Below are 46,997 nucleotides of genomic sequence, written 5' to 3' on the forward strand. Positions count from 1 at the left end.
TTCTCCAGCAGGCAATTCACCCGTTAAGATCATTTTGCGCAGGGTGAGATATGACCCATGTGTGGCCGATGTTTCTTTTCCATCCGCGTTTTGCAAAACGTTCATGATCGGTATCCTTAAAGCGCCGATTTGGATTTACCCGCAAGTGATCTAACTCAGCGTCGATTTCGCAGCAGATAGGGCGACATTCACCGAAATGGAACCCTCGTTGATCATCCAGCGGCGCAGCACAAATGAACGCGCGCCTGAAGAATGCATCGGATCACCTTCTGCCAATGCGCGCGCGGCCTCTAGACCCTCGGCGCGGTAGATGATCAACCCCATGCCTTGCATGTGCTCTCCCGTTTCATCTGACATTGGCCCCGCAAACGCCAATTGCCCCGAGCGTTCAAGCTTGGCCTGATACGCCAGATGATCTGGCAAGTTCGTTTTGACATCTTCTGGTGCCATCGCCGGGGTACTTATCGCGGCGTAAAGTTCAAGTGCGAGAGCCCCCCGCTCTTTGGCGTGCGATTTATACTCTGACCAAGCGACCATGACAGACCTCCAAAAATATCGATATTAATTGACAGTAGGCGTAATAATGGGCAAAAATCAAGTAAGCACAGGGGGATTGCACATATGAAATATCTGGTGGGGGAAACACCCGCGGGCAACGCGGTTTTCGCCGTAAAGGGTGAAAATGCTGTAAATATAACGGCTTTGGATGCCCAAATAGGTGCCGATCTGCAAGCTGTGATCGAGACCCCCCAGTTGGTCGAATCCCTGTCAGAACAAATTACGGCGGCGGATGCAGTTCCTGTTGCGTCGATCACCCCCGCCCTGCCTGTTGCTGCGCCAAGCGCAATCATTTGCGTTGGCCTAAATTACACGGATCATATCAAAGAAGGCGGGTACGACATTCCCGACTACCCTGCCCTGTTCATGCGCTCCAAAGCGTCGATTATGGCCGCAGGAAAACCTATGGTCCGCCCGACGTGCTCGGAAACGCTCGATTACGAAGCAGAACTGATGCTCATTGTAGGCAAAGGCGGGCGTCATATTTCCGAAGCTGATGCCTTGGATCATGTGTTTGGGTATACAGTGTTCAACGACGGCTCTGTGCGCGAATACCAACGCAAAACCCATCAATGGACGCCTGGCAAAAACTTCGACAACACGGGCGCGATTGGGCCGATTGTTGTAACCAAAGATGAAGTTCCCGAAGGCGCTGCCGGCCTCACAATTGAAAGCCGCGTTGGCGAAGAAATTCTGCAAAACTCCAACACTGCGAACATGATTTGGGGAGTGCGCAAAATCATTGCGATTGTTTCTGAATACACCACCCTCGCCCCCGGTGATCTTATTGCGATGGGCACGCCCCCTGGCGTTGGCCATGCAAAGAAACCCGGACCGCGTTGGCTAAAACCCGGCGAGACGGTTGAAATCGAAATCGAAGGGATTGGCATCTGCGCGAGCCCCATTGTCGATGAAAAGGACACCGCAGCATGAGCGCACCAACTGGAGCAGAGCTAGAGGCTCTACGCGCCAAGGCACAGCAGGATCACCGCAACCTGAGAGACCGTATCGAGCGTCTTTCAGATGATGCGATTGATCTAATCTTGCGTGATGCGCGCTCGCATTATGCATGGAGCGATAGAGCTGTCACCGATGCGCAGTTGCAAGAGATTTACGAGATCACCATCAATGGCGCGACCAGCATGAACACCTGCCCTGCCCGCATTGTGTTTGTGAAAAGCCAACAGGGCAAAGAGCGTCTTGCTAAATCTATGAAACCTTTGAATGTGCCCAAAATGATGGGTGCGCCTGTCACCGCGATCATAGCGCATGACATGGAGTTCTGGAAACAACTGCCGTTTCTTTTCCCACATGAAGATCGCCGCCACTTGTTCGAGGGCAACGATGCCTACATTCATGACACGGCCTATCGCAATGGAACGCTGCAAGGCGCGTATCTCATGATCGCGGCTCGTGCCATTGGTTTGGATGTCGGGGCAATGTCGGGTTTCTCGAACGCTGTGGTCGATGAAGAATTTTTTGCAGGCACGACGCTTAAATCGAATTTTCTGTGCAATATTGGCTATGCAGACGAAACCGCATTGTTCCAAAAACTGCCACGCTTCTCGTTCGATCAGGTCTGCTCATACGCTTAAAGAAGGAGCCTTTGCATGGCTATCAAAATGAAAACAGTTGTGAGCTACAAAACCACAGCAGACTGCCCGACCCATTCACGCACTGAAATTCCTATTCGTGATTTGAACGTGGTGATTGATGAACCTATCGAGCGCAATGGAACGAACTTGGGGCCCTCTCCTACAGAGACGGCCATGAGTGCGCTCATTGCCTGCACAAATGTGATTGGCCACAAGAATGCCAGCCGTTTGGGCGTCGATCTTGGGAAAGTTACGATTGATGCAGATTGCAAGTTCGATCGTCGCGGCGTGTTGATGCAAGAAGAGATTGATCTACCGTTTCCGCAAATTACGTTGAATGTGAATTGCGTCACCGATGCGTCGCAAGAGGCGCTGACAGAGGTCGGTCTTGAAACCGCGAAATACTGCGCCATTGCTAAACTGTTTGAAGCGGCTGGCACGGATTTGAAAGTGAACTGGATAAAGGTCAACTAACGAAAAGAGCAAAAGCTCACATGTTTCTGGGAGGAAAACATATGAAAAATTGGACAAAAAACGGGCTAATGGGCGCGGCGCTTGCCACGGCAATGGCTTTGCCTGCTGCTGCGCAAGAAAGCGTCTCGGCTGTTGTAATCGACGGATACCCCGCACGCGCGCTTTGGGTGAAAGAGTTCACCAACTTCTTCATTCCTGAAGTCGACAAGCGCCTTGCCGAAGCGGGCGAGTACAAAATGAGCTGGCAAGAGAACTACGGCGGCTCGATCGTAAAGCCCAAAGGTGTTCTTGAAGGTGTTCAACTTGGCCTTGGTGATATCGGGATTGTCACAACGATCTTCCACTCGTCCAAACTGCCAAGCCAAGGCATCTCAGGCTCGACACCCTTTATCGCCTCCGATGCGCGCGCTGTAGCAAAAGCCGTTGACGAAATTGCGCGCGAGTTCCCTGCAATGCAGAACGAATTTGACGCCCAGAACCAAGTCTATCTCGCTACAGGTGTTGTACTGGACAGCTACCAATTGTTCTGCACGCAAGAGGTTTCATCTGTTGCCGATCTTGAGGGCAAGAAGGTTGCAGGCGCTGGTCTGAACTTGCGGTATCTTGAGGGCATCAAAGATGCAGCAGGCGTGCGCGGTGGTTTGACCGACTTTTACAACATGCTGCAAACAGGTCTTGTGGATTGCGGCATGCTTTGGCCAGAAGCTGCGAAGACATTCAAAATCGCTGAAGTCGCACCTTACATGCTCAAAGCTGACCTTGGTGCTGTGAACTCCAAAACGATCACTGTGAATGCGGATTACTGGGCGAAACTGCCTGATGCGGTCAAAGACGTGCTAAAGGCCGTTGCGATTGATTATCGCGATCACGTTGCAGGTTTGGCAATGGATCGCGCAGCAGCGTCGGAAGCGGCATATGTTGAAGGCGGCGGAAAGATCATTGAGGTCTCTGACGAAGATCGTGCGGCTTGGGCCAATGCAATGCCAAATATCGCCGCCGAATGGGCCACGCGCCTTAACGATAAAGGCGAAGCTGGCTCGGACATGCTTGCAGCCTACATCGGCAAGCTAAAGGCCTCTGGCTATGAAGGCGTCCGCGACTGGACGGCTGAATAAAGGTGGTGGCGATTTGGGGAAGAACTGAGCCATGCTAAACTCATTGCTGGCGGGGATTACCCGGATCGCCAACACGCTTGCTATCGCCTCCAACGCTTTGGGCACACTTGTCGTTCTGGCCTTGGTGGCGGTCCTAAATATCGACGTCATCGCGCGAGGGCTTTTTTCATCGCCCCTGAAAGGCACCTACGAGATGGTGCAGTTTTCCGTTGTGATGATTGTTTTCTTGCAGTTGGCTGACGTCGTGCGTGTCGATCGCTTGACCCGCTCTGACGGCTTCTTGAACGTACTTGGCCAACGCCGCCCCACTGCCGCCGCGAACATGCGCCGGATCATCAATGCGCTCTCTGCGATATTCATGGGATTGATCGCCTACATCACATTCCCGGAGTTTTTGCACATGTGGGAGACGCAAGATTACTTCGGAGTGCCAGGGCTGTTCACGTTGCCATGGTGGCCTGTGAAACTGGTGATCTCGTTTGGAACCGCGCTGGCCTGCGTGATCTTTGTGCTCAAAGTCATTACTGCACATGATCGCCCACATCACGCGATGCAGAAAAGCGAGAGCGACGCATGAGCCCTATTGAAATCGGCCTGATTTCGGTCGTTGCCATCGTCTTTCTGATTTACTCTGGCGTCTATATCCCCATCGCCCTTGGCATGGTGTCATTCGTGTCCATTTGGCTCATGCGTGACAACTTTACGCTGGCCTTAAACCTGTTGAAAATCGCTGTCGGTGATAGCGCTATGGAGTATTCGTTCGCGACTATCCCGTTATTTACCTTCATGGGGCTCATAGTCTCGAAAGCGGGCCTGGGCCGCGACATTTACGAAGTGATGACCATGCGTTTTCGCAAAGTTAAAGGTGGAATTGGCATGGCCACCGTGGGGGCAAACGCTGTTTTCGCGGCTGTCACCGGATCATCAATCGCATCTGCTTCGGTGTTCACAAAAGTGTCCGTGCCACAGATGATGGCGCAACAATACAACAAGCGCTTTGCTGTCGGAGTTGTCGCTGGCTCGTCCGTGCTGGGCATGATCATCCCGCCCTCTGCTATGCTGATCATCTATTCCTTTGTGTCCGAGCAATCGGTCGGGGATATGTTCCTTGCTGGCGTGATTCCGGGCATCATCCTGGCAATCGCTTATGTCGGCGCGATCTGGTTCATGGGCCGCTATACGCCCGGCTTTGTAGGCGGGCGTATCGTTGAAGATACCGAATGGATGACAACGCGCGAAATCGCTTCGAAAACGCTGCCAACCCTCGCTCTGATCACAATCGTTTTGGGCGGCATCTATACGGGCTGGATGACGGCCGTCGAAGCTGGCGCGACAGGCGCAATGGTCGCATTAATCATCGCGATTGTGCGGCGCTCGATGTCGCTAAAAGGGTTTTGGGAGGCGCTTCTTGAAACAGGTCACATCACTGCAGCCATTCTCTTTTTGATTACGGCCGCTTCGATCTACAGCCGTATGCTTGGCCTTGCCGGGTTGCCAAACCAGTTGCAGGACTTGTTGGCGGGCAATGCATCGTCCTTCTGGACGATCATGTTGCTCTATGTGCTGCTCATGCTGTTCTTAGGCACGCTGCTTGATACCGCCTCTATTATCCTGATCGTGGTGCCCTTGTTCCTGCCAATGATCGAAGCTTTGGACCTCTCCCTGATCTGGTTCGGCATCATCACTGTGGTCGGCGCGGAAATCGGGTTGCTCACGCCGCCGCTTGGGATTTCGTGTTTCGTTATCAAATCCACGATCAACGATGATCGCATTTCCCTGAAAGACGTGTTCATGGGGGCCCTGCCCTTCGCCTTTGTGATGCTGATCGTTTTGTTCTTCCTCATCCAGTTCCCAATTCTGAGCCTTGCTCTCATCTAAGGAGTGTTCCCATGCGCACCGTCACCAAAGACAACATAACCGACGTTTTTATGAGCTATATGTCAGGCGACACAAACCCGAGAATGCGCGAGGTGATGGGATCGCTCGTAAAGCACTTGCACGACTTCGCGCGTGAAACCAACCTCACCCATGAAGAGTGGCGCACGGGCATTGCGTTTCTGGAAGGCTGCGCCGCGATTGAGAGCGAAGATCGCCACGAGTTTGTTCTGGCCTCTGATGTACTGGGCTTGTCATCTTTGGTGGACATGCTGCATTCGAGCGAGGATGCAACGAGTTCTTCCGTGCTTGGTCCCTTTCATGTTTCAGGCGCACCTGCGCTGGCTTTTGGCGGCGACATGAAGCGTCACTTTGGCGGACCTGTTTTGCTTGCCGAAGGGACCATCAAAGATACCGATGGCAACCCGATTGCAGGCGCTGAGCTTGATATCTGGCAGACAGCACCGAACGGTCTTTATGCCAGCCAAGACGAGGAGCAAGACACGTTTTCCTTCCATGGGTTGATGACTGTTGGCGAGGATGGAAAATACGCATTCACGACGGTGAAACCTGTCGAATACACAGTCCCGTCTGATGGCCCTGTTGGCGATATTCTACGCGCATGTGGGCGCCATCCTTGGCGGCCTTCTCATTTGCATTTTATTGTCAAAGCACCGGGGTATAGATCGCTTGTTACGGAAGTTTTCCCAAAGGATGACCCCTATCTTGATCACGACACGGTCTTTGGCGTGCGCGGCGATTTGGTGATGGAGTATATTGAGCGCGAGGCGTCAGAGTTTCCCGACGGCTTAGAGCTATCTGGTCAGGTGAGCGATCCATTTCTGAGCGTGAAATTCGATATTATTCTTGCCCCTGAATAAATGTGAGGTGCCTTAACCGCATCAATTTGGACGGCGCGCCCCAACGCGCCAGATCACAACGAACGTTCTTGCGCTTATGCGGTAAGTGCTGCTCTGAGCGCATCTGGCCAAGGCGCTGAGCGCCCTTGACCATCGACGTGAACCAACGTCGAATTGCAGACAAAACGATGTTCTCCCTGCGCATAGGCATTCAGCTCTAGTTGAAGGCTGGAGCGAGAGCATCGCATGACTGCCAGCGACAGGGTCAGCTCGTCCCCCAATCGGCTTGGCGCAACAACGCTGGTTTCAATCTGAACGGTCGGCACGGCTGCGCTTTTGTGCAATTCTTCGAATGAAAAACCGATGCTCGCGAAAAAAGCTTCGACGCAATCATTGATCATCTCAAAATACCGCGGGTAGAAAACGAGACCTGCCGGATCGCAATGTCGGAACAAGACCTGCTCGCGGCGCTCAAACATCTGCAACCTTTCTTCCTAGTATCGGGACATCAGAAACGGGCAAGTCCGCGCGCGCTTACTTCAATAGAAACCGTTGGATTTTGCCCGTCTGCGTCTTTGGCAAAGCCTCGATAAACTTCACGCTGCGGGGGTATTTATACGGTGCAATCGTCGCTTTGACGTGATCTTGCAGCGCCTTTGCCGTGCCTTCTTCTGGCGTTCCCTCGACCAGCACAACATGCGCTTGCACGATCATTCCGCGTTCTTCATCGGGCGCGCCGACAACCGCGCACTCAAGCACACGAGGATCGGACAACAGCGCCGCTTCGACCTCTGGGCCTGCGATATTATATCCGGAACTCACGATCATATCATCATTGCGCGCCGCGAAATGTAGATAGCCGTCTTCATCCTTATAGAAAGCGTCGCCTGTGATGTTCCAACCGTTCTCGACGTATTTTAGCTGACGATCATCATTCAAATAGCGGCATCCGGTAGGACCACGTACGAGCAAGCGTCCGACTTCTCCGCAAGGCAGCTCTGCGCCAGCCTCATCGACGATCTTCGCTTCATACCCTGTAACGGGACGCCCCGTGCAAGCGGGCTTGTGATCGTCGAAGCGATTGGAAATGAAGATGTGCAGCATCTCTGTCGCGCCTATACCATCCAACATCGGCTTGCCCGTCTTTGCCATCCAGTCTTCATAGACGGGCGCGGGTAAAGTTTCGCCCGCTGAGACCGCCGCGCGCAGGCTGGACAAATCAGCGCCCTGCTCCATCGCAGCAAGCATCGCGCGATACGCGGTCGGTGCCGTAAAACACACCGTTGCTTTATATTTCTGTATGATCTCGATCATATTGGGCGGGGATGCATTTTCTAACAAAGTCGCTGTCGCGCCAAACCGCAGTGGAAAAATCGCTAGCCCGCCCAGTCCAAATGTAAATGCCAAGGGGGGCGATCCGACAAAAACGTCGTCTGGCGTAACGTTGAGCACCTCTTTTGCATAACCGTCCGCAACGATCAAAAGATCGCGGTGAAAGTGCATAGTCGCTTTGGGTGATCCCGTCGTGCCAGAGGTAAATCCAAGCAGCGCCACATCATCGCGCCCTGTCTTAACAGCCTCGAACTTGACAGATTTCTCAAGCGCCAGTTGGTCCAACTCCGCATCATGATTGGAGGTGCCATCAAACGCAACGACCCGTGTCAGAAATTGGCTCACCTCAGCGCAGGCCTGCATTTCCTCCAATAACCTTGCGTCGCAAAGCGCGAGCGTAATCTCGGCCTTGTCAACGATTTGGCCCAGTTCCATCGCCCGCAACATCGGCATCGTGTTCACCACAACCGCACCAACCTTTGTCGCAGCAAGCCAGCATGCGACCATCGCGGGGTTATTGGCAGAGCGGATCAACACGCGATTTCCCGGCACGACCCCAAGATCATCAACCAGAACATGCGCAAGGCGGTTGGTCCAATCACTCAGCTCTTTGTAGGTTCTGTTGCGCCCGTTCCCGATAAGCGCGATGTTATCGCCAAACCCTTTTTCGACCATCGCATCCGTCAACTCGACCCCAGCATTCAGGTGATCGGGATATTCAAACCCCTCTAACAGAAAGTCAGGCTGCTGTGCCTCTGGCGGTAGATTATCGCGAGAAAACGTATCGGTATGAATGCTTGGGCTCAACATGACTTGGTCCTTATGAACTTATCTGGCCTAGGGTTTGGCGGGCGATGATGACGCGCTGAACATCTGATGCGCCTTCATAGATCCTCAGCGCCCTGATTTCGCGATAGAGCGTTTCCACAGCTTCCCCAGAGCGCACCCCATCACCGCCATGCAACTGAACCGCTTTGTCGATGACTTTCTGCGCTTGGTCTGTGGAAAAGAGTTTCGCCATCGCGGCCTCGCGCGTGATGCGCGGCGCGCCGCTGTCTTTGGTCCATGCTGCGCGGTAAATAAGCAAAGCGCTCGCGTCGATGTCCATGGCCATATCCGCAATATGACCTTGAACCATTTGTAGCTCGAACAACGGGGCACCTTGCACTTCACGCGTTGTCACCCGCTTTAGTGCTTCGTCAAGCGCGCGGCGCGCAAATCCAAGGGCTGCGGCGGCAACGGTTGAGCGGAAAACATCCAAGACCGACATGGAGATTTTGAAACCCCAGCCGCTCTCGCCGATCATCGCCTCTTTCGGGATGCGGCAGTTCACGAAACTGAGTGTCGCTAAGGGATGCGGCGCAATCGTATCAAGGCGCTCGGCAATGCGAAGACCTTCGGTATCCGCAGGCACAATAAAGGCAGAGAGTCCCTTTGCGCCCGGTCCATCGCCTGTGCGCGCAAACACGGTGTAAACATCCGCAATCCCGCCGTTGCTTATCCAGGTTTTTTCACCGTTCAGAACATAATGATCCCCATCAAGTGTGGCGGTCATCGTGGAATTCGCAACATCAGAGCCTGATTGCGGCTCTGTCAAAGCAAAGGCAGAAATCGCAGTGCCGTTTCGGATTTTCGGCAACCATTCCTGTTTTTGCGCATCCGTTCCGAACAGCGAAATCGCGCCCGTTCCAAGCCCCTGCATCGCAAAAGAGAAATCCGCCAACCCATCATGGCGCGCGAGCGTTTCGCGGATCAAGCAAAGCGTTCTGACATCCAATGGCGCATCGCTGCCCGGCTTAACAGCAGCGTTCTCCAGCCAGCCCCCCGCACCCAATGCAGCGACGAGCGCGCGGCAAGCGTTGTCCGTGTCCCCATGATAAATGCTCTTGAGGTTCTGGGAGGCCCATGCTTCTAGCTTGGCTGCGAGCTCACGGTGGCGATCTTCAAAAAAGGGCCAATTCAAGAAGGTTTGATCAGCCATTAGTTACCCTCGAACAGCGGTTTTTCTTTGGCGACAAAGGCGTTGTAGGCGCGCTCGAAATCTGCGGTTTGCATACAAATCGCTTGTGCTTGCGCCTCAGCTTCAATCGCTTGCTCTATCGACATGGACCATTCTTGCGCCAGCATGGTTTTTGTCATCATGTGACCAAAGTTCGGGCCAGCCGCGATACGTCGCGCCATACTATCGGCTTCATCCGCCAGCGTTTCAGATGAGACAACTTTGTTGTGAAAGCCCCATGCGGCCCCCTCTTGCGCGCTCATCGCGCGCCCCGTGTAGAGCAATTCAGCGGCGCGGCCTTGGCCAATGATGCGTGGAAGGATCGCACAGGCCCCCATATCACACCCTGCCAAACCAACGCGCGTAAAAAGAAACGCGGTTTTTGCCTCGGGCGTTGCGATGCGCAGATCAGAGGCCATAGCAATGATTGCACCAGCGCCAACGCAAATTCCGTCAATCGCAGCGATCACGGGTTTACCACAATTCACAATAGCCTTGACCAAATCGCCCGTCATCCGGGTGAACGCCAGTAGCTCTTTCATCGACATTTTGGTCAAAGGGCCAATAATATCATGTACGTCGCCGCCAGAGCTGAAATTCCCACCATTCGAGCCAAACACCACAGCGTTTACATCGTCGGCGTATGCCAATTCGCGAAACCAATCACGCATTTCAGCGTAGCTCTCGAACGTGAGCGGGTTCTTCCGTTCGGGGCGGTCAAGCGACACCGTGGCAATACCATCAACTATTTGGCATTTAAAATGTTTAACATCAGAGTTCATTGTATTCTCTCCACGAGTGGCGTTTTAAAATTGAATGGTTACAGGCCAAGTTCATGCCGGTCACAGGGATCAAATTTCCCCGCCAGATAAGCTTAACGCGTGACCATTCACCGAGCGCGCACCTTCTGAGCAGAGCCACAAAGCGGTGCTCGCGACTTCGTCTGTTTGAATGAAACGCCGTTGCGGGTTGCCCTTTTTCAAGGACTTGGCAGCGTCTTGTGCACTCGCTCCCGTCTTTTCCACGATGTTCGCTATAGACCGCTCAAGCATAGGTGTTTCGATAAACCCGGGGCAAATCGCGTTCACTGTTATGCCCGTCATTGCAAGTTCTAAGGACAAGGCTCGCGTCAGGCCGATAACACCATGTTTCGCTGCACAATAACCGGCGACATAAGGGTATCCTTTCAGGCCGGCCGTAGAGGCGATTGCGATCAAACGCCCTGTTTCAGCGGCCTTCATGTCGGCCAATGCGGCCTGCCACACATTGAAAACGCCTGTAACGTTCACATCGAACATCTTTGTCAGATCTGCAGCCACCATTTTGGAAAATGGCTTGCTCGTCGCGGCCCCTGCATTTGCAATCACCACGCCAATCGGGCCAAAGTCCTTGCGAGCAGCTGCAAATGCATCCGTGACGCTTTGCGCGTCTGTGACATCGCAAATTTGATACGGCAGGTTCTGGGCTTTCAACGTCGTTTCGGTGCGCCCCATGATCGTGACTTGGTAGCCCGCTTTGGTGAACTGGCGTGCTATGTCGGCGCCAACACCCGTTCCGCCACCTGTTACAACAACATGTTTGCTCATTGCACACCCTACCGTTTCAGCTTGGATCATGACCCTCAAGACTTGATCAATGCTCGCCCTATCGATCTGCTTTCGTGGATCTTTCGGCAAGCACTGGTCGCGATCCACAACTCAATTACTTTAATCCTAAAGGATATTTTGCCACCAACCAAGCACGAAAATAGAATTTGAATAATGAATGTTGGGCCGTTTGATCAACGGCCCAACAGTATCACCAGATCAATCGATGTAGCTGGAGATCAACCCGAAGGTTGTTTCGTCCTTAGCGATCTGTGCATCAGAGGCATCCTTATCGAGCCAATAGATAACAGCACCGGTTTCTTCCGCGAGCTTCTTGGCTTCATCAGACGCAAGCGCAGCTTTGGCCGCCTCTTCAATCACTTTGCGAACATCCGCAGGCGTATCTTTATGCACAAACAGACCATTCCACGTAGAGAAATCCAACTCAGGCACAAGTTCTGCGGCGGTTGGAACATCTGGAAGCACTGAAATGCGATCGTTCGTGATTGTCGCAAGAACTTTCAAATCATCCAAGCATGGGCGGATCAACTGCAAGGTCGTGTTGATGACATCCGCATCGCCTGACGCCAAGGTATTGCAGTCCAAAGCATCAAAGCCCACGTCAGCACCCCACTCAAAACCTAGCGCTTTCGCCATTGCCAAAGAATGACGCGCCGGACTGGTTACATCGCCAAAGTGGCCCAAAACAACATCGTTGGACTTAGCGTGCTCCGCCAGTTCGGCCATCGTTGAATATGGCGCATCGCCGCTGGTTGCGATGACAAATGGATAGGTCAGGAAGATGCCGATTGGCTCAAACGGGTTGGGGTTCAGAGGCGGAATACCGATGTGTGGCCCAACCAATGGAACGTCAATTACAAAGCTGCCAATAGTGTAACCATCGGCAGGCGCAGTTGCGACTTCGATCGCACCCGGGAATGGACCGCCGCCGCCACCGGGCTTGTTAACGACCGCAGCTGCAACGCCATGCGTTTCTTGCATTTGATCCGCGATCATGCGGGTAAGCACATCTTCCAAGTCACCCGGAGGCCATGGAACGATGAAAGACACAGGCTTTTCAGGGTATTCTGCAAAGGCTGCGGATGCTGCAATCGCAAGCCCCGCCGTGGCCAAAGTCAAAGATTTGATAAATTTCATAGGTTTTCCCTTTTGGTTGGTTAAGCACCACTTTGCGTGGCTTTTTGGTTTGATGGTAGCCCCCCACACGTGCGGAGCGCTGAGGTTATCCTTCTATGGCAACGGCCCGTTGATAAGAGCGACCACCATAGAGCAACGGACGGCTATCATCTGACAGCCGAACAGAGGTCACTTCGCCGACAATGATGTGATGTGTTTTCCACCACAGCTCTGTCGCCATTTGGCACTCGAAATTAGCAACGGCCCCGTCGATCATCGGGTGCCCTTTCGGGCTGGTTTTCCATTTGAGTTGGTCAAATCGCTCTTCATGGTCATCAGAGTCGCGACCTGCGAACAGATTGGCAATGTCGCGCTGGTCTTCGTTCAAAAGGTTAAGGCAGAACCCACGGTTGGCAAGCATCGCAGAGGCCGCCATGCCCATATAATGAACACAAATGAGCAACGAAGGGTAATCGCCTTCGGTTGAAACCGACGTCATGGAGCTTACGGTCACACCGTAGCGTCCGCGATGACCGTCAGTTGTTGCGACGGCCACAAACGTTGCTGCGCGGCTCATGCCTTCGAGAAAATCAGTCTTTAACTGCTCTTCCATTACGCTCACCCTAGCCCAAAGAAACGTTCAAGTTCGACATCTGGCACTTTGGAGCGGAACGCATCGAACTGGCTTTCGCGCGCCGTCGCAAAGCAATCTGCAAAGCGCTCGCCCAGCCAAGGGGCCGCGATTTCAGATTGGCGCAAAAGCTCGATCGCTTCGGGCATTGAACGGGCAAAGTCAGGCACGCCGCCTAACCCAAAGCCACTCCCGACGACTTCATCGAGCGGTTCGATCTTGTTTTCCACGCCATCAAGCCCAGCGGCCAAAGTCGCGGCTACGTTTAAATAGGGATTCACATCCGCACCAGCGAGGCGGTTCTCAACACGCAATGAATTTGGGCTATGCCCGACAACTCGGAAACAGGTGGTTCGGTTCTCATAGCCCCACGTCAACGCAGGGGGCGCAAATGTGCCCGGCGCAAAGCGACGGTAGGAATTCACTGTTGGCAGAAAAACAAGCGAAAGGTCGCGCGTGTGCTTTTGCAAACCGCCAATGAAATGACGGAACGTGTCGGACATATTGTGCGGTTGATCTGCGTCATAAAACAGCGGCGTGCCGTCGTTATCCAAGAGCGAGACATGAAGATGCATCGACTGGCTGTCAGCCTCTTCGCTCCAGCGCGGCATATAGGTGATGGTCTTGTCTTCGCGCGCGGCGAGTACACGCAAGAAATTCTTCAACAGAACGACCTGATCGGCAGGCTCCATGCCACTGCCAGCTTCAACGCAGCATTCCATAAAGCCGCCGCCGATTTCCTCGTGCATCTTCGATAGGCTGATACCGAGCGCTTCGCACATATTGGCGACGTTTTCGTACCACCCCGTTTGCTGTATCTGATACGCCAACAAATCATGGCTTTTGTGCAAAGTGGCAGTCTTGAGACCGCGGTAGCCCTTGGCCTTGGCCGAAAGCTCGGTTTCATCAAACAAAGTGTATTCCAGCTCAAGCCCGTAGAATGGAACAACGCCCATTGCTTTGGCGCGCTCGAGTACGTTGCTAAGAATGGCGCGCGGGCAGATATCGGAGTTTTCATCCCCGAATTGCGACAGAACAAGCAGATCGTGCCCTTCTTTTGACCACGGCAGCTTGCGCGCTGTGGATGGGTCGAGCGTCAGCATCCCATCGCGAAAATCGCCATCGTCGTCAGAAACACCGGGGACAACAAGCACTTCGTCCGTCGGATCAAGCGCAAGCTGTGCAGGGGCCATTGGCATTCCTGATTTCACCATAGACGCCAGACCTTTGACAGAGACCATCTGTCCGCGCAGCAGCCCGTTAGTGTCGGTCATTGCGACAGTTGCAAAGCGACTTTTCGGGTCTTTGAGATAGTCTTCAATCATTGTCGTTTTCTACCTTTAGCTTGGCTATCGAGCGGGTCAGTTGCAAAAGATCGCTCTCGGGATTTGTGGAATAGGCCAGCAGAAACACGCGGATACCATTGTGGACATAACGTGCGAGTTTCTCGTGGCTTATTTGTTCGTCTGGAATATGCAGCGCGCGGTTTCGCGGCGCTGAAAGAATAAGCCCCCAGAAATCTTGCGCGGCCAGTTCCGCGTCTTCAAAATCTAGCGCGCCCTGAGCGCGGTGTCGCTCAAGAAAGCCCATCAAGCCCTCAAGAACTTTGTCTGGCCCGCTTTCTTGATACTCGCGCCCGATGTCAGGAAAGCGATGCGCTTCGCCGATGATCAACCGCGCGAGCGAAAGAAAGTCCGGGCGCATCACCGTGTCAGCGTAGGCCCAAGCAAATTCGATAAGCTGCTCAACCAGCCCAACTTTGCCAGCGCTTTCAAACGGTAACATAATGACATCGCGATGCGCGGCCATCATGGTTCTGAACAAAATGTCTTTGCTGGGATAGTACTGATAGAGCGTCGGTTTGGTGATGCCCGCCTCGGCCGCGATGCGATCCATCGACGTGTGCGAATATCCTGCCTGAGAAAAGACTTTGATCGCCGCGTCCAAAATGCGGCTTTGCTTGTTCATGCGGTTTTGTTCGCGTTTTGAAAGGGGCGTCATCGGATCACCCGTGCAGCAAATTCTGTGAGGATGCTGTTGTACTGATCCGGCGCTTCGAGATTGCAAACATGCCCTGCACCTTCAATCATTTCAAAACGCACGTCTGGCTTAGATGCATTATCCCAAATCCGCTCGGCTATCGCTTTTATCTCAGAGGGCGGTGCAAGTTTGTCATGCTCTCCTGTCATCAGAAGAACTGGCATTTCCAGCCGCGCGAAGTCAAATTTCTCCAACGGATTAGTGAAGCAGCGTAGCGCATCGGCGTAGGTATCGGTTGGGATCGCGGCCATGGATTGCAACAAAGCCTCTCGATCCGCATCGCTTGCATTCGGGCCTGCGATCACGTTCACCACAGCGGGCGCAAAGTCAGCGGGGGTTTGTCCCTCGTTCATCGGCACTTCGCGGCTAAGGCGGAAAGCGTCCCGCTCATCGGCCCCAGCTTCGGACATGCCTGTGCAGCCACCCGACAACACAAGCGCGCTCAAAAGCTCAGGGTGACGCATGGCAAAAGAGGTCGCGATCCAAGCGCCGTATGACAACCCGCAAAGCAAAAGGCTTTTAGCGCCCAGTGCCTCCATCACACGCAAGATGTCAGCGCAGTAATCATCAACGCTGGATTGCTCTGGCCCGAGCGTGCTTTCGCCGTAACCGCGCAAATCAAGAGTGGCGACTTTGCAATAAGGGCTCATCGCAGCGATCTGTTTGGACCAGTTTGAACGATTGCCCCCAATGCCATGCAGAAACAAGCAAAGTATATCGCTGTCATGCTGCGTTGCGCTGAGCGCCAGTTTTGGCAAGCTATCAATTTCGACCGTTTCGATATCGACAGCTTCTAGCCTTGCTTCGTCTTGCTCAGGCAGAGCTGCGCCCACCGCGCGTTGCGCAATTTCCTGCGTGCCAAGATCAAAGATCGCTTGCGTTCCTTCGGCAATCTCATGCGCGCGCAGCGCTGGGGCTGCCAGTTCTGCGCTCATGGTTATGCTCGATGCGCCCCCTTCTAGCGCCGCGACAGATAAGCGGGCGGAATAGGATTGGACGCCTTGAATGCCAGAAAGATGCGAATAGGCCATGACGCGCTCAGACTCGCTAAAGAACGTGAGCTGTTCGCGGTAAACCGTGTCATCACCTTTGGTGGTGAAGCTGCGGATAAGCGCGCCGCGAGGGCCGCGCTCTGGCGCCATCGTTTCCACCAACGGATGCCAAGGCACGCAAAAATCGCGCACCAAGGACCAGGTTTGATCGGCGCTTGCTTTAGACCGCGCATGGCTATGAACCTTGAGGCGCGGCATGGCTTATCCAGCGAATTCTTGGTAGTCGCCTGCCCCGCGATACAGCGAGGTGCGCGCACCATGTTCGTCCCCCGGTGCACCGTCGAGTTCATCCTCGTCATAGAGCGTCAGCACGGACATATAGTCCTCCATGATCTCAGACGTGTAGGGCAACATCAACGCACCGCAGCGGCTATCGCGGTAGATACGCTCGAGCGGCAGCGTCTTAAGCATTGCCTGACCGCCGCAGGTCCGGATCGCCAGCGCAGCGATTTCCTGCGCAGCCTCCATGACGTTGTATTGGGCGGCATACATGCGCAGGGTTTGCGCTTGGGTTGGAAAGCCCTTTGCTTCGGAAAACGCCTGCCACCACAGCGCGCGCACAGGTGCAAGGCGCGCGTACATCTTCGACACCGCAAGCCGTTTGGTTGTGAACATTCGCCTGTCGATCGGCGGCTGTCCCGGTAAATCGCCACGAAGGTAATCAACCGTGAAATCAAAAGCCGCCTGCGCCACGCCCATATAGGTCGGCGAAAGCGTTGCCATGATGTGCGGGTAGTAGGGCAATGTCTTGATAAAGATGCCGCGCGGCATCATGAGATCATCCTCGGAGACAAAAACATCGTTCAGGATCAAATCGCGGCTATTGGTGCCGCGCATGCCAAGCGGATCCCATTCACCGCGCACCTCAAGGCCCGGCGCATCCTTGTGAATGACGAAATTCATCGTGTCTTCATGGCGCGGCTCAATGCCTTCAAAGCGTTCCGTGCAGACGATGTTGTAATAGTCACAATAGCCCGCGAGGGATGCGAACTTTTTCACGCCTTTGATCACCCAGCCACCGTCGACTTTGCGGCACTCGGTTTGCGCAGGCTTGGACGTCCAGTTCTGGCCCGCCTCTGAAATCGGCTGACTATAGATGCCCTGCTCTTCCACAGCGCGGCGGAATTGTCGCTCGCGCAGAGGACCGAACGCGGCGCGATCTTCGTCGGTGAGGTTTGGCATTTCATACATGAAACGCGACCACATCATGGAAGAGTTGTGCATGTTGAACGTCAGCGCCGTTGCGCCGCAATACTTGCCAATCTCCGCGCCAACCATGGCGTACTCGCCAAGGGAAAACCCGTGCCCGCCAAATTCAGTCGGAACAGTCAGGGTCATAAAGCCCTCTGCCGCCAAATCCTTGTAATTCTCGGTCGGAAAGCTCGCATCAAAATCGATCCCAAAGGCGCGCTCGGCGAACTTGGGGCCCATCTCGTTGATACGGTTCAAAACCGCCAGAACTTCGGGGCGAATGCGATCTAGATCGTAGTAGTCTGCTGGTGTGCTCATTTGTGTTCTCCCAAGGCGCGTTACAGCACCAAGTCCCCTTGTAAAACGCCCTCTTTAACGACGATCTTGCCGTCTAAGGCGATTGTGCAATTACGCATCGGCAAATCGAAATGGCCTTCGGTAAAGCGGCCCGCATATTGGTTTGCCCCCGTGGACCAAAGGAAGTTTCCCGCCCATGCGCGGAACTCAACGCCCTGCATGTCGCGCTTGTCATAAAGCGCGCCCGAGACCCAACGCGCCGTCGGGTTCATGCCCCATCCAACGTGGGAAAACCCGTAAGCGTCGCGATCATTCCACGCTTCCATGTAGTCGCGGAAATGTTCAGCATCGATGCCATCGCCTTTGATCTCGGTGATGAAATCATTCTCAATCGTAAAATCGATTTGCCCGGACAGATAGGTTTTGAATGTCAGGTTCATATCCCCCACATCCATGACGATACGACCGTTCACGGCATTCGTTCCGGGAAAGGCCAGACACAGCCCACCGGGCCAATGCGCGACATGGCCGGGGTTGGTTCCAAATCCCGGCGTGCCACCGCAGGGCGCATCTTTCAGATCGACGATCAAGTCGGTTCCAGCAGCAGAGGTCACATGCATCTGTGACGCATCGCGCAGCATCTGGACACCCAGATCAACCTTTGGACCAAGCTCTGCAAACGGCTCAGTGCGCTCTAGAATTTCAGGATGCTCATTAGTGACAACAAGAATGCGCGCGCCAGCCTCTTCGATTTCTGGCCACTCAGGAGAGTGGATCATGCCCTCAACTGTGCAATCAACAATGATCTCGCATTGCTTCATTGCCTCAATCGCGGCGCGATTGCCCTGAATAGCAAGCGACGTCCCAGTCCCCTTAACAGGAACAGGCGCAGTTTGGGGCGGCGAGGCCATCTTGAGCATGCAAAAGTCTGCACCAAGATCGTAGAGCGCCAGCTCGGCAAGATGTGCCAGCACCGGACGCGATTGGGTTTCATACACCAACGCCGCGGTCGTGCCCTTCGTGATCCCGTTTAGCGCAAAGACGCGGCGAAAGGACGCCAGCCACTTTCCTTCTATTCGTTCCTGAAGCATCGTTTCACTTTCTTAACTATCAAGTAAAGCTTTCTCCATGGATCGGATTCTGTCAAACGTTTTTCCGGGAAAAGTTTGACCCTCCAGCTTATGAAAGCAAATTGAGAGCGCAAAATGCTATAAAATTAGCATCTTAGGGATTTTCGGGCAGGATAATTATTTTATACTTGAAATAAAAATCATCCCGACTACCCTACCCTCACCCAACTAGGAGATGCTCGATATGGATATCGCTGTTTTAGGCGGAGGTCCCGCTGGCCTTTATTTTGCAATCTCAATGAAGCTGCGCGATGCGTCGCACAACATCACTGTCTATGAGCGCAATCGACATGATGACACCTTCGGTTGGGGCGTGGTTCTGTCCGACGACACAATGTCCAGCTTTGAAGACAACGACCCCGTTTCCGAAAAGATGATCCGCGACGCCTTTGCGTATTGGGATGATGTGAAAGTTGTTCGCGGCGATGAAACCATGACCTCCAGTGGCCACGGGTTTTCTGGGATCGGTCGTAAAGTGCTGCTCTTGCTTTTGCAGGAACGCGCGCGTGCGCTTAACGTTGAGTTGAAATTTCAAACTGAAATCTCGGCAGAGGGCATCGAAAAGCTGCGCCAAGACTGTGATCTTGTTGTTGGCGCGGATGGGCTGAATTCACAAACCCGCGCGCTATATAAGGACGAGTTCAAACCCGAAATCGACATGCGCCTCAACCATTTCATATGGCTTGGAACGCATCAAAAATTTGACGATGCGTTCACCTTCATCTTTGAAGAGACCGAGCACGGATGGATTTGGGCGCACGCCTATCAATTTGATGATGACACGGCGACATTCATTGTCGAATGCTCTCCTGAAGTTTTTGAGGCTTACAATTTCGCCAACATCACACAGCTCGAAAGCATTGCGCTTTGTGAAACAATCTTTGCCAAGCACTTGGGCGGCCATTCCCTAATGACCAACGCGAACCACATTCGTGGCTCTGCATGGATTCAGTTCCCGCGCGTGACCTGTGAGAACTGGTATTTTGACAATGTTGTCTTGCTCGGCGACGCCTCGGCAACAGCGCATTTCTCGATTGGTTCTGGCTCAAAGCTGGGCATGGAAAGCGCTATTATGCTCGCGGATCAATTGAACAGCGATGTGTCTGTCAGCGCGGCGCTGCAAAACTATCAAGAAGAACGTAAGCTTCAGGTGCTGCGCGTTACATCAGCAGCCCGCAACTCGACCACATGGTTTGAAGAGCTCGAACGCTACCTGAAGCTAGATATGATGCAGTTCAACTACGCCTTGCTGACGCGCTCGCAGCGGATCAGCCACGAGAACCTGCGCCTGCGCGATCCTGAATGGCTGGGCTCGGCCGAAAGCTGGTTCCAAGAGCAAGCTGGCGTAGACACGCAGCGTGCGCCGATGTTTGCGCCATTCCAACTGCGTGACATGACCCTTTCCAATCGCGTCGTCGTCTCTCCAATGGCGCAATACAAGGCCAAGGACGGCATGCCGAATGATTGGCATTTCTCGCACTATGCCGAGCGCGCCAAGGGCGGCGCGGGCCTTGTCTTTACTGAAATGCTATGCGTGTCCATGGAAGGTCGGATCACCCCGGGGTGTCCTTGCATCGGCCCCGATCAGGTCACCGAGTGGTCCCGCCTCGTCAGCTTTGCCCATGAGCATACCCAAGCGCGTATGTGTGCACAAATCGGCCATGCAGGGCGCAAAGGCTCTACCCGCGTTGCGTGGGACGGCATAGATCAACCGCTTGGTGATGATCACTCTTGGCCATTGATGGCCGCCTCCCCAATCGCCTTGATGGATGGCAACGTCGTTCCAAAAGAAATGGATCGTGCCGACATGGATAAGGTGACAGCGCAATTCGTTGAGGCGGTGAAAGCCGCGAATGCTGCCGACTTTGACATGATTGAAATGCACGCGGCGCACGGGTATTTGCTCGCCTCGTTCATTTCGCCAATCACCAATCAGCGCAGCGATGAATATGGCGGCTCATTAGAAAACCGCATGCGCTATCCCCTTGAAGTTTTCCGCGCAATGCGCGCGACTTGGCCCGCAAGCAAGCCGATGACAGTACGCATTTCCGCGCATGACTGGATGGGGGAAGATGGCATAAATCCTGACGATGCGGTCGCGATTTCTGCGATGTTCAAAGAAGCGGGCGTCGACGCGATCAATGTGTCTTCGGGTCAAACCGACAAAGGCGAAAAGCCTGTTTACGGGCGCATGTTCCAAGTACCCTTTGCCGATCGCGTCCGCCAAGATGTTGGATTGCCAACGTTGGTTGCGGGCAACATTTATGAACCCGATCACGTTAATTCCATTCTGATGGCGGGGCGCGCCGATCTTGTTCTGTTGGCCCGTCCGCACTTGACGGACCCCTATTGGACGCTGCATGCGGCTGTTGAACTTGGTGATACCCAGCAAGCTTGGCCAAAGCCCTATGGATCAGGTCAACGTCAGGCGGAAATCCTCGCGGAACGCGCTAAACTACTCGCGCAATGAATGCGTAACCCTAAGAAACGAGCTTGAGGGCATATTATGACAACTTTGACACCGCATTCCTTTCTACAACCTGACGGTTGGAAACCAGCAAAAGGCTATGCCAATGGTGTCCTTGCCGATGGTGCAATGATCTTTACCGGCGGATTGGTGGGCTGGAACGCTCAGCAGGAATGGGTGGAAAAAGACATGGTCGGTCAGTTCCGACAAACGCTTCTTAACATCGTCGCCGTCCTCGCAGAAGCTGGCGCAGGTCCAGAGCACCTCGTTCGGCTCACGTGGTATATTACTGACAAGCAGGAATATAACTCCAATCTGCGCAACTTCGGTGCGGCGTATAGAGAGATTATCGGGCGTCACTTTCCCGCCATGGCCGTTGTAGAGGTCTCGTCGCTAATGGAAGATGAGGCGCGAATTGAAATTGAAGCAACAGCAGTATTGCCGCGCACATAGCGCCGTATTGTGCATGAAAGGCGTTTCAGAAAATCGGAAAGTAACACATACATTGCTTTCCCCGCCCTCGCAAAATATTAGTGTTTGAACACATTGAGCGGCGCGTTTCAGGGATTTTTAATGACACCCACAATTCAGGACGAAAATCTCGCTCAACAACGCCTGCGTCTTTGGCTTCAAATGCTCAAAGCAACGCGCAACGTTGAAGCACGGCTTCGAAATGAATTGCGCGAAAACTACGACACCACGCTGCCACGGTTTGATGTTCTCGCCACTTTGCTCGCAAACCCTGGCGGAATAAAGATGAGCGCCCTGTCCGAGCAATTGGTCGTATCCAACGGCAATGTCACGACGATCATCAACAGATTGGTCAAAGACGGCCTTGTGAAGCGTACAAACTTAGAATCCGATCGCAGAGCCTTTGTCGTTGAGATTACGCCAAAAGGCCAAGAGTTCGTTCTCGAAGTTGCAGGCGAGCACCTCGGCTGGATTAACGACATTTTCGCGGGCGTCACAGACGCAGACACCGCGCGCGGCATTTCGATTATGCTAGACATTCGCAACGGCGCGAAGTGACAGCCATAAGATCGATCTGACATCCAACCTCATTTGGCGACAGAGATACGAAAATGCCGTTGGTGGATCGTGACGCTAGGCGCAGGTCATGTCTGCGGCGAATATTGACTGAACAGCCGTCTTATCTCGCTTAATTTTGGATCAATGTAGGTACGGCAGAACGGTTTTTCAGAATTGGTTTCATAATACTTTTGGAACTGTTCTGGCGAAGCTTTGAAGCCATTAAATGCAAGCGTCATGGTCACAATCTGCTGATCAAAATCACCTTGTGCTTCTTTTACATGGCGTTGAACGCTGTCAGCTTGCGCGCTCGAATACACGTAGATCGCGCTTCTGTATTTAGCGCGCATTTTGTGTTGCGACGTACTGGCATGAGTACGCAAGTGCACCTCGATCAAGACCTTCAGCGGAATGAGAGCTGCGTCAAATGTCACGACAACAGCTTCAGAATAGTTATCATGTGGGGCAAAGGATTTGATAAACCCCTGCTCCACATTTGAGACGCCGCGAAGCGATTGAAAAACCGCTTCGGTGCACCAATGGCAACCACCACCAAACCCGATGGTATCTTGGCTCAATGGACTTCGCTCACGACAAGCTCGCGACCATTGAACGTGCAGGTCTCACCCGCTGTTTTACCTTCCAGTGCCTCGTAAATCGGGGCCGAAGTAGATATGCCGATGAAGTCTTGCTCCTGACATTGAAACGCAGCCGTCGATACGCCAACAACCAAATAGCGATTGCCGATCTTTGCGACTGCGCCGGGGCCCACCTCTTCTTTTGGGCCAAAGTCGATGCCGGTGATCACCGCGATTTTTTCGCCGTGATCATGGGCTTTATCATCAAACGCAGCGGCCAATTCTGCCGCGGCTTCGGCCTGTGACTGCTCGCTATCGTCAATCGTTTCGTTCCGCTCTAAACGCGCGGCGGCCAGAAAAACCTGATATTTCTGTTCCGCCTGAGCAAGCTCCGCTTCTGTCAGCGCAAGCATTGTCTCTTTCACGTGGGATTTATCCATCGGTTTGTCCTTTTTGGAATAGGGTTAGTTTAGGCAGGGCGCGCGATCCATTTCGAAAGCGGAGCCGCGGTGACGCCATGCAAGATGATCGACAAGAAAACCGTCAGCGAGACGCAAGCCAACAGTTCCTCTTCGCCAGGGAAATCAAATTCATCCATCATGATCAGCGTGAACAGAATAGAGGCCAACCCGCGCGGGCCGAACCATCCAAGAAACAGCTTCTCACGAAGGGCGAGACCTGTCCCAAGGAGCGATACCCATATCGGTAGCATCCGCACGACAGTCAGGAACAAAATGGCCAATGCCACGACCCGCCATGTCATATGCGCCAAACCGTCCGGCAAAAGCAGCGCGCCAAAAACAAGAAACGCGAACATGGTCAAAAGCTGCCCGACGCCTTCCATAAACTCGCCGATAAAGTGGATTTCATGTTTGTAGGCATTGCCAAACACCATGCCGGCAACAAAGGCCGCAATAAATCCGTTTCCGCCAATTAGCTCAGAGCCAATAAACGCAGAGAACGCGACAGCAAGGAATGCGACGCCCCCAGCGGCTTCGGCCATGAGATCATGGTTTTGCGCCACGTCCATCGCCTTGGCAAACCCGAGACCAAAGGCAATACCAACAATCGGTCCCAATATGATTTGCAACATTGCCGACGTCGCAAGCCCATCGGTCGCTGCGCCCTCGATCCCAGCCGATGCAAGAATTGCACCGAACAGAACGAACGGCAGGACAAGCCCGTCATTCAACCCGCTTTCCACATTGATCGTCTGGCGCAACTCTTCGGGTACGTCCGAGCTTGAGACAACCGTTTGGCCAAGCGCCGCGTCGGTTGGGGCTAAAACGGCAGCAGTCAAAAGCGCCATCGCCAAACCGCTTTCGGGGTTCAAAAGATAGGCAACAATTACACCCAAACCAACCGTCAACGGAAGCCCAATCGCCAACATACGCAAGGGGATGCCGAAACTCTGGCGCAACGTTTTAAACCGAACATGGCTGGCGTCTGAAAAGAGAACGAGCACCAATGTGATCTCAGCCAAAAAGCGTTTGCCCTCATCCAGAATTTCCGGCTCGGCCAAGCTTTCGATCGGCCCAGCGCAGAGGTATCCGACAATCATAAAGATGATTGGCAAGGTAACAATTGTCTTCGCAATCGCATTTGTGAGAAGCGAATAGATAAAGATACTCGCAAGAACACACAGCAAAATAAGGTCAGTTGACCAGTGCATCGCCTCCATTTCAGCCCTCCAGAACGGGTGTCGCGCCCTGAGCCAGCTTCAGTCTGGTCCATAAGTTCATATTAATCACGATTGCAGCAATTTCAGCGATTTCGGTTTCAGAAAAATGCGGGTTCATCGCGTCATGAATTGGTGCGAAACCAGCGTGATCATAATCGGTCAGTGCCTCGCAATAGGCTAGCGCAGCTTGTTCAGCGGCATCAAACAAGGTGCTTTCCTGCCAGCTTTGCAGATGGGCGACTTTTGCGGAGTGGATACCCTGATCATGGGCCGCTTTCGTATGCAAAATGAGGCAATAGGAACAGGCGTTCATTTGTGCAACGCGAAGGCGCAGCAATTGCGCCAGCTGCTTTTCAACCGCCATATTCGCCGTATATCCGACCGACTTGGCCATTTGTTTCGCAATGCCGTGAAACTCGATCAAGTCCGGGTCAAACCGTGTGTTTTTGAATGTAATGTCGCTCATAGGGTGTCCCTCAATTGAAATTTTTCACGCCAGTTTTTTCGTGTTGCCCCAACACGGCGTAGGAATGGGCAGGTCAAACGCACCTCATGCGGAGCGCTTTCAAGGTGTTCAAACACCTCGGTTGCAAAAAGCGTGCCAAGCCCAGTTCCGCGCAAACTTGGATCTGTTTCGATATGCCCAAGAACCATCCGATCCCCTTGCCATGAATAACTGACAAAGGCGTCAGACGGCGCCATATGGCGCACGAAACGTTGGCTTTTCTTGTCATGGACAAGACCCGCATCATATAGCTTAGCGCGCGCCAAAAATTTGTCGAGTTCGGTGAGCGAAGGATTGCGCAGTTTGCGCCCCTTAATTTCGAACGTAGGAAATTTGTCCGCACTTCCTGTAATTGCAGACAAACGTTTTGCCGCCTCTGGGTCTTTATCAACTTCCGCCAGTTCGTATTCCAAACCACGTTCTTCCAGCGCCGTTTGGTAGAAACGGGTTTTGTGACAACGCAGCTCACCGAAAAGAGTTATCGCGTGCTTCATTTCACCTCCAACGGTTTGAGGCCCGCAAGAATTGAAGGAAGCAATTCTGCGATCGTCGGGTGAACGGGCAAAGCTTGCTGCATAAAGCGATAGCTTGCGCCTGTGGCCATGTAGTTCGACAAGACCGAAATGATCTCGTCTCCGGCAATGCCAAAGACTGTTGCGCCCAAGAATTGTTCCGTTTCTCCATCTACGATCAAACGGATCAAACCCGTTGTTTCCCCCTCTTCCTTGGCGCGGGAAATATCGCCCATTGCCATTTCTGCGACCAGAATAGTGCGCCCGTCCTTTGCCGCTTTTTGCGCATCCGACAGGGACATCCCCACACGCCCGAGCGGTGGATCAGTGTACATCGCATAAGTCGTGCTGCGCTGATCAGCGTCCTTCCACTGATGCAACGGCCCCGCATTTTCATCCGAATTGGCCAAAACGATTTCATGGTCGTGATAGCTAGTATGGGTAAATGCACCGCGCGCGTTGATATCCCCCAGCGCCCAGATCCCCGGAACGTTGGTTTCTAGCTGAGCATTGGTTGGTATAAAGCCCCGTTCATTCGCCTCTACGCCAACAGCATCCAAATTGAGCCTCTCACTATTTGCGCTGCGCCCTGTCGCAAACAGAATATGGGACCCCTCAAAGCTATATCCATCTGTCAAAATCAGCGTAGCGCCTTTGCTGGATGGTTCGACCTTTGCAATAGTCGCGTCATTGACGATCGTCGCCCCTTCATCCTCCAGAAACTCTTGAATGATCTTTGAAACGTCCGCATCCTCACGCGACGCAAGGCGCGGCGCACTATTGATGATCGTAACCTCTGATCCAAGCCTGCGGAAAATCTGCCCCATCTCCAGCCCGATATAGCTACCACCGACCACAATTAGGTGGCTTGGCAATTCGCTTAACGCCAAAAGGCCAACGTTATCGAGATGAGGAACCGTTTCGAGCCCACGCACTGGCGGCGTGAACGCGCGTGTCCCGGTATTAATATAGACTTTGTCCGCCGTCAGTCGGGTCTCACCAGCCTTCAGGACAAACTTGCCGTCTTCGCGCCCTTCAAACGCGCCCCACCCTTCGATGATGTCGAGATTTTTCGTTCGTTTAAGCCACGCCGTCAGCCCACGCCGTGCGGTATCAACCCGCCCCCGCATACGAGCCATCGCAGCCCCGAAATCAACTGTTACCTCGCCCGTATGAACGCCAAAGTCATTGGCACGCCGCGCCATATGTGCGACGCGCGCTGACTTGCGCAAAGTTTTGGTCGGAGTGCAGCCAGCGTTGACACAAGAGCCACCAAGCTGCGCGCCTTCGATCAACGCAACAGTTTCTCCGCGCTTAGCGAGGGCTACTGACAAAGCGGGCGCTGCTTGGCCCGATCCGATAATCGCACTGTCATAGTGTTTCGTCATTGTTGCGTCCTCCTAAGTACCGCAGAATGTTTTGTATGGGCCGAACCCTTCGGGTGCAGGGCCTTCATATGCGTCCAGCCCAGCGCGCTTGGTGAACGGGTCGCTCAAGACCTCGAGCAGCTTGGTGAATGGTGCCAAATCATCTGCCTCAGCCGCGACAAGAGCTTCTTCGACGCGATGATTGCGCGGGATATAGATCGGGTTCACCTTGTTCATTGCTTTGGCGCGCGCGCTTGGATCAAGCGGATCACGCAAAAGCCGATCTTGCCAAAGGGTCAGCCAGCTTTCAAATTTTGTACCGTCTTCAAACAACGCAATCACTTCGTCATTTTTGCCAAGCGCTGCATGCGCTAGGTGGCGGAAGAACAGTGTGTAATCCACTTTTTGCCCGTCCATCGCGGTGAACATGTCATTGATCAGGTCTCCGTCGCCCTCCTCAACGGACGCCAGTCCGATTTTAGCGCGCATTCCGTTCGTCCAGATCTCTGTATAACGCCCGACGAATGTATTGATGACATTTGTCGCAAGCCTGATTGCGTTTTCGCTGTCGTCGGCATCAATCAACGGCAACAAAGTCTCAGCGAGCCGAGTCAGGTTCCACTGGGCAATCACCGGCTGGTTGCCAAAGGCATAACGCCCGTCCCTGTCGATCGAGCTGAATACGGCCTTAGGGTCATACTCATCCACAAAGGCGCAGGGCCCATAATCAATTGTCTCTCCTGAGATCGTCATGTTGTCCGTGTTCATGACCCCATGCACAAATCCCAAATGAAGCCACTTGGCGACAAGCTGCGCCTGATTTTCTAAAACAGCCGACAAAAAGCCGAGGTACTTGTCGTCTGTTTGCGCGAGTTCAGGATAGTGGCGATCAATGGCATAATCTGCCAATTGGCGCACCTTGTCCCATTCTTTACGGGCAGCAAAGAATTGGAACGTTCCAACCCGCAGATGGCTAGACGCGATCCGAGCAAGAACCGCGCCGGGTTTCATCCCGTCGCGCACAACCTCTTCGCCCGTTGTAACCGCCGCCAAGGCCCGCGTTGTTGGCACGCCAAGAGCATGCATCGCTTCGCCCATCAGGTATTCGCGCAACACTGGACCAAGCACAGCCTTCCCATCACCGCCACGCGAAAACGGAGTGCGGCCCGAACCCTTTAGGTGCAGATCAAAGCGCGCGCCTTCTTTGTCCAATAATTCGCCTAGCAGCAAAGCGCGGCCATCCCCCAGCTGCTCCGAAAAACCGCCGAATTGATGCCCTGCATATGCTTGGGCCAGCGGCGCTGCGCCGTCAGGAGCCACGCTGCCGGCAAAAATGGCAGCGCCATCCGCGGTTTTTAAAGCGTCACTGTCGAGGCCTAGGTCATCGGCGAGCTCGTCATTGAACTGGACGATCGTTGGCGCAGGTGCCTTCGCGCCTTGCCATGGCACATAGAAGCCTTCCAACTCGCGGGCATATGTATTGTCGAAGTCGAACTTCGGATCATGGTTTGTCATCGCGTTGCCTACTCATATCAAAGGGAGTGGCGGGGCCAAAATCAGCCCCGCCAAAGAAATGTTATGCGTCGGTAAATTCGACATCATCCGCGCCAAGCGCCTTCATAAAGCGCACTGGATCAATCCGGAAATCCGCGTAAACAACGTTTCCTTGCGGATCGATGACCGTAAACCAAGGCGTGCCGCCAGACACATAGTCTTCCATAAACGTCGGGTGGCGTTCGCCCTCTGCTGGAACATCATGCCCGAAGGGAAGCTTCAGGCCGTATCGTTCCTGATTAACGCGCAACTTATCGAACGTATTGACGTCAGAACCTTCAAAGACTGTTTGGATCACGGCAAAGCTGAACCCTTTGTCTTTGAGGTTGTCATTCAAATACTTCAAAGTCGGGAACCCGCGAGAATGACAGCCGGGGCACCAATGCTGGAAGCAATAGATGATTTTGTACCCGTCCCCGAGATCCGCCAATTTCAGCGGCGTTTCCATCGGGTTGCCTTCTGCGTCGATCCATTTTTCAACACGCAGTTCATGGGCTGGGCCGTTAAGGGAACCAAATTGCATAGTCTCTCCTTTCGTCAGACCTGTGTCTGAGTCCATTTGTGGTGTTTCCCTCCGCACCCCGCGGAGGGAATGTTTGACAGGTTAAGTCGGCGACTTCGTTATTCGGCCGCTTCACGTCGTGGCAGAACCCAATCGGGGCGCACGAAGTGGCAGGTATAGCCGTTTGGCCGATGCAGCAGGTAATCCTGATGCTCTGGCTCGGCTTCCCAGAAATCACCGGCGGGTTCGACTTCGGTCACGACCTTGCCGGGCCAAAGCCCCGAGGCATCGACATCCGCAATCGTATTCAACGCCTCAACGCGCTGAGCATCATTCACATAGTAGATTGCCGAGCGGTACGATGTTCCGCGGTCATTCCCTTGTCGCAGCGGAGTTGTCGGGTCGTGAATTTGAAAGAAAAACTCCAACAACTCGCGATAGCTGGTCTTTTCAGGATCAAATACGATCTCGATCCCTTCGGCATGCGTGCCGTGATTGCGGTAGGTCGCAAATTTCACATCACCGCCCGTATAACCAACTCGCGTTGAAACCACGCCAGCGCGTTTGCGGATCAAATCCTGCATGCCCCAAAAGCAACCGCCAGCAAAAATTGCACGTTCTGTCATTATATGTCCTCCACTTGATTCAAAAATTCGCCGTAGCCTTCTTCTTCCATTGCATCGCGATGGATGAACCGTAGGCTCGCGGAGTTGATGCAGTAGCGCAGACCGCCCGTATGGCGCGGCCCATCAGGGAACACGTGCCCTAGGTGGCTGTCGCCGTGCTTCGAGCGCACTTCAGTACGCACCATGCCAAATCCGACATCCTTGTGCTCTGTTACATGCTCCGAAACGATCGGTTTGGTGAAGCTGGGCCAGCCACAACCGGACTCGAACTTGTCGGACGAGGCGAAGAGAGGTTCGCCTGAGACGATGTCGACGTAGATGCCCGGTTCCTTATTGCTCGTCAGGGGGCCAGTTCCCGCGCGCTCGGTGCCGTTTTCTTGCGTCACACGAAACTGCTCAGGTGTTAGCTTGTCCAAGGCGTCTTGGGTTTTTGCGTATTTCATATCGCTGTTCCTCTGTTCCGTTCTTCGTTGGAATAGAGATAGCGAGCACGCATAAGCTTTACCAATAGCCAGCGACTATAGTTTCTATGCCTGCAAAATGATTAGAAAATCTACTCTGACCACTGATAAGCAGCAGCCATGCTCATGGTCTGGCGCAACTCTGACAATGTACCGTTACCCGACACACTGACGAGGACAATATCGCGTGACATATCCAGCGTAGCCACAGGGCGCGCATCAATGCCCGCAACAGTGCAAGACCGTTCCGGCATGATACAAACGGCACTCCCAGAGGCCACAACATGCTGAACCCAATCCTCACGCTCAGAGCTAAATCGCGGGTGCATCAAGACATCACGGTCCATGAAGTGCGCAATGATCTGGCTGCGAAACTCGCACGCAAGGCGATCAACATAAGGCTCACGCGCCATTTGCTCTACGGGAACCTCATCAAAGCGCGTCAACGCATGCCCCTTTGCAAACCCAAGCAAGTAGCGTTCGCGAAACAGTGTTTGAATGTTTAGCTTGAGGTTCTCTTTAGGTGCGCTTGGCAAAATGCAGGCATCATACTTGCCCGACAGAACCTCTGCGGCGCCTTCATCCGCTTGCAGCGTATGCACGTTGATCTCAATGCTGGGAAGCTGGGTTAAAACGTGCTGGAAAAAGCCAGTGAACGCATTCGGCGCAATTGTGGGCGCAACGCCGATTGACAGAACGCGTCGACGCCCACGAACCGAATTTTCAGCAAGCTCACGCACGTTCATTAAGCCAGTGTCGATGCGCATGAATTCGACCTGAATTTCACGCCCAAGTGCGGTTAACCTGCTATCCTTGCCATCGCGGTAGATAAGCGGGCCACCAAGTTCTTCTTCGAGTTTGCGGATGGATTTGGTCAAGCTCGGTTGCGTTACACCGCTGCGCCGCGCCGCTTCGGTAAAGTTAAGCGTATCTGCAAGGTGCAGAAAGTAAGTGATTTGATTGATATCCATCTTTTCCCAAGCGGCCTTCACGTTATTGTCTTGGTGTCCCCACGTAAGGGTTGAAGGGCGATTATGCGGCAATCTGTGACCCTTGTCAGCCTTCTAAACCTCACGGCAAATTTGGTTTCGGCTTGTGATCCTTTCCGCACTTTCAACGCGCCAAGTGTTTCTCGATATCGGTTGCACTCACTTACTTCAGATCTCAGTCTTACTTCCATGCAATCCGAAATACCCCTCCTTGTATTCACTGATCTGGACGGAACCCTTTTATCGCACCGTGACTACCGTTGGAACGCGGCGCAACCTGCTCTTGATCGCCTTGCTCACATGGGCGCTGGTGTGGTTCTTGCCAGCAGCAAGACCGCGCCCGAGATTACCCAATTGCGCCAAGAAATGGGCCTTCAGGATTGGCCTGCGATCGTTGAGAATGGTGCAGGCGTGCTAGAAGCGAATGCAAAAGCAGCATTTTGCGGTTCTGAATATGCCCAATTGCGCGCCAAAGTGACTAAAATAAGAGCAACTACGAATGCGCGCTTTCGTGGTTTTGGCGATATGGACGTGGCCGAAGTTTGCGATCTGACGGGCTTGCAATCAAAAGATGCCCAGCTCGCCAAACAACGCGCTTTTTCAGAGCCGGGGATTTTGTCCGGCACGGATGAGGAAAAGGCCGAGTTTATTCAGAAATTAAAGGAAAAAGGCGTATCTGCCCGTGAGGGAGGCCGATTTTTAACGCTTTCATTTGGCAAGACAAAAGCCGATCAGATGGCGCAGATAATTTCCCGTTTTGCGCCGCGCCAGACCATAGCCCTTGGGGATGCTCCCAATGACGCGGAGATGATCGAGCACGCTGATTATGGCGTGATAATTGCAAATCCTCACAGAGCGCCCCTACCCTTGTTGAGTGGTGAAAAATCAGGCCGGATCATCCGCACCACTGACGTGGGGCCACAGGGATGGAACACGGCAATACTTGCGCACCTCGCGCAGCTAAATTGAGAGCAAGGACAAATACCGATGGCGGACTTTCATCAAAATGGGAACATAACAACGCTTCACAACCTGCGAACGCGCTCTGTTGCCGAGCTTACGTCCGAACTTGAGGCCTTTGCCCAGACCCGTAAAATGTCTCTTGTGCTGCCGTGCCTGTATTCCGAACTGGAAACAGATGCGATGCCGCGCATTTTGGATGAGTTATCCCGTGTTCCCTACCTCCATCGCATCATCATCGGCTTGGACTGCGCGGACGAAGCACAATACCGCTATGCAAAAGAGTTCTTCAAAAAGCTGAACCAGAACCATATCGTGATATGGAATGACAGCCCGAGGATGCTGGCGCTGGGAGAGAAGCTCTCAAGCATGGGATTGGCCCCTTCCGAGCCAGGTAAGGGAAAAAATGTCTGGACGGCCATTGGGTATCTCATCGGCTGTCAGGACAGCGCAGTCATGGCGATCCATGACTGCGATATTGTCACCTACACCAACGAATTGCTGGCCCGACTGATCTATCCGGTGGCAAATGTAAATTTCCCTTACCAACTCGCCAAAGGGTATTATGCCCGCGTGGGCCAAGACCGCTTGAACGGGCGCGTGACACGCTTGCTGGTCAGCCCCTTGTTGATCGCGTTGAAGAAGGTCGTGGGCGATCGCGATTACATCGATTATTTGCGCAGCTTCCGCTATCCGTTGTCAGGTGAATTTGCCATGCGCACGACTATGTTGCCCGATCTGCGCATCCCTTCGGATTGGGGGCTTGAGATTGGTATCTTGTCGGAGGCTTGGCGCAATCTGGCGCCGCAAGCGGTCTGTCAGGTAGAGATCGCAGATCAATACGACCACAAACACCAAGTACTAAGTGAAGACGATGCAAATGCTGGCCTTAGCCGGATGTCCACTGACATTTGCAAAGCCATTTTTCGCAAGCTCGCTGCCGATGGCACGGTATTCACCCCGAATGTATTTCGCACCCTCAAAGCCACCTATTATCGCTGCGCGCTTGATGTGATGGAGGCCTATTACAACGATGCCAAGATGAATGGCCTCAGCATTGACCGCCACAAAGAAGAACGTGCAATCGAGCTTTTTGCCGAGAATATCATGCGTGCTGGCCAGTTCTTTTTGGATAACCCTCATGAGACACCGTTCATCGCCACATGGAACCGTATCCATTCAGCAGATCCGAACTTTCTGAATGAACTACAGGCCGCTGCTGCCGCTGATGAGGCAGAGTTCGTCTAAGTCTGATTGCTAATCCACATGCACTGGTAAGGGGCGACAATGAGTTCAGGCGCCATGGCGTCTATAGTCTCTCCGCTCAGCAAATCGACCCAATGTTGATCTTCAATTAGGTTAAGCGCGGCGGAGGGCACAGTCACATCCACATCGCTGACATTATGGAGCGCAAAAATGGATTGGCCGCGATCAAGGCTTTGCCGCCAAATACCAAAGACCCGATCATCCCCCATATTCACAGTAAACTGCGTGGCATTTGGATGGAACGCCGCTTGCTTTTGGCGGACTTTCAAACGCGTCGATAGGTCTTTCAAGACGCGCGCATGGACGGTTTGAGGATCGCGCAGGGCCGCTTGCAGCTTTGGATAATCCCAGCGGTGGCGATTAATCGCACGGTTCATTCCACGCTTTTCTACGCTGTCGTGATCGTTGGCGGTGGCCAGCATTGCATGGATATAAAAGGCGGGTATGCCCTCTAGCGACATGACTATGGTTTGTGAGCAGATGAACCGTGCATGATGATATGCATCTGGCCCAGAGAACGTGCGCGACATCGCATCATAAAAAGTGGTGTTTAGCTCATATGGGCTTTCACTCCCATCCGGCATAGTGCGCATTGAAACCAATCCACCAAGATCTTTGACCGTTTCAATGACTTTATGCTTTTCGTCCTCAGGCAGTAACCCTTCTGCGGGGCGCATGCCGATCCCGTCATGGCTGGCGGTAAAATTGAGATAAGCACATCCCATTGGCGCAGGTGGCATCGCCCGTTGCCATTGCCGCAGGTAGTGCGCGTTGCCTGACATCATTGCATGTAAGATCAACGGTGGTAGCGGAAAATTATAGATAGCGTGCGCTTCATCTCCGGCGCCAAAATAGCTCAGATTTTCGGCCTTTGGCACGTTGGTTTCAGTCAGCAGAATGATTTTCTCTGAAGCGAAATCGCACAACAGGCGCATCAGCTTGATGACGGCATGGGTTTGCGGCAGATGGATCGAGGCAGAGCCAATCTCTTTCCACAAAAATGCCACCGCATCGAGGCGAATGATCTGCACCCCGTTGTCCACATGCAGACGGATGATCCGCAAAAACTCTAAAAGCACTTCGGGATTACGGAAATCCAGATCAATCTGATCGTGACTAAAGGTGCACCAAACATGCCTGGTCCCCATGTTCGTCTCGACCTCGCGCAGCAAGGGCGTCGTGCGCGGGCGCACCACATCGCGCAAATCGTCCTCAGGAGAGGCCTCAAAGAAGAACTTGTCGTATGGGGCCTGTCCCTGAAGATAGGCATTGAACCACGTGCCCTGACTTGAAACGTGATTGAGCACCAAGTCTGACATTAGGGTAAAGTCTTCACCAATCCGGTTGATATCGGCCCAATCGCCAAGTTGCGGGTTAACGCTGCGAAAATCAGACACGGCAAATCCGTCATCGGACGTGTATGGAAAGAATGGCAAAATATGCACGGCGTTCAGCGTGCCATCTAGATAGGTTGCGAGGAAATCAGACAGCAGATCAAGCGGCTTGTGCATGCCATCGACAATCGAATTTCCGTAGGTGATCAGCAGCGCATCCTTTTGCGACCAAAGCGCGTTGCCGCGCACACGCCCACGTTGGCGCCTGCCCATCCCATCGGGCCAAAACGCATCAATGACCATGCTGGACAGGATTGCGCCGTCAAGATCGGGGTAAATCTGCTCCAAAAGCAATGTGAGCTTTTGGCCAAGCGAACGTGCAGGGTCTTTCATCAGGGTGAACTCGCGGCTTCCTCAACTTCATTTGAGGCAGCATAGGCCAATTCAAATCACCTTTGCGACCTCTCAAGGGTCTCGTAGTCCTTGCACACAGGAAACTTTTCGCATCGCCCCAAAAGATGCTTATTATCCAAGCAAAAATCTCAAAGTCGCGCATAGAAATGCGCGCTCACAACGCGGGCCTTTGACAAGAACAGCAGACGCGGATTCTCGATCAGCCTTTGCTCGACTGCCATTCTCTAAATGTGCAGTTTCGCCGCGGCCAAGTTAAACCTCGACCACATGTCCAATCTTTGGATTTGCTGTGCCCGACGCCAAAGCTGCGTAAGGGGTCATCGCGGCTTCCAACCCTTGATGTGTTTCCAAGGTCAGCCAGCGCGCTGCGTCTTGAACGATCATCTGTGTGGCTTCGCTGATTTTCCGATCAATGACGCCTTTACCCCACTCGTTCTTGCGCTTTTCTATTTGGCTAGGGGCGAAAAAGAACTCAGGTTTTGGCCCCGCGACTTTTACTTGCGGAGCGAACTGATCCCAATGGGAAATGCCAACAGCTGAAGAGTGCTTTAAATTTCCGTCCAAACGTTCATGAAGACGTTTCTTCACGTCCCCGTTGCCCGCCATATCCACATAAACCGACGCGACCTGATCAAGCGTCTCTACAGCGTCATAGCTAACGATTTGATCGCAAAACCCCAACTCTTCGACGAATTCAGCGTTTCCTTTACCCGTCAGCCCAACAACGTTGAAGGGCTTGTCTGTGTGTTTCGACAAGAAGGCGGTCAAGCCCAACCCCGTTTTAGACGAGGCTGAACCAACAATGATCTGCTTGGCTTCAAACCAGTTGTTATCCATCAACCAGTCATACAGCAAATAGGACGTCGCTATCAGCGGCTGCATCAAAGCTTGATACGGATCGCTGCTTTTCGGAGCGGAGGATGCACGAGAGTAGATATTATAAACCGTCGGTAAATCCACGCGGTGCGGTGCAACATCGCGCACCGCGTTGCTGCCATGGGCAACAGGCTGCATCACCAATTCGGATGCAAGCGGATAAAATCCATAGAAACGCTCCCCAACCGAAACCACGTCAGATTTGCTTTCAACCACTTCGGCAAAGCCCCAAACGGGCACCAGACCCCAGTCTTTTTGGCCCGTTGGAAAGAACTTCCAGTACCCAATTGCAAATCCTGATGCAGCGTAGGTCACATTGTTCGCCGTGAGCGCGAACTGCTTTATCCGTAACCGCGCTTGTCCGTCACACAAGGCAGTAGAGGGCACAGTTACAAGTTTTTGCTCTGTGATTTTATCGGTGCGCGTTAGGACTTGGGTTACATCAGACACGGCATAAGTTCCTTTTTGGATGCCCCCCCCTGCCACAACCAGCGCGCCTGTCAGAAGAGTTTCGCTACGTCAGATATTCCCCGTGTTTAGGCGCAAGACAGCCTCCTCGCCCTTTATGAAAGTTACCGCCTCTCAAAAACTCAGAGCGCAGAAACCGAAACTTACGCACTGATTGGTTTTGGCTCCCAATAGGTTTCAGCTTCGCTTTGGGTCATGACCACAACTGCGCCTGCGTCAAAGGGATTGCTGGTCGCTTGCATGGATTGCATGCTTGGAGAATATCTAATTTCGCGGAAGTCTACGAGCTTAGCGCCCGAGTGGCTTACGCCATCAACGTCCCTTACCGTTATGAGCAGGTCAGATTGGGCCAGAAGATAGCGACTATGGGCAACATAGTTCTGGTATGAAAACTCCAAGCCGCCGTTTGCTGGCAAGACCGTACCGTCTGGCACAGTCAAGATGATGATATCTTCTTCGCGGTCAAAATCGTCAATGCTCATTCGTGACCCGCCGACCTGATCAATGAACACATCAGCGCCCTCCCCGCCAATTGCCCCCGCACGAACAGCCAGCGGATGGCCAATGCCATACCCTGAGTTATTCACCAGAACGTCATCACCTTCGCCGCCATACATGTAGGAGCCCGAGCTGTAGACGCCCCCAACGCCCCACGACGTAACTTGGTTGATGCCATTCCCGCCCACAAGTATGTCATCACCTGCGTTTCCAAAAAGGAGTTGCCGACCGTCCTCGCCGCCATAAAGAACATCATCACCGTCGCCCCCATAAAGATAAGCGTTCGCGATATCCCCTACTAAGGTATCATCACCTTCATGACCTATGAGGCGATCTCCAGCACTTGCGACAAGCGGCAGGTATCCTGTGGAGGTTCGGGAAATCACCCCTGCTTCAGACGCGCTACCTGCGAAAATGAGATCGTTCCCTAAACCACCTTCCAGCGTATCGGCCCCATCGCCCCCATCAATAGTATCGTTACCGCCAAGCGCATTAATTGAGTCGCTCAATTCAGTGCCCAAAAGACGATCATCGCCTTCAGTTGGAACGGTTGAAACCTCGGGTTCAGGCAAACTTGGTCCATCGACACCCTGACTGTTGAGAAAGGCGTAGGTTTCCTCTTCGTCTAGAAATGCAATGTCGGACATTGTGATCGTGCCTGCCGCGACACCTGAAATCTGTAGAATCACATCCCCATCAAGGCGCAATTGGGCATCACCCGTTTCTGGATCCGCACCCAAGGTGTAATCACCGTCGCCCGAGAACGGCACAACAATCGTATCCTCGACCGGGTCAAAATCTGTGAGGAGCGTCAGGTCTGAACCTGCAAGGAAGTAATCCCCGCCCTCGCCGCCCGTCATTTCACCGCCACCAGTGCTCCACAAAATATCATCGCCCGCGTCGCCGAATAATTCGTTGTTTCGTCCTTCAGTACGCAGCAAATCGTTACCTTCACCGCCATAAAGCGTGTCGGCTCCCGTATCGCCATCAATCGTGTCGCTTCCACCCAAGGCGTTAATGAGATCACTTTCAACGGTGCCCATTAGGTTGTCATCGCCCAGCGTTGCGCCAAAAGGATCTTGCTCTGGCTCTGGCAAGCTCGGTCCATCAACGCCTTGGCTGTTGAGGAAAGCGTAGGTTTCCTCCTCATCAAGTAGAGCGACATCAGAGAGCGCAATGGTGCCCGACGCGACGCCAGATAGCTGCATGATCACATCGCCATCCAGCAACAATTGCGTATCGCTCGTTTCCGGGTCCGCTCCCAATGTGTAGGTGCCGTCGGTAACGAAAGGAACGACAATTGTATCCTCGGCAGGATCGAAATCTGTGACGAGCGTCAGATCTGATCCTGCAAGGAAATAATCCCCGCCCTCGCCACCCGTCATGATCGCGCCGCCCGTGGTCCAAAGGATATCCTCACCTGTGCCCGCAAAAATTTCGTTAACACTGCCTTCAACACGCACAAGATCATTGCCATCGCCAGCATAGATCGTATCTACACCCGCATCGCCATCTATCGTATCCGAGCCGTCATCGCCTGCGATCCAGTCATCGCCTGCATTTGCGAAAATACTATCGTTCGCGAGGCCTCCAAAAAGCGTGTCGTCAAATTGTGTCCCCGTTAAAGTCTGGGCTCCACCAAAGACACCCGAATTCGAATTATCGACGCCCTCAGTCATATCAGGCCCATCGGCTTCGCCGCTATTATCGCCGCTATTGTCGCCGCTAACATCACCGCCGTCCGAGTCCTCGCCGCCAGACAGATCAGGGCCATTCACATCTTGAGACGTAAAGAAGGCATCCAAATCAGATTCTGCCAAGAAAACCATAGCATCCGACGGTATATCCGCCGAAAGGACCCCAGTAAAACGCGCGACAATCGTAGTGCTGCCGTCTTCGTTGGCTTTGAGTAAATGTGCCATCGTTCCGTAATACTGCGTGCGATCTTCGAAACGGAAATCTTCGGCGCTTTCGCCTTCGCTGAGAGGGATCACAAGTTGATCAATACCCAATGTATAATCATGGACGATGTGCGGTGGCTCATACCCTTCTCCTTCCGTTTCGCTTCCTAAGACAAAGAAATCGCTGCCTTCGCCACCCGTCATTTCGCTGGAAACGAAGTCGGAAAAAAGTATGTCGTCGCCCGCACCGCCGTCCAAATGAGCTGCCGGATTTGTATTGCGCGCAATCAGCACGTCATTGCCGTCGCCGCCGAGCAAATTGGATCGATATCCTGTATTGGTTGCTTCAATCCAATCTTGGCCATCTCCCCCGTTAAGCTGAGACCATGACCCCTCGGAGGTAATTGTGTCGTCGCCTTCACCTGCATACACGGTGTTAATGCCAAGGCCGGTATCAATCACATCATCGCCGTCATCACCTGCAAGAAAATCATCGCCAGAGCCACCAACTATTGTGTCTGCGCCGCTTCCGCCGAGGATCCAATCATTGTTCACACCACCGTCAAGCAGATCGTTCCCAAGTCCACCATGGATCGAGTCATCCCCAGCGCCGCCATCAACCGTGTCGTCGAATTCGGTTCCGTGAATAGTGTCGTTTGTATCGCCACCAAAATAGGTCGCGCTCGCAGCAATTGCGCCCAGAATCGACATGTAAACCAGCATTAATCTTACCCCACCAAATTATTTTTAAGCTTACGTTCAACAATGTTCAAAATACAAGTCGGAAGTCGTGACGTTAGATGATTGCAAGCGCAGTTTAACGCCGAGTAGGAACATATTTTGAATTTGAGCGTCTCAATTAGAATTAAGTTTTCCGACCAATATCGGCGCTAGAGAGTATGGCTTTTAAACGGCTTCGTTTCTTTCGGATAGATTTTGGTGGCGCCTCATATTTAGGCAGTTTCGCAGTGCTTTAAGACTGCGCCGCGTTGAGCGATTGCTTCCTGTAGGGCCTCGACGCAGAAGTCCTTGTGTAAATGTTGCCGAACCGCACCCCCAACAATTTGCGCGCGCCTCGATCCCTAATAACATCCATTCGTGACTGCCCTAGTTGACGGGCGCAAAAACCTTGTCGGAAAACCAAACGGTACCGGCCCCTCGACTTTCTTTTTATTTAGCAAAGACAGGAGCGTATGACGAAAATTCGTATACCTGGATCAACAGCCCTGACACGAGGATGCATCTCACTCTAAGTATTGAAACGGATGTGCCCCTGCTCGATGCAATTTGTCTCAGAGCATAAACAGGGCGAATTTGCATTCCCCTTTCGAACATGTTCCCGATTAGCACGATACCTGGCGATGGGCGCTCTTAGGTCAACTCGTAACCCGTTAATAAATACAGCTTCTAGACGAATCATATACCCAAAGCTACCCTCAACGCGAATGGTGAGTTTTTATTGGGAGTACGAGTGATGCCAAACCATCTAAATCTATATTCTTACGGGCATTCTTTGGTTAATTATGAAGGCGGAGATCCAGCGCCTCATACTGATTACACAAATATTCTTTACTGGATGAATCTCTTCGCACAAGAACTTGGAGATAGCTTTAGCTTTGCTGGCGAATTCGGGCAATTTAACGAGTTTGTAGCCAAGGGAATAGCGAGCCCTGGACTGTCAATAGATGGCGTACCGGCGTCGGACTTGAACGGGGAAACTTTCGGAGAAGCCGATTACAACACCGTGATGTTAACACCTGCAAACTGGGGGCATGACGGACACGAATTCTATAGTGCAGCGCATTTTCAAAACCAGCTTACCGATGCACAGACACTGATTGATAGGTCAATTGCGGCCCAATTGCCGGGCGACACGACACTACCGAATTTCGTCATTTATCAGAGTTGGCCAGAAATGGCCGAAGAGCATGGCTTAAACTGGACCTTTCCACAAACCGATGCGCAATTTGATGAATACGTTACCCTGCTCACCGACACAGGGCCTGGTTCGTACCATCAATGGTATGTAGATTTTGCGGATCAGCTCCAAGCAAGCCCGCCCGTCCAAATGTTGCCGATCGCTTACATATTAGGGCAGCTATTGCAGGACACCACATTGAATCTGATGGACACGATGGACCCTGAGGATTTGTTTGGGGACAATGCGCCTCACGGGACTGAAACCCTTTACTTTCTGGCTGGCATGATTGCGCATATTGGGCTCAACGGAACTCAATCCCCTCCCCCTGAGGTCAATGTCGGGGCGGTGCACCCGACTGTCCTTCAGAATTATTCTGCTATTGCGGCGATCGTAGACACTGAATTAACAAACGCAGGTTTTTCACCCACGGCAGAGACCACGTCAAACCTGACACCGACTGCTTTCGAAGATGATGTGACTATGGATGCAGGCACGGATCTCACAGTAGATGTGTTAACCGGGTCTGTTGATCCAGAAGGCAACCCCCTTCAAATCTGGCATGAGTATCTTCCCGGCGGCGTTCCTAAGCCAATCGCGACTGAGTCTGGCTCGTATGTTGTGAATGAAAACGGTACAATAACCTATACGCCACAGGCCGGCTTCAATGGCACCGACGAAATTGTTTATTACATCCACGATGGTCAGGGAGGCTCTGACCAAGGCGTAATAACCGTGCAAGTCGGCACCCCGCCCACCAACACAGCGCCTGCTGCGTTAGATGATGTTTCATCGATCGATATCGCGACCAACAGTAGCGTCGATATTGATGTTCTGTTCAACGACGGGGTCGGCAACGGGAGCGGCGTCGATGGCGATGGCGATACGCTGGCGATCACTGAGGTTGGACCAGCTGCGAACGGAACCGTTGAGATCGTAAACGATCAAATCCGCTATACACCCGATGGCACTTTGGGGGCGGACAGCTTCACCTACACAATCAGTGACGGCACCAACACCACCACGGCGACGGTGAACATGACGATTACGGATTCAAGCACCCCGTCCGCTCCAGCAACGTTCCAAGCCAGCTACTGGGAAGTTGATGGTTCTGTCGTGGATTTGGCATCGGTGGTGTTTGCAAACCTTGAGGGGCCAGACGCGACAGGAACCTTGGACACCTTGGATTTCTCCTCCGCTGCTACGGCCGGTTGGACGGGTGGCCCAGCAGACAACTACATCGCCAGCTTTACTGGAACGCTTCTTATCGAAAGCGGCGGCGACTATCAGTTCCGCGCCCCCTGGGTGGACGATCAAGTGCGCGTCATCATTGATGGCCAACTCGTGTTTCAGGCTGGTTTCACCGAGGGTGACTACGCTGGAAATAACGCCGGCGATCTCATCACGCTCGCCGCTGGAACGCACAATATAGAAATCCAGTATTTGGAAAATTTAGGCGACGACAGGCTTGAACTGCAATGGTCCGGGCCAGATACCGCGGGCATCTTCACAACGCTTTCCGACACCAGCCTGACCAATGGCGGCACTCCGCCCACCAACGCAGCGCCCGCTGCGTTAGATGATGTTTCATCGATCGATATCGCGACCAACAGTAGCGTCGATATTGATGTTCTGTTCAACGACGGGGTCGGCAACGGGAGCGGCGTCGATGTCGATGGCGATACGCTGACGATCACTGAGGTTGGACCAGCTGCGAACGGCACCGTTGAGATCGTAAACGATCAAATCCGCTATACACCCGATGGCACTTTGGGGGCGGACAGCTTCACCTACACAATCAGTGACGGCACCAACACCACCACGACGACGGTGAACATGACGATTACGGATTCAAGCACCCCGTCCGCTCCAGCAACGTTCCAAGCCAGCTACTGGGAAGTTGATGGTTCTGTCGATGATTTGGCATCGGTGGTGTTTGCAAACCTTGAGGGGCCAGACGCGACAGGAACCTTGGACACCTTGGATTTCTCCTCCGCTGCTACGGCCGGTTGGACCGGTGGCCCAGCAGACAACTACATCGCCAGCTTTACTGGGACGCTTCTTATCGAAAGCGGCGGCGACTATCAGTTCCGCGCCCCCTGGGTGGACGATCAAGTGCGCGTCATCATTGATGGCCAACTCGTGTTTCAGGCTGGTTTCACCGAAGGTGACTACGCTGGAAATAATGCCGGCGATCTCATCACGCTCGCCGCTGGAACGCACAATATAGAAATCCAGTATTTGGAAAATTTAGGCGACGACAGGCTTGAACTGCAATGGTCCGGGCCAGATACCGCGGGCATCTTCACAACGCTTTCCGACACCAGCCTGACCAATGGCGGTGCCGCACAATCGACATTGGCTCTCGGAGAACTCGATCCGTCACTGGCAATTGGACTAGCTGGCATCGCGAACACATCAACCCAGCACCCGTTCATCAATGTCGCTTTATCTGCATCGCAATGGTTCGGGCAGGATCCTTTCACGAGCGAACTGATAGACGTGCCTTTTGAAAGCTTGACTGTTGACGCGAATGGAGTGCCCACAGAAATACCAGCGGGTGCCGGTTGGGTTTCGTCCGTCTTGTTTGATGGCCAAGGAGCCTACACCAATCCGCTTGAAGGCGGAGCGGACGCTGCGCTCGGCGAAGTCGCATCAGTGGCTGGGACTTATCACCTGACGTATGACGGGTCCGGCACAATCGAAATCGTAAGCAACAGCGCAACTATTTCAAACGTGAATGACGACACTCCTGGCGAGATAACGTTCGATTACACGCCGACAGATGAAGCCGTTTTCATCTACATATTGGATACCCAATCAGGTGACAATATCCGCAACATCCAGGTTGTTCACGAGGACAATCTTGAGGCACATGCTGCAGGAGCCACGTTCAATCCCAATTGGATAAACTTGATCGACGACGCTCGAGTCATTCGCTTCATGGATTGGATGGACACCAACGTTGATGTGAACGAGCCTGATATCGGTTCATCCACCGCTTGGGAAGATCGCCCCAGCGTAGGTGACTATTCTTATTCTACGGGTGTACCGGTTGAGGTCATAGTTGCTTTGGGTAACCAAGTCGGGGCTGATATCTGGGTCAACATCCCACACGATGCCACGGATGATTACATTCAGCAATTTGCGCAGTATGTAATGGACAATTTGGACCCGGAACTGAATGTCTATGTTGAGTATTCAAACGAAACTTGGAATGGCGCGACGTTCGGTCACCCCGCATGGTTGTGGCAAGAGGCGCTAGATCGTTGGGGCGCAACGGACCAGACGCTCGGTGATTTTCAGGCCAGTCAACCAACAGCTGCGATGCAATATGCTGGATTGCGTGCCTCGGAGATGTCGACGATCTGGAACTCGGTCTTCACCGGCAGCGATGCCGAAAGGCTGAAGGTCGTAGCCGCTCCGCAACCAGAACTAGACAGCGCCTCGGAAATTCCCAGCCTAATCAGTGACTACATGACCGTTCCTTTGGAGGCAGGCCTTAATCCAATCAACGATGGCGCGTTTGATGTATTCGCTGGCAATGGGTATTTTGGTGCCGATTTCATTGAAGACCAAGCCCAGACCGTTTTGAATATGTTGAACGAGGGCGACTCTTTCGAAGACGTTGGTATTTGGGTAACGAACCAACTGCAAAATTCCTACCTGCCCAATCTAATTGATGCCGGCGGTTCAATTGATATGCAGTCACAAGTGGCCACATCCTACGGATTAGCGTTGATCATGTATGAGGGAGGCACCCATCTTGCGCCCGGCCCCCACAGTTTTACTGATGGAGGCTATGACTCGGCAGGGACCGAACTTTTGGGGGACTTCTTTGCGTGGTACAATTACTCAGATGATGTCGTAACCATGTATCAAGACTTGTTGAATGCCTGGATCCAGTTTGGAGGTGAATCGTTTAACGCATTCGTTGATGTTGCCTCACCGACGGAGAACGGCAGTTGGGGCGGATTGCACCACTTAGACGACAGCAATCCCCGTTGGGATGTGTTGATGGACTACAACAGTTCAGATCAACCAGGATGGGGCGATGGCCGCAGTGAAGGCGCGTTTGATCACGGTTCCTACGCAATAGGCACAGAAGAAAGCGACACGATTATTGGCACGTCTGAAGAAGACTTGATCCTTGCAGGCGATGGAGATGACTTCATCTTCTCCTTCGGCGGAAGCGATACAATTCACGGAGGCGACGGTACCGACGAGGTTTCACTACTTGGTAGCGAGACTGACTATACTTTCGCTGACGTAGATGGCGTGACGGTGGCCAGTACTGCAACAATTTCAGTGAACTTGGCATCCGTGGAATACGTGAGTTTTGAAGATGATGGCGCATCCAGCCACCTCTTGTCGGACTTCCTGCTCCTTTGAAAAAACATCGCGGCGTTTTTCGTGTCGCCATGGTTGCAAAACCGTGGCGACACGCCTTTTTTGATTTGGCAAAGTTCAAAATGGGAAAATGGCGTTTCACTTACTTTCCCCCTGCCCTGTGCCCTAGTTCCCTCTAGCTTCGCGCGGAAGAGGCCTTGGGGTTAGATCTGTGACCTTAGGCCGCCATTTTGGCCATCGCTGTTCTCTGCGAAAATTCCATCGGGGTCAGGTTTCCCAACGCTGAATGCGGCCCGCGCCAATTTGTAGCCCTCCTGCCATTCTTCAAGCGTTTTGCGGGCATCACGCAATTTGCCAAACAGCGTTTCGTTGAGCCTTTCATCACGTGACCACGGCTACACCCCAACCGTCGCCTTTCGCTCGTAAGCCGTTTGATGGCCTCCCTGAGCTCAACATCATCGCCACGGCGCGACAGATACTTCATCGATTGCCGGGCAATGAACGGGCGATGAAAGGGACGTGATCGCGCTGGAAAACGCGTTATGTGTTCGTGCATATCGCGGCGATATACTGGCAGGGTGTCCTGAAGATATCGCCGCAACAATGGGATTAAGCTGGCGGGAGTGGCGAGATTTCACTCTTGATGAAACAACGCCCGACGCGGGCTTCCACCGCACAATCCATTGCTGGCGCTCATGAAAATCGCATCATTTTGGTGGCCCAATAGCTTCTGCTCCAGCTATACGAGCTAGAAGATGAAATCATTCCCGCCGAGGTCCCCGAGATCGACGTTGAGCAGTGTGATCGTCAGCGCATCGCCATCATCGATCACAACGTCATTCCCGACCTGCACCATATGATTGGCCGTCAAGTCAGCGAAATCAACGATCTCCAGAACCGCTGCGAGATTGATGTTTTCTTTCGAATTCAAAGCGTCAAAGTCATTGACCGTGTCGTTGCCATCGCCGCTGGTGAAGATGAAATTGTCATTACCAACGCCGCCGGTCAACAAGTCATCGCCTTTGCCACCGTCCAGCCAGTCACCGCCATCACCGCCAAAGAGAGCGTCCGCGCCCTTGTAGCCGTCCAGTACATCGCGCCCCTTGTTGCCTCTAAGCACATCAGCGCCCTTGCCGCCAAATAGGCTGTCGTCGCCTTTGCCGCCTGTCAAATCGTCATTACCAAGTCCGCCGTTGACATCGTCATCGCCTTTGCCAGCAGTCACAGTATCATCGCCGCCCTCGGCCAGAATGGTGTCCTTGCCTTCGCCGCTAACAAAGTGGTTGGCATCGTCCGTGCCGGTCAATGCATCTGCGCCAGAGCCGGTTTCAAGGGCCTCTATTCCGCTCAAGACATCCATGCCGTGGCCGGTGTCCTGCACGGCGGTGATCCTGAGATCAACGGTCGTATCAATATCGCCTGAGAACAACACGGTGTCAAAATCGTCGCCGCCATTAAGAGTGTCCTCGCCAGCATCGCCGTTCAATGTATCGTCGCCTTTGCCACCGCTCACCAGATCGTTTCCAGAGCCGCCATGCAGTAGATCAGAACCGTTACCGCCCTCAAGAATGTCCTCGCCCTTGCCGCCATCCAGCAGATCAGCACCTTTGCCGCCCTCAAGAGTGTCATAGCCCTTGCCGCCATTTAGCGTATCCGCGCCAGCGCCGCCAAACAACGAGTCAGCACCGCCAAGCCCGTCCATGACGTTGGCATCGCTATCCCCGTTGAGCGTGTCGGCATTCGCGGTCCCGGTAAAGTTCTCGGCTTCAGCTGAGACGTTCACCGTTATCGTTTGGCCACGCGCTGCGGTGTTCTCAAAGGAATTCAGCGTGCCATCGCCTTGCCCAACGACCATATCCAGATCGCCGT

At 53.3% G+C, this 46,997-nt stretch carries 42 protein-coding genes (1 of these 42 running past the window's edge); 13 read left to right on the forward strand and 29 right to left on the reverse strand.

Translation table 11 applies throughout. The features are described 5' to 3' along the window. On the reverse strand, window positions 1-105 hold the 5' end (the start) of the coding sequence (locus tag ACRBCU_RS16440) for a GntR family transcriptional regulator (protein ID WP_431366475.1). It extends 561 nt beyond the left edge of the window; the window shows 105 of its 666 coding nt (coding positions 1-105); the start codon lies at window positions 103-105; its stop codon lies beyond the left edge, outside the window. A 45-nt stretch (window positions 106-150) separates the two neighbouring features. After that, on the reverse strand, window positions 151-537 hold the full coding sequence (locus tag ACRBCU_RS16445; protein ID WP_431366476.1) for a YciI family protein: 387 nt from the start codon (window positions 535-537) through the stop codon (window positions 151-153). Between the two features lie 84 nt (window positions 538-621). Here ACRBCU_RS16445 and ACRBCU_RS16450 point away from each other — a divergent pair, with 84 nt between their 5' ends. Genes ACRBCU_RS16450 through ACRBCU_RS16480 form a run of 7 tightly spaced genes read left to right on the forward strand, consistent with a single transcriptional unit; the run spans window position 622 to window position 6,498 of the window. Further along, complete coding sequence (locus ACRBCU_RS16450; protein ID WP_431366477.1) at window positions 622-1,491, forward strand: fumarylacetoacetate hydrolase family protein; 870 nt, start codon at window positions 622-624, stop codon at window positions 1,489-1,491. Continuing rightward, complete coding sequence (locus tag ACRBCU_RS16455; RefSeq protein ID WP_431366478.1) at window positions 1,488-2,153, forward strand: malonic semialdehyde reductase; 666 nt, start codon at window positions 1,488-1,490, stop codon at window positions 2,151-2,153. Before ACRBCU_RS16450 ends, ACRBCU_RS16455 begins: the two co-directional genes overlap by 4 nt. 15 nt (window positions 2,154-2,168) lie before the next feature. Next, window positions 2,169-2,627: an OsmC family protein gene (locus ACRBCU_RS16460; RefSeq protein ID WP_431366479.1), complete on the forward strand. Its 459-nt coding sequence runs from the start codon at window positions 2,169-2,171 to the stop codon at window positions 2,625-2,627. 41 nt (window positions 2,628-2,668) lie between these two features. Beyond that, window positions 2,669-3,742 (forward strand): C4-dicarboxylate TRAP transporter substrate-binding protein, encoded by a 1,074-nt coding sequence (locus ACRBCU_RS16465; protein WP_431366480.1) that lies wholly within the window; start codon window positions 2,669-2,671, stop codon window positions 3,740-3,742. Between the two features lie 31 nt (window positions 3,743-3,773). Then, on the forward strand, window positions 3,774-4,319 hold the full coding sequence (locus ACRBCU_RS16470; protein WP_431366481.1) for a TRAP transporter small permease subunit: 546 nt from the start codon (window positions 3,774-3,776) through the stop codon (window positions 4,317-4,319). Then, window positions 4,316-5,620, forward strand: a complete 1,305-nt coding sequence (locus ACRBCU_RS16475) for a TRAP transporter large permease (protein WP_431366482.1) — start codon at window positions 4,316-4,318, stop codon at window positions 5,618-5,620. The genes ACRBCU_RS16470 and ACRBCU_RS16475 overlap by 4 nt, the downstream gene beginning before the upstream one ends. Before the next feature lie 11 nt (window positions 5,621-5,631). After that, the gene (locus ACRBCU_RS16480; protein WP_431366483.1) at window positions 5,632-6,498 is read left to right on the forward strand and encodes a dioxygenase; all 867 of its coding nucleotides are present in this window, start codon (window positions 5,632-5,634) and stop codon (window positions 6,496-6,498) included. 74 nt (window positions 6,499-6,572) lie between these two features. Here the strand turns inward: ACRBCU_RS16480 and ACRBCU_RS16485 are convergent, their stop codons facing one another. The 12 genes from ACRBCU_RS16485 to ACRBCU_RS16540 form a co-directional block, all read right to left on the reverse strand. Then, window positions 6,573-6,956 carry an acyl-CoA thioesterase gene (locus ACRBCU_RS16485; RefSeq protein WP_431366484.1) on the reverse strand — a complete coding sequence of 128 codons (384 nt, stop codon included), beginning with the start codon at window positions 6,954-6,956 and terminating at the stop codon, window positions 6,573-6,575. Window positions 6,957-7,011: 55 nt separating this feature from the next. Further along, on the reverse strand, window positions 7,012-8,619 hold the full coding sequence (locus ACRBCU_RS16490) for an AMP-binding protein (RefSeq protein WP_431366485.1): 1,608 nt from the start codon (window positions 8,617-8,619) through the stop codon (window positions 7,012-7,014). Window positions 8,620-8,629: 10 nt separating this feature from the next. Continuing rightward, complete coding sequence (locus ACRBCU_RS16495; protein ID WP_431366486.1) at window positions 8,630-9,790, reverse strand: acyl-CoA dehydrogenase family protein; 1,161 nt, start codon at window positions 9,788-9,790, stop codon at window positions 8,630-8,632. Continuing rightward, window positions 9,790-10,590: an enoyl-CoA hydratase family protein gene (locus ACRBCU_RS16500; RefSeq protein ID WP_431366487.1), complete on the reverse strand. Its 801-nt coding sequence runs from the start codon at window positions 10,588-10,590 to the stop codon at window positions 9,790-9,792. The genes ACRBCU_RS16495 and ACRBCU_RS16500 overlap by 1 nt, the downstream gene beginning before the upstream one ends. 69 nt (window positions 10,591-10,659) lie before the next feature. Then, the gene (locus tag ACRBCU_RS16505) at window positions 10,660-11,394 is read right to left on the reverse strand and encodes an SDR family NAD(P)-dependent oxidoreductase (RefSeq protein ID WP_431366488.1); all 735 of its coding nucleotides are present in this window, start codon (window positions 11,392-11,394) and stop codon (window positions 10,660-10,662) included. 219 nt (window positions 11,395-11,613) lie between these two features. Further along, complete coding sequence (locus tag ACRBCU_RS16510; protein WP_431366489.1) at window positions 11,614-12,552, reverse strand: tripartite tricarboxylate transporter substrate binding protein; 939 nt, start codon at window positions 12,550-12,552, stop codon at window positions 11,614-11,616. An 85-nt stretch (window positions 12,553-12,637) separates the two neighbouring features. After that, the gene (locus ACRBCU_RS16515; RefSeq protein WP_431366490.1) at window positions 12,638-13,144 is read right to left on the reverse strand and encodes a flavin reductase family protein; all 507 of its coding nucleotides are present in this window, start codon (window positions 13,142-13,144) and stop codon (window positions 12,638-12,640) included. 5 nt (window positions 13,145-13,149) lie between these two features. Continuing rightward, window positions 13,150-14,487 (reverse strand): glutamine synthetase family protein, encoded by a 1,338-nt coding sequence (locus tag ACRBCU_RS16520; RefSeq protein ID WP_431366491.1) that lies wholly within the window; start codon window positions 14,485-14,487, stop codon window positions 13,150-13,152. Then, window positions 14,480-15,163: a TetR/AcrR family transcriptional regulator gene (locus ACRBCU_RS16525; protein WP_431366492.1), complete on the reverse strand. Its 684-nt coding sequence runs from the start codon at window positions 15,161-15,163 to the stop codon at window positions 14,480-14,482. Before ACRBCU_RS16525 ends, ACRBCU_RS16520 begins: the two co-directional genes overlap by 8 nt. Further along, window positions 15,160-16,452 (reverse strand): alpha/beta fold hydrolase, encoded by a 1,293-nt coding sequence (locus ACRBCU_RS16530; protein ID WP_431366493.1) that lies wholly within the window; start codon window positions 16,450-16,452, stop codon window positions 15,160-15,162. The genes ACRBCU_RS16525 and ACRBCU_RS16530 overlap by 4 nt, the downstream gene beginning before the upstream one ends. Window positions 16,453-16,455: 3 nt before the next feature. Then, window positions 16,456-17,763: an acyl-CoA dehydrogenase family protein gene (locus tag ACRBCU_RS16535; protein WP_431366494.1), complete on the reverse strand. Its 1,308-nt coding sequence runs from the start codon at window positions 17,761-17,763 to the stop codon at window positions 16,456-16,458. Between the two features lie 20 nt (window positions 17,764-17,783). Then, window positions 17,784-18,833, reverse strand: a complete 1,050-nt coding sequence (locus tag ACRBCU_RS16540; RefSeq protein ID WP_431366495.1) for a peptidase M29 — start codon at window positions 18,831-18,833, stop codon at window positions 17,784-17,786. Window positions 18,834-19,056: 223 nt separating this feature from the next. On the opposite strand from ACRBCU_RS16540, the gene ACRBCU_RS16545 reads away from it, so the two are divergent. From ACRBCU_RS16545 to ACRBCU_RS16555, 3 genes are all read left to right on the forward strand, one after another. Then, window positions 19,057-21,342, forward strand: a complete 2,286-nt coding sequence (locus ACRBCU_RS16545; protein WP_431366496.1) for a bifunctional salicylyl-CoA 5-hydroxylase/oxidoreductase — start codon at window positions 19,057-19,059, stop codon at window positions 21,340-21,342. A 36-nt stretch (window positions 21,343-21,378) separates the two neighbouring features. Further along, window positions 21,379-21,792 carry a RidA family protein gene (locus tag ACRBCU_RS16550; protein WP_431366497.1) on the forward strand — a complete coding sequence of 138 codons (414 nt, stop codon included), beginning with the start codon at window positions 21,379-21,381 and terminating at the stop codon, window positions 21,790-21,792. Between the two features lie 120 nt (window positions 21,793-21,912). After that, the gene (locus tag ACRBCU_RS16555) at window positions 21,913-22,368 is read left to right on the forward strand and encodes a MarR family winged helix-turn-helix transcriptional regulator (RefSeq protein WP_431366498.1); all 456 of its coding nucleotides are present in this window, start codon (window positions 21,913-21,915) and stop codon (window positions 22,366-22,368) included. 86 nt (window positions 22,369-22,454) lie between these two features. On the opposite strand, the gene ACRBCU_RS16560 is transcribed toward ACRBCU_RS16555, so the two are convergent. From ACRBCU_RS16560 to ACRBCU_RS16610, 11 genes are all read right to left on the reverse strand, one after another. Next, on the reverse strand, window positions 22,455-22,946 hold the full coding sequence (locus tag ACRBCU_RS16560) for a peptide-methionine (S)-S-oxide reductase (protein ID WP_431366499.1): 492 nt from the start codon (window positions 22,944-22,946) through the stop codon (window positions 22,455-22,457). Beyond that, on the reverse strand, window positions 22,943-23,386 hold the full coding sequence (locus ACRBCU_RS16565; RefSeq protein ID WP_431366500.1) for a hypothetical protein: 444 nt from the start codon (window positions 23,384-23,386) through the stop codon (window positions 22,943-22,945). The genes ACRBCU_RS16560 and ACRBCU_RS16565 overlap by 4 nt, the downstream gene beginning before the upstream one ends. A 29-nt stretch (window positions 23,387-23,415) precedes the next feature. Beyond that, entirely contained in the window at window positions 23,416-24,627 is a 1,212-nt protein-coding gene (locus ACRBCU_RS16570) for a cation:proton antiporter (protein ID WP_431366501.1), read from the reverse strand. A gap of 1 nt (window position 24,628) precedes the next feature. Next, window positions 24,629-25,093, reverse strand: coding sequence for a carboxymuconolactone decarboxylase family protein (locus ACRBCU_RS16575; RefSeq protein WP_431366502.1), 465 nt, complete (start codon window positions 25,091-25,093; stop codon window positions 24,629-24,631). Next, on the reverse strand, window positions 25,090-25,626 hold the full coding sequence (locus ACRBCU_RS16580) for an N-acetyltransferase (protein ID WP_431366503.1): 537 nt from the start codon (window positions 25,624-25,626) through the stop codon (window positions 25,090-25,092). The genes ACRBCU_RS16575 and ACRBCU_RS16580 overlap by 4 nt, the downstream gene beginning before the upstream one ends. Further along, window positions 25,623-27,032, reverse strand: a complete 1,410-nt coding sequence (locus ACRBCU_RS16585; protein WP_431366504.1) for a mercuric reductase — start codon at window positions 27,030-27,032, stop codon at window positions 25,623-25,625. The genes ACRBCU_RS16580 and ACRBCU_RS16585 overlap by 4 nt, the downstream gene beginning before the upstream one ends. Window positions 27,033-27,044: 12 nt before the next feature. Next, window positions 27,045-28,526 carry a protein adenylyltransferase SelO gene (locus tag ACRBCU_RS16590; RefSeq protein ID WP_431366505.1) on the reverse strand — a complete coding sequence of 494 codons (1,482 nt, stop codon included), beginning with the start codon at window positions 28,524-28,526 and terminating at the stop codon, window positions 27,045-27,047. Window positions 28,527-28,587: 61 nt separating this feature from the next. Beyond that, window positions 28,588-29,088 carry a peroxiredoxin family protein gene (locus ACRBCU_RS16595; protein WP_431366506.1) on the reverse strand — a complete coding sequence of 167 codons (501 nt, stop codon included), beginning with the start codon at window positions 29,086-29,088 and terminating at the stop codon, window positions 28,588-28,590. A 98-nt stretch (window positions 29,089-29,186) separates the two neighbouring features. Then, on the reverse strand, window positions 29,187-29,693 hold the full coding sequence (msrA, locus tag ACRBCU_RS16600; protein ID WP_431366507.1) for a peptide-methionine (S)-S-oxide reductase MsrA: 507 nt from the start codon (window positions 29,691-29,693) through the stop codon (window positions 29,187-29,189). Then, on the reverse strand, window positions 29,693-30,136 hold the full coding sequence (gene msrB / locus ACRBCU_RS16605) for a peptide-methionine (R)-S-oxide reductase MsrB (protein ID WP_431366508.1): 444 nt from the start codon (window positions 30,134-30,136) through the stop codon (window positions 29,693-29,695). The genes msrA and msrB overlap by 1 nt, the downstream gene beginning before the upstream one ends. Window positions 30,137-30,246: 110 nt before the next feature. Then, entirely contained in the window at window positions 30,247-31,197 is a 951-nt protein-coding gene (locus ACRBCU_RS16610) for a LysR family transcriptional regulator (protein WP_431366509.1), read from the reverse strand. Window positions 31,198-31,332: 135 nt separating this feature from the next. Here ACRBCU_RS16610 and ACRBCU_RS16615 point away from each other — a divergent pair, with 135 nt between their 5' ends. Both ACRBCU_RS16615 and ACRBCU_RS16620 read left to right on the forward strand, forming a co-directional pair. Next, on the forward strand, window positions 31,333-32,112 hold the full coding sequence (locus ACRBCU_RS16615; RefSeq protein WP_431366510.1) for an HAD-IIB family hydrolase: 780 nt from the start codon (window positions 31,333-31,335) through the stop codon (window positions 32,110-32,112). Between the two features lie 18 nt (window positions 32,113-32,130). Further along, a complete protein-coding gene (locus ACRBCU_RS16620; protein WP_431366511.1) occupies window positions 32,131-33,351 on the forward strand; it encodes a glycosyl transferase in 1,221 nt (406 codons plus the stop codon). Here ACRBCU_RS16620 and ACRBCU_RS16625 read toward each other — a convergent pair. From ACRBCU_RS16625 to ACRBCU_RS16635, 3 genes are all read right to left on the reverse strand, one after another. Next, complete coding sequence (locus ACRBCU_RS16625) at window positions 33,348-35,096, reverse strand: sugar phosphorylase (protein WP_431366512.1); 1,749 nt, start codon at window positions 35,094-35,096, stop codon at window positions 33,348-33,350. The genes ACRBCU_RS16620 and ACRBCU_RS16625 overlap by 4 nt on opposite strands. 273 nt (window positions 35,097-35,369) lie before the next feature. Then, on the reverse strand, window positions 35,370-36,443 hold the full coding sequence (locus ACRBCU_RS16630; RefSeq protein ID WP_431366513.1) for a DUF2855 family protein: 1,074 nt from the start codon (window positions 36,441-36,443) through the stop codon (window positions 35,370-35,372). Window positions 36,444-36,604: 161 nt separating this feature from the next. Then, on the reverse strand, window positions 36,605-39,583 hold the full coding sequence (locus tag ACRBCU_RS16635) for a calcium-binding protein (RefSeq protein ID WP_431366514.1): 2,979 nt from the start codon (window positions 39,581-39,583) through the stop codon (window positions 36,605-36,607). 751 nt (window positions 39,584-40,334) lie between these two features. Between ACRBCU_RS16635 and ACRBCU_RS16640 the strand changes: the two genes are divergently transcribed. After that, a complete protein-coding gene (locus ACRBCU_RS16640) occupies window positions 40,335-45,170 on the forward strand; it encodes an Ig-like domain-containing protein (protein ID WP_431366515.1) in 4,836 nt (1,611 codons plus the stop codon). A 706-nt stretch (window positions 45,171-45,876) separates the two neighbouring features. Here ACRBCU_RS16640 and ACRBCU_RS16645 read toward each other — a convergent pair. Then, on the reverse strand, window positions 45,877-46,997 hold a 1,121-nt coding region (locus tag ACRBCU_RS16645), incomplete at its 5' end, for a calcium-binding protein (protein ID WP_431366516.1).

The organism is Planktotalea sp., assembly GCF_050633725.1.
GTDB lineage: Bacteria > Pseudomonadota > Alphaproteobacteria > Rhodobacterales > Rhodobacteraceae > Planktotalea.

Excerpts from the sequence above, each read along its gene's own strand:
- ACRBCU_RS16445 (WP_431366476.1), bottom strand. The coding sequence starts at position 537 with ATGGTCGCTTGGTCAGAGTATAAATCGCACGCCAAAGAGCGGGGGGCT.
- ACRBCU_RS16450 (WP_431366477.1), top strand. The coding sequence starts at position 622 with ATGAAATATCTGGTGGGGGAAACACCCGCGGGCAACGCGGTTTTCGCC.
- ACRBCU_RS16455 (WP_431366478.1), top strand. The coding sequence starts at position 1,488 with ATGAGCGCACCAACTGGAGCAGAGCTAGAGGCTCTACGCGCCAAGGCA.
- ACRBCU_RS16460 (WP_431366479.1), top strand. The coding sequence starts at position 2,169 with ATGGCTATCAAAATGAAAACAGTTGTGAGCTACAAAACCACAGCAGAC.
- ACRBCU_RS16465 (WP_431366480.1), top strand. The coding sequence starts at position 2,669 with ATGAAAAATTGGACAAAAAACGGGCTAATGGGCGCGGCGCTTGCCACG.
- ACRBCU_RS16470 (WP_431366481.1), top strand. The coding sequence starts at position 3,774 with ATGCTAAACTCATTGCTGGCGGGGATTACCCGGATCGCCAACACGCTT.
- ACRBCU_RS16475 (WP_431366482.1), top strand. The coding sequence starts at position 4,316 with ATGAGCCCTATTGAAATCGGCCTGATTTCGGTCGTTGCCATCGTCTTT.
- ACRBCU_RS16480 (WP_431366483.1), top strand. The coding sequence starts at position 5,632 with ATGCGCACCGTCACCAAAGACAACATAACCGACGTTTTTATGAGCTAT.
- ACRBCU_RS16485 (WP_431366484.1), bottom strand. The coding sequence starts at position 6,956 with ATGTTTGAGCGCCGCGAGCAGGTCTTGTTCCGACATTGCGATCCGGCA.
- ACRBCU_RS16490 (WP_431366485.1), bottom strand. The coding sequence starts at position 8,619 with ATGTTGAGCCCAAGCATTCATACCGATACGTTTTCTCGCGATAATCTA.
- ACRBCU_RS16495 (WP_431366486.1), bottom strand. The coding sequence starts at position 9,790 with ATGGCTGATCAAACCTTCTTGAATTGGCCCTTTTTTGAAGATCGCCAC.
- ACRBCU_RS16500 (WP_431366487.1), bottom strand. The coding sequence starts at position 10,590 with ATGAACTCTGATGTTAAACATTTTAAATGCCAAATAGTTGATGGTATT.
- ACRBCU_RS16505 (WP_431366488.1), bottom strand. The coding sequence starts at position 11,394 with ATGAGCAAACATGTTGTTGTAACAGGTGGCGGAACGGGTGTTGGCGCC.
- ACRBCU_RS16510 (WP_431366489.1), bottom strand. The coding sequence starts at position 12,552 with ATGAAATTTATCAAATCTTTGACTTTGGCCACGGCGGGGCTTGCGATT.
- ACRBCU_RS16515 (WP_431366490.1), bottom strand. The coding sequence starts at position 13,144 with ATGGAAGAGCAGTTAAAGACTGATTTTCTCGAAGGCATGAGCCGCGCA.
- ACRBCU_RS16520 (WP_431366491.1), bottom strand. The coding sequence starts at position 14,487 with ATGATTGAAGACTATCTCAAAGACCCGAAAAGTCGCTTTGCAACTGTC.
- ACRBCU_RS16525 (WP_431366492.1), bottom strand. The coding sequence starts at position 15,163 with ATGACGCCCCTTTCAAAACGCGAACAAAACCGCATGAACAAGCAAAGC.
- ACRBCU_RS16530 (WP_431366493.1), bottom strand. The coding sequence starts at position 16,452 with ATGCCGCGCCTCAAGGTTCATAGCCATGCGCGGTCTAAAGCAAGCGCC.
- ACRBCU_RS16535 (WP_431366494.1), bottom strand. The coding sequence starts at position 17,763 with ATGAGCACACCAGCAGACTACTACGATCTAGATCGCATTCGCCCCGAA.
- ACRBCU_RS16540 (WP_431366495.1), bottom strand. The coding sequence starts at position 18,833 with ATGCTTCAGGAACGAATAGAAGGAAAGTGGCTGGCGTCCTTTCGCCGC.
- ACRBCU_RS16545 (WP_431366496.1), top strand. The coding sequence starts at position 19,057 with ATGGATATCGCTGTTTTAGGCGGAGGTCCCGCTGGCCTTTATTTTGCA.
- ACRBCU_RS16550 (WP_431366497.1), top strand. The coding sequence starts at position 21,379 with ATGACAACTTTGACACCGCATTCCTTTCTACAACCTGACGGTTGGAAA.
- ACRBCU_RS16555 (WP_431366498.1), top strand. The coding sequence starts at position 21,913 with ATGACACCCACAATTCAGGACGAAAATCTCGCTCAACAACGCCTGCGT.
- ACRBCU_RS16565 (WP_431366500.1), bottom strand. The coding sequence starts at position 23,386 with ATGGATAAATCCCACGTGAAAGAGACAATGCTTGCGCTGACAGAAGCG.
- ACRBCU_RS16570 (WP_431366501.1), bottom strand. The coding sequence starts at position 24,627 with ATGGAGGCGATGCACTGGTCAACTGACCTTATTTTGCTGTGTGTTCTT.
- ACRBCU_RS16575 (WP_431366502.1), bottom strand. The coding sequence starts at position 25,093 with ATGAGCGACATTACATTCAAAAACACACGGTTTGACCCGGACTTGATC.
- ACRBCU_RS16580 (WP_431366503.1), bottom strand. The coding sequence starts at position 25,626 with ATGAAGCACGCGATAACTCTTTTCGGTGAGCTGCGTTGTCACAAAACC.
- ACRBCU_RS16585 (WP_431366504.1), bottom strand. The coding sequence starts at position 27,032 with ATGACGAAACACTATGACAGTGCGATTATCGGATCGGGCCAAGCAGCG.
- ACRBCU_RS16590 (WP_431366505.1), bottom strand. The coding sequence starts at position 28,526 with ATGACAAACCATGATCCGAAGTTCGACTTCGACAATACATATGCCCGC.
- ACRBCU_RS16595 (WP_431366506.1), bottom strand. The coding sequence starts at position 29,088 with ATGCAATTTGGTTCCCTTAACGGCCCAGCCCATGAACTGCGTGTTGAA.
- msrA (WP_431366507.1), bottom strand. The coding sequence starts at position 29,693 with ATGACAGAACGTGCAATTTTTGCTGGCGGTTGCTTTTGGGGCATGCAG.
- msrB (WP_431366508.1), bottom strand. The coding sequence starts at position 30,136 with ATGAAATACGCAAAAACCCAAGACGCCTTGGACAAGCTAACACCTGAG.
- ACRBCU_RS16615 (WP_431366510.1), top strand. The coding sequence starts at position 31,333 with ATGCAATCCGAAATACCCCTCCTTGTATTCACTGATCTGGACGGAACC.
- ACRBCU_RS16620 (WP_431366511.1), top strand. The coding sequence starts at position 32,131 with ATGGCGGACTTTCATCAAAATGGGAACATAACAACGCTTCACAACCTG.
- ACRBCU_RS16625 (WP_431366512.1), bottom strand. The coding sequence starts at position 35,096 with ATGAAAGACCCTGCACGTTCGCTTGGCCAAAAGCTCACATTGCTTTTG.
- ACRBCU_RS16635 (WP_431366514.1), bottom strand. The coding sequence starts at position 39,583 with ATGCTGGTTTACATGTCGATTCTGGGCGCAATTGCTGCGAGCGCGACC.
- ACRBCU_RS16640 (WP_431366515.1), top strand. The coding sequence starts at position 40,335 with ATGCCAAACCATCTAAATCTATATTCTTACGGGCATTCTTTGGTTAAT.